Source organism: Sphingomonas sp. PSPC2-2, from assembly GCF_049897725.1.
GTDB lineage: Bacteria > Pseudomonadota > Alphaproteobacteria > Sphingomonadales > Sphingomonadaceae > Sphingomonas.
On sequence record NZ_JAFCWU010000002.1, the window covers coordinates 337486 to 394020 of the forward strand.

Annotated in this window: 51 protein-coding genes (2 of these 51 cut by a window edge); 23 read left to right on the forward strand and 28 right to left on the reverse strand. The window is 64.7% G+C overall.

Features of this window, described 5'->3' with window-relative positions:
• A protein-coding gene (locus ACP7BY_RS05810) for a CocE/NonD family hydrolase (protein WP_231565369.1) crosses the window boundary here: on the reverse strand, window positions 1-569 show its start. The gene continues 1234 nt to the left of window position 1, outside the view; only the first 569 of its 1803 coding nucleotides appear in the window; the start codon lies at window positions 567-569; its stop codon lies off the left edge, out of view.
• Between the two features lie 218 nt (window positions 570-787).
• Here ACP7BY_RS05810 and ACP7BY_RS05815 point away from each other — a divergent pair, with 218 nt between their 5' ends.
• The 4 genes from ACP7BY_RS05815 (at window position 788) to ACP7BY_RS05830 (ending at window position 4406) form a co-directional block, all read left to right on the forward strand.
• A complete protein-coding gene (locus ACP7BY_RS05815; RefSeq protein ID WP_033967374.1) occupies window positions 788-1636 on the forward strand; it encodes an oxygenase MpaB family protein in 849 nt (282 codons plus the stop codon).
• Window positions 1633-2376 carry an NUDIX hydrolase gene (locus ACP7BY_RS05820; RefSeq protein WP_033967365.1) on the forward strand — a complete coding sequence of 248 codons (744 nt, stop codon included), beginning with the start codon at window positions 1633-1635 and terminating at the stop codon, window positions 2374-2376. The genes ACP7BY_RS05815 and ACP7BY_RS05820 overlap by 4 nt, the downstream gene beginning before the upstream one ends.
• Window positions 2377-2442: 66 nt before the next feature.
• Window positions 2443-3840 (forward strand): ribosome biogenesis GTPase Der, encoded by a 1398-nt coding sequence (der, locus tag ACP7BY_RS05825; protein ID WP_033967366.1) that lies wholly within the window; start codon window positions 2443-2445, stop codon window positions 3838-3840.
• Window positions 3841-3992: 152 nt separating this feature from the next.
• Entirely contained in the window at window positions 3993-4406 is a 414-nt protein-coding gene (locus ACP7BY_RS05830; RefSeq protein ID WP_033967367.1) for an Hpt domain-containing protein, read from the forward strand.
• Between the two features lie 26 nt (window positions 4407-4432).
• Here the strand turns inward: ACP7BY_RS05830 and ACP7BY_RS05835 are convergent, their stop codons facing one another.
• Complete coding sequence (locus tag ACP7BY_RS05835; RefSeq protein WP_033967375.1) at window positions 4433-6742, reverse strand: hypothetical protein; 2310 nt, start codon at window positions 6740-6742, stop codon at window positions 4433-4435.
• An 82-nt stretch (window positions 6743-6824) separates the two neighbouring features.
• Between ACP7BY_RS05835 and ACP7BY_RS05840 the strand changes: the two genes are divergently transcribed.
• From ACP7BY_RS05840 to ACP7BY_RS05860, 5 genes are all read left to right on the forward strand, one after another.
• Window positions 6825-7118, forward strand: coding sequence for a hypothetical protein (locus ACP7BY_RS05840; RefSeq protein ID WP_033967368.1), 294 nt, complete (start codon window positions 6825-6827; stop codon window positions 7116-7118).
• A gap of 50 nt (window positions 7119-7168) precedes the next feature.
• Window positions 7169-8329 (forward strand): hypothetical protein, encoded by a 1161-nt coding sequence (locus tag ACP7BY_RS05845; RefSeq protein ID WP_137902630.1) that lies wholly within the window; start codon window positions 7169-7171, stop codon window positions 8327-8329.
• 35 nt (window positions 8330-8364) lie between these two features.
• Entirely contained in the window at window positions 8365-9480 is a 1116-nt protein-coding gene (locus ACP7BY_RS05850; protein WP_033967369.1) for a DUF2336 domain-containing protein, read from the forward strand.
• Window positions 9477-10871: a sensor histidine kinase gene (locus ACP7BY_RS05855; protein ID WP_137902629.1), complete on the forward strand. Its 1395-nt coding sequence runs from the start codon at window positions 9477-9479 to the stop codon at window positions 10869-10871. Before ACP7BY_RS05850 ends, ACP7BY_RS05855 begins: the two co-directional genes overlap by 4 nt.
• 145 nt (window positions 10872-11016) lie before the next feature.
• Window positions 11017-12513 carry a globin-coupled sensor protein gene (locus ACP7BY_RS05860; RefSeq protein WP_137902628.1) on the forward strand — a complete coding sequence of 499 codons (1497 nt, stop codon included), beginning with the start codon at window positions 11017-11019 and terminating at the stop codon, window positions 12511-12513.
• 30 nt (window positions 12514-12543) lie between these two features.
• On the opposite strand, the gene ACP7BY_RS05865 is transcribed toward ACP7BY_RS05860, so the two are convergent.
• The 3 genes from ACP7BY_RS05865 to gltX are packed head-to-tail and all read right to left on the reverse strand — an operon-like array spanning window position 12544 to window position 15514.
• Window positions 12544-12729: a hypothetical protein gene (locus ACP7BY_RS05865; RefSeq protein WP_033967377.1), complete on the reverse strand. Its 186-nt coding sequence runs from the start codon at window positions 12727-12729 to the stop codon at window positions 12544-12546.
• A 5-nt stretch (window positions 12730-12734) separates the two neighbouring features.
• The gene (locus tag ACP7BY_RS05870) at window positions 12735-14021 is read right to left on the reverse strand and encodes a citrate synthase (RefSeq protein WP_033967370.1); all 1287 of its coding nucleotides are present in this window, start codon (window positions 14019-14021) and stop codon (window positions 12735-12737) included.
• A gap of 20 nt (window positions 14022-14041) precedes the next feature.
• Window positions 14042-15514, reverse strand: coding sequence for a glutamate--tRNA ligase (gene gltX / locus ACP7BY_RS05875; RefSeq protein WP_052192564.1), 1473 nt, complete (start codon window positions 15512-15514; stop codon window positions 14042-14044).
• Window positions 15515-15542: 28 nt separating this feature from the next.
• Here gltX and ACP7BY_RS05880 point away from each other — a divergent pair, with 28 nt between their 5' ends.
• Entirely contained in the window at window positions 15543-17789 is a 2247-nt protein-coding gene (locus ACP7BY_RS05880; protein ID WP_249340823.1) for a ComEC/Rec2 family competence protein, read from the forward strand.
• Between the two features lie 512 nt (window positions 17790-18301).
• Here the strand turns inward: ACP7BY_RS05880 and ACP7BY_RS05885 are convergent.
• The 4 genes from ACP7BY_RS05885 to ACP7BY_RS05900 all read right to left on the reverse strand — a co-directional run bounded on the left by ACP7BY_RS05885 (window position 18302) and on the right by ACP7BY_RS05900 (window position 21791).
• Complete coding sequence (locus ACP7BY_RS05885; protein WP_052192521.1) at window positions 18302-18667, reverse strand: nuclear transport factor 2 family protein; 366 nt, start codon at window positions 18665-18667, stop codon at window positions 18302-18304.
• A 155-nt stretch (window positions 18668-18822) separates the two neighbouring features.
• Window positions 18823-19494: a transcriptional repressor LexA gene (lexA, locus tag ACP7BY_RS05890; RefSeq protein WP_033966959.1), complete on the reverse strand. Its 672-nt coding sequence runs from the start codon at window positions 19492-19494 to the stop codon at window positions 18823-18825.
• 71 nt (window positions 19495-19565) lie between these two features.
• Window positions 19566-20750 carry a molybdopterin molybdotransferase MoeA gene (locus ACP7BY_RS05895; RefSeq protein WP_171010489.1) on the reverse strand — a complete coding sequence of 395 codons (1185 nt, stop codon included), beginning with the start codon at window positions 20748-20750 and terminating at the stop codon, window positions 19566-19568.
• Window positions 20751-20780: 30 nt separating this feature from the next.
• Entirely contained in the window at window positions 20781-21791 is a 1011-nt protein-coding gene (locus ACP7BY_RS05900; protein WP_231565332.1) for a sensor histidine kinase, read from the reverse strand.
• A 381-nt stretch (window positions 21792-22172) separates the two neighbouring features.
• On the opposite strand from ACP7BY_RS05900, the gene ACP7BY_RS05905 reads away from it, so the two are divergent.
• On the forward strand, window positions 22173-24515 hold the full coding sequence (locus ACP7BY_RS05905) for a TonB-dependent receptor (protein WP_081988839.1): 2343 nt from the start codon (window positions 22173-22175) through the stop codon (window positions 24513-24515).
• 184 nt (window positions 24516-24699) lie between these two features.
• Here the strand turns inward: ACP7BY_RS05905 and moaC are convergent, their stop codons facing one another.
• The 4 genes from moaC to ACP7BY_RS05925 are packed head-to-tail and all read right to left on the reverse strand — an operon-like array spanning window position 24700 to window position 27510.
• The gene (gene moaC, locus ACP7BY_RS05910; RefSeq protein ID WP_137902627.1) at window positions 24700-25167 is read right to left on the reverse strand and encodes a cyclic pyranopterin monophosphate synthase MoaC; all 468 of its coding nucleotides are present in this window, start codon (window positions 25165-25167) and stop codon (window positions 24700-24702) included.
• Complete coding sequence (trpC, locus tag ACP7BY_RS05915) at window positions 25164-25949, reverse strand: indole-3-glycerol phosphate synthase TrpC (RefSeq protein ID WP_126845288.1); 786 nt, start codon at window positions 25947-25949, stop codon at window positions 25164-25166. The genes moaC and trpC overlap by 4 nt, the downstream gene beginning before the upstream one ends.
• Window positions 25946-26941 (reverse strand): anthranilate phosphoribosyltransferase, encoded by a 996-nt coding sequence (trpD, locus tag ACP7BY_RS05920; protein WP_033966963.1) that lies wholly within the window; start codon window positions 26939-26941, stop codon window positions 25946-25948. The genes trpC and trpD overlap by 4 nt, the downstream gene beginning before the upstream one ends.
• Window positions 26938-27510, reverse strand: coding sequence for an anthranilate synthase component II (locus ACP7BY_RS05925; RefSeq protein WP_033966964.1), 573 nt, complete (start codon window positions 27508-27510; stop codon window positions 26938-26940). Before ACP7BY_RS05925 ends, trpD begins: the two co-directional genes overlap by 4 nt.
• 113 nt (window positions 27511-27623) lie before the next feature.
• On the opposite strand from ACP7BY_RS05925, the gene ACP7BY_RS05930 reads away from it, so the two are divergent.
• On the forward strand, window positions 27624-28070 hold the full coding sequence (locus tag ACP7BY_RS05930) for a hypothetical protein (RefSeq protein WP_033966966.1): 447 nt from the start codon (window positions 27624-27626) through the stop codon (window positions 28068-28070).
• A 149-nt stretch (window positions 28071-28219) separates the two neighbouring features.
• Here the strand turns inward: ACP7BY_RS05930 and ACP7BY_RS05935 are convergent, their stop codons facing one another.
• Both ACP7BY_RS05935 and ACP7BY_RS05940 read right to left on the reverse strand, forming a co-directional pair.
• The gene (locus ACP7BY_RS05935; protein WP_171010488.1) at window positions 28220-29734 is read right to left on the reverse strand and encodes an anthranilate synthase component I family protein; all 1515 of its coding nucleotides are present in this window, start codon (window positions 29732-29734) and stop codon (window positions 28220-28222) included.
• Entirely contained in the window at window positions 29715-31664 is a 1950-nt protein-coding gene (locus ACP7BY_RS05940; protein WP_081988840.1) for a SurA N-terminal domain-containing protein, read from the reverse strand. The genes ACP7BY_RS05935 and ACP7BY_RS05940 overlap by 20 nt, the downstream gene beginning before the upstream one ends.
• Window positions 31665-31804: 140 nt before the next feature.
• Here ACP7BY_RS05940 and tpiA point away from each other — a divergent pair, with 140 nt between their 5' ends.
• The gene (gene tpiA, locus ACP7BY_RS05945; protein ID WP_137902626.1) at window positions 31805-32545 is read left to right on the forward strand and encodes a triose-phosphate isomerase; all 741 of its coding nucleotides are present in this window, start codon (window positions 31805-31807) and stop codon (window positions 32543-32545) included.
• Between the two features lie 191 nt (window positions 32546-32736).
• Window positions 32737-32943: a hypothetical protein gene (locus ACP7BY_RS05950; RefSeq protein WP_010408130.1), complete on the forward strand. Its 207-nt coding sequence runs from the start codon at window positions 32737-32739 to the stop codon at window positions 32941-32943.
• Between the two features lie 1290 nt (window positions 32944-34233).
• Here ACP7BY_RS05950 and ACP7BY_RS05955 read toward each other — a convergent pair.
• The 3 genes from ACP7BY_RS05955 to rimO all read right to left on the reverse strand — a co-directional run bounded on the left by ACP7BY_RS05955 (window position 34234) and on the right by rimO (window position 38218).
• The gene (locus tag ACP7BY_RS05955) at window positions 34234-35304 is read right to left on the reverse strand and encodes a sialidase family protein (RefSeq protein ID WP_249340822.1); all 1071 of its coding nucleotides are present in this window, start codon (window positions 35302-35304) and stop codon (window positions 34234-34236) included.
• A gap of 145 nt (window positions 35305-35449) precedes the next feature.
• The gene (locus ACP7BY_RS05960) at window positions 35450-36841 is read right to left on the reverse strand and encodes a leucyl aminopeptidase family protein (RefSeq protein ID WP_033966093.1); all 1392 of its coding nucleotides are present in this window, start codon (window positions 36839-36841) and stop codon (window positions 35450-35452) included.
• A 48-nt stretch (window positions 36842-36889) separates the two neighbouring features.
• Window positions 36890-38218: a 30S ribosomal protein S12 methylthiotransferase RimO gene (gene rimO, locus ACP7BY_RS05965; RefSeq protein WP_033966092.1), complete on the reverse strand. Its 1329-nt coding sequence runs from the start codon at window positions 38216-38218 to the stop codon at window positions 36890-36892.
• Between the two features lie 177 nt (window positions 38219-38395).
• Between rimO and ACP7BY_RS05970 the strand changes: the two genes are divergently transcribed.
• From ACP7BY_RS05970 to ACP7BY_RS05985, 4 genes are all read left to right on the forward strand, one after another.
• Window positions 38396-38890 carry a hypothetical protein gene (locus ACP7BY_RS05970; protein WP_033966091.1) on the forward strand — a complete coding sequence of 165 codons (495 nt, stop codon included), beginning with the start codon at window positions 38396-38398 and terminating at the stop codon, window positions 38888-38890.
• Window positions 38891-38936: 46 nt separating this feature from the next.
• On the forward strand, window positions 38937-39509 hold the full coding sequence (locus tag ACP7BY_RS05975; RefSeq protein ID WP_081988787.1) for a DOMON-like domain-containing protein: 573 nt from the start codon (window positions 38937-38939) through the stop codon (window positions 39507-39509).
• Window positions 39506-40702 carry an exo-beta-N-acetylmuramidase NamZ family protein gene (locus ACP7BY_RS05980; protein WP_033966090.1) on the forward strand — a complete coding sequence of 399 codons (1197 nt, stop codon included), beginning with the start codon at window positions 39506-39508 and terminating at the stop codon, window positions 40700-40702. Before ACP7BY_RS05975 ends, ACP7BY_RS05980 begins: the two co-directional genes overlap by 4 nt.
• A 171-nt stretch (window positions 40703-40873) precedes the next feature.
• A complete protein-coding gene (locus tag ACP7BY_RS05985; RefSeq protein ID WP_156143049.1) occupies window positions 40874-41017 on the forward strand; it encodes a hypothetical protein in 144 nt (47 codons plus the stop codon).
• A gap of 9 nt (window positions 41018-41026) precedes the next feature.
• Here the strand turns inward: ACP7BY_RS05985 and ACP7BY_RS05990 are convergent, their stop codons facing one another.
• From ACP7BY_RS05990 to ACP7BY_RS06030, 9 genes are all read right to left on the reverse strand, one after another.
• Entirely contained in the window at window positions 41027-42205 is a 1179-nt protein-coding gene (locus tag ACP7BY_RS05990) for a vWA domain-containing protein (RefSeq protein ID WP_033966088.1), read from the reverse strand.
• A gap of 109 nt (window positions 42206-42314) precedes the next feature.
• On the reverse strand, window positions 42315-42869 hold the full coding sequence (locus tag ACP7BY_RS05995; RefSeq protein WP_137902625.1) for a CHAP domain-containing protein: 555 nt from the start codon (window positions 42867-42869) through the stop codon (window positions 42315-42317).
• Window positions 42870-42979: 110 nt separating this feature from the next.
• Window positions 42980-43834 (reverse strand): AAA family ATPase, encoded by an 855-nt coding sequence (locus ACP7BY_RS06000; protein ID WP_033966097.1) that lies wholly within the window; start codon window positions 43832-43834, stop codon window positions 42980-42982.
• A 72-nt stretch (window positions 43835-43906) separates the two neighbouring features.
• Window positions 43907-44566, reverse strand: a complete 660-nt coding sequence (locus tag ACP7BY_RS06005; protein ID WP_033966086.1) for a DUF6975 family protein — start codon at window positions 44564-44566, stop codon at window positions 43907-43909.
• A 194-nt stretch (window positions 44567-44760) separates the two neighbouring features.
• Entirely contained in the window at window positions 44761-45258 is a 498-nt protein-coding gene (locus ACP7BY_RS06010) for a hypothetical protein (RefSeq protein WP_156143048.1), read from the reverse strand.
• A 150-nt stretch (window positions 45259-45408) separates the two neighbouring features.
• Window positions 45409-47436 carry an RNA polymerase sigma factor RpoD gene (gene rpoD, locus ACP7BY_RS06015; RefSeq protein WP_033966085.1) on the reverse strand — a complete coding sequence of 676 codons (2028 nt, stop codon included), beginning with the start codon at window positions 47434-47436 and terminating at the stop codon, window positions 45409-45411.
• Window positions 47436-49325 carry a DNA primase gene (gene dnaG, locus ACP7BY_RS06020; protein WP_033966084.1) on the reverse strand — a complete coding sequence of 630 codons (1890 nt, stop codon included), beginning with the start codon at window positions 49323-49325 and terminating at the stop codon, window positions 47436-47438. The genes rpoD and dnaG overlap by 1 nt, the downstream gene beginning before the upstream one ends.
• Window positions 49322-49774 (reverse strand): GIY-YIG nuclease family protein, encoded by a 453-nt coding sequence (locus ACP7BY_RS06025; protein WP_137902624.1) that lies wholly within the window; start codon window positions 49772-49774, stop codon window positions 49322-49324. The genes dnaG and ACP7BY_RS06025 overlap by 4 nt, the downstream gene beginning before the upstream one ends.
• A 167-nt stretch (window positions 49775-49941) precedes the next feature.
• Window positions 49942-50394 (reverse strand): GatB/YqeY domain-containing protein, encoded by a 453-nt coding sequence (locus ACP7BY_RS06030; protein ID WP_033966082.1) that lies wholly within the window; start codon window positions 50392-50394, stop codon window positions 49942-49944.
• Window positions 50395-50515: 121 nt separating this feature from the next.
• Here ACP7BY_RS06030 and carA point away from each other — a divergent pair, with 121 nt between their 5' ends.
• Genes carA through ACP7BY_RS06045 form a run of 3 tightly spaced genes read left to right on the forward strand, consistent with a single transcriptional unit; the run spans window position 50516 to window position 53019 of the window.
• Window positions 50516-51793: a glutamine-hydrolyzing carbamoyl-phosphate synthase small subunit gene (gene carA, locus ACP7BY_RS06035; protein WP_137902623.1), complete on the forward strand. Its 1278-nt coding sequence runs from the start codon at window positions 50516-50518 to the stop codon at window positions 51791-51793.
• Window positions 51790-52623 carry a ribonuclease E inhibitor RraB gene (locus ACP7BY_RS06040; RefSeq protein WP_033965785.1) on the forward strand — a complete coding sequence of 278 codons (834 nt, stop codon included), beginning with the start codon at window positions 51790-51792 and terminating at the stop codon, window positions 52621-52623. The genes carA and ACP7BY_RS06040 overlap by 4 nt, the downstream gene beginning before the upstream one ends.
• A gap of 36 nt (window positions 52624-52659) precedes the next feature.
• A complete protein-coding gene (locus ACP7BY_RS06045; RefSeq protein WP_137902622.1) occupies window positions 52660-53019 on the forward strand; it encodes a ribonuclease E inhibitor RraB in 360 nt (119 codons plus the stop codon).
• Between the two features lie 6 nt (window positions 53020-53025).
• Here the strand turns inward: ACP7BY_RS06045 and ACP7BY_RS06050 are convergent, their stop codons facing one another.
• On the reverse strand, window positions 53026-53340 hold the full coding sequence (locus ACP7BY_RS06050) for a PIN domain-containing protein (protein WP_052192412.1): 315 nt from the start codon (window positions 53338-53340) through the stop codon (window positions 53026-53028).
• A gap of 41 nt (window positions 53341-53381) precedes the next feature.
• Between ACP7BY_RS06050 and ACP7BY_RS06055 the strand changes: the two genes are divergently transcribed.
• Together ACP7BY_RS06055 and carB are read left to right on the forward strand one after the other, a co-directional pair.
• Complete coding sequence (locus ACP7BY_RS06055; RefSeq protein ID WP_033965783.1) at window positions 53382-53750, forward strand: hypothetical protein; 369 nt, start codon at window positions 53382-53384, stop codon at window positions 53748-53750.
• 6 nt (window positions 53751-53756) lie between these two features.
• Window positions 53757-56535 carry the 5' portion of a carbamoyl-phosphate synthase large subunit gene (gene carB, locus ACP7BY_RS06060; RefSeq protein ID WP_137902621.1) on the forward strand. The gene runs 557 nt beyond the window's last position, so the window shows 2779 of its 3336 coding nt (coding positions 1-2779); its start codon is at window positions 53757-53759; the stop codon falls past the right edge of the window.

Here is a 56535-nt window from a genome sequence, read left to right on the forward strand (position 1 = left end):
TGGCGGAACGCGCCATTGTGGAACCAGTCGTCGCCGACCCAGCCATCGACCATCGGGCTTTGCGGCACCGCCGCCTTCAGCGCGGGATGCGGATCGATCAGCGCCATCAGCGAGGTGAAACCGAGATAGGAAGAGCCGGTAATGCCGACCTTGCCGTTCGTCTCGGGCACGTTCTTCACCAGCCAGTCGATCGTGTCATAGGCATCGGTGGCATGGTCGACCGCAGTCGGGTTGAGCGGCCCGCGCAACGGGCGCGTCGTGACATAGTCGCCCTCGGATTTGCCCAGCCCACGCACGTCCTGATAGACGCGGATATAGCCGTCATTGACGAACTCGGCATCGGCGATCGGCAGGATTTCCTCGATCTTCTGGCTGGGGTTGCGCCAGGTCGCCTTGCCGGCGTCATAGGGCGTGCGGCTGAGCAGGATCGGGCCGCCGTGCGTGCCCTTGCGCATCACAATGACGGTGAACAGCTTGGTCCCATCGCGCATCGGCACCATCACTTCGCGGCGGATGTAATCGGCTTGCGGGCGAACCTGTTGATACACCGCGACGGTGTCGGGTGTCATCGGCGCGGTTTGCGCCGAAAGCAAGGCGGGCGTGGCGAGCAGGGCAAGCGTGAGCGGAAGAATGCGCAATGGGGCCTCGCGAAATGACAGACGATGGCACGGTATAATCACGCGCCACGAAACCGGGGAAGCGATTTCGCGGGAAGAGGGCGGGCAGCGCGATTGTGGATCGACACGGACCCTATCGCCATCCCAACCATTCAGGCACGATGCCGCTTATGTCGCCAACCGATCGCCTGACTCGTCCGCTGAAAGGGCTCATCGTCGGGCAAGTGCGCGCGCTGTTCAACGACAAGACGCGGGGCGAAACACCGGTTGTGCGTAGCCCGGACGCGCTGTTCCCGCCGGATTCGGTCGCCTGGCGCGTGCATGGCGATGTGACGTCGATGCTGGTCGGCGGCATTGCCGCGCTGCTGCTGCAGATGCTCCATCCCAAGGTGCTGGCGGGGGTGTGGGACCATTCGGGCTTTCGCGAGGACATGCAGGGGCGCTTGCGCCGCACCGCGCGCTTCATCGCGGTCACCACCTTCGGCGCGCCGGACGACGCGCGGGCGGTGCTCGCCAAAGTGCGGCGAATCCACGATCATGTCGGCGGAACCTTGCCCGATGGTACGCCCTATCTGGCGAGTGACCCTGATCTGCTCGCCTGGGTGCATGTGTGCGAGGTGCTGTGTTTCCTCGACGGCTGGATTCGCTATGGCGAACCCACGATGAGCCGTGCCGATCAGGATCGCTATGTCGCCGAAATGGCCCGCATTGCCGAGCCGCTGGGCGTGTCGCCTGTGCCGCACACCCGCGCCGAGGCGGAGGCGATCATGACTGCGATGCGTCCTCAATTGCGGGTCGATACCCGGACGCGCGAGGTGGCGCGCGTGTTGCTCGATCAGCCAGCGCCCTCGCTGGCGGCGGGGCCGTTTCAGGCGATGACGTTGCAAGCGGGGGTGGACCTGCTGCCGGGCTGGGCGCGCACGATGCATGGTCTCGCCCAACCGGAGTTCGGCCGACCGTTGCTGCGCGCAGGCACCTTCGGCATTGCCAGCACCTTGCGCTGGGCGTTCCGCGCATGACGGCACCTATCCCCGCCGCCACGCTCGTGCTGTTCCGGCAGCGCGGGAGGGTGCCGGAGCTCCTCTTCGTCGAACGCTCCAAAGCGATGGTGTTTGCAGGCGGCGCATTGGTCTTTCCCGGCGGGCGGATCGACCCCGGCGACCGCGCGCTCGCGCTTGAACTCGGCGGCGACCCTGAGGACATGGCCGCCCGCATCGGTGCGATCCGCGAGACGATCGAGGAAGTCGGGCTGCCCATCGGCTTGCCGCCGATGCCCGACGCCATCTTTGCCGAGTTGCGCGCGGCGCTCCACCGGGGCGAGGCGCTGGGCGCGGTGCTGCGCGAACTCGATCTCGCGCTCGACCCTGCGCAGCTCGTCCCCTTCGCGCGCTGGCTGCCGTCGCACGCGCCCGCGCGGATTTTCGATACGCGTTTCTATCTGGCGCAGGCTCCGCTCGATGGTCCGGAGGCGGTGGTCGACGATACCGAGAATGTCCGCGTCTTCTGGTCGACCGCGCAAGGTGTGCTGGATGACGCCGATGCAGGACGCGCGCGTATCATCTTCCCGACGCGGCGCAATCTGGAGCGCCTCGCGCAATTCGACAGCTTCGCCGCCGCTGCCGCGCACGCCGCTGCGCACGAAATCCGCGCGGTCACGCCGTGGATCGAGCAACGCGATGGGGGCGAGCATCTCTGTATTCCCGACGACCTTGGCTATCCGGTCACCTCGGAACCGATTGCCGGGGTGATGCGCGGGTAGAACCCCGGTTCCGGCCCCGAATTGCGCGGGGGTGACGAAAGCGCGCGCGTGGCGTAAGGAGCCGTCATGCCCAATCTTCCCGTGGTCGCGATTATCGGCCGGCCCAATGTCGGCAAATCGACCCTGTTCAACCGTCTCGTCGGCAAAAAGCTGGCGCTTGTCGATGATCGCCCCGGCGTGACACGCGATCGCCGCGAAGGTGATGCCACGCTGGTCGGCCTCGATTTCCGCGTCATCGATACTGCGGGTTATGAGGATCAGGACGCCGCGTCGCTGCCCGGCCGCATGCGCGCGCAGACCGAGGCGGCGGTCGCACAAGCCGATGTCGCCTTGTTCCTGTTCGATTCGCGTGTCGGCATCGTCCCGCTCGACGAGGAAATCGCACGCTGGCTGCGCGGATCCACCACGCCCGTCATCCTCGTCGCCAACAAGGCCGAGGGCAAGGCAGGGGCCGACGGCATCCTTGAATCGCTGTCGCTTGGCTTTGGCGATCCCGTTGAATTGTCGGCCGAACATGGCGAGGGGCTGGTCGAACTGTTCGACGCGCTGCTGCCCTATATCGAGCCCGACAAGGACGAATATGGTGCCGATATCCCCAATGCGGATGACGAGGGCGAGTATAGCCCGGAAGCGCCGCTCAAGCTCGCCATCATCGGTCGTCCCAATGCCGGCAAATCGACGCTGATCAACCGCATCCTCGGCGAAGACCGCTTAATCACCGGCCCCGAGGCCGGGATCACGCGCGATTCGATCGCGGTCGACTGGGTTTGGCACGATCCCGAGCGCGAGCCGGGTGAAAATGCCCGCAAGGTGCGCCTGATCGACACGGCGGGCATGCGCAAGCGCGCCAATGTGCAGGACAAGCTCGAAAAGCTGTCGGTCGCCGATGCACTCCACGCGATCGATTTCGCCGAAGTCGTGGTGCTGCTGCTCGATGCCACGCGCGGGCTCGAATCGCAGGATCTGCGCATCGCCGATGCCGCGCTGCAGGAAGGCCGCGCGCTGATCGTCGCGATCAACAAATGGGATATCGCCGAAAACGGCTCCAGCCTGTTCAACGGCATTCGCGGTGCACTGGAAGAAGGGCTCAGCCAGATCAAGGGGATGCCCGTGCTCACGGTGTCGGGCGCGACCGGCAAGGGCATCGACGTGCTGCTGAAAGTCGCGTTCGAGACGCGCGACGCCTGGTCGCGCCGCGTCGGCACCGGGGAACTCAACCGCTGGTTCGAAAAGGCGGTCGAGGCCAATCCGCCGCCCGCACCCGGTGGCAAGCGCATCAAGCTGCGCTACCTGACGCAAGCCAAGACGCGTCCGCCCGGCTTCGTGCTGTTCGGCACGCGGGTGGACCAGTTGCCGACCAGCTATCAGCGCTATCTCATCAACGGCATTCGCCGCGATCTGGGCTTTGGTGCGGTGCCGGTGCGGCTAACTTTACGGGCACCGAAGAACCCGTTCGACCGCTGATCCCGGAGTCGGCACTGCAGCCGACTTATCGCGTAACGCCAGCCACTTGGTAGTCACGCGCCCGAAATGATTCTGCCCCGCGTCAACGGCTCGTTTACTTCGCGCGCGTAGAAGCAAGTGGTACTTTCGACTGAGAGTGCGGCTTGGAGGAGATGACGGTGACGCTCGATGAGACCATCCTGATCGACTGGAACGTGTTTACGCGGGCCCGTGCCGAGCTGGGTGCGGGCTTCGTCCGCATTTTGGGCTATTTCCGGGAAGACGGGGTCAAGTCCGTCGCCGCGATCGAAACCGCGATGCGCGCGCGCAATGCGGCAGCGATGGTGATTCCGGCGCACACCCTGAAAGGCGAAGCGCGTCAGTTCGGGGCCGAGCCGCTGGCGATCCTTGCCGAGCGGATCGAAGCGATTGCGCGCGATTGCGTGGAAAACCGTGACACGCCCGACGAGGCCCTCGAGGATATTGTCGCGCTGCGGCCGCTGTTCGAGCAGACGTTGGCGAAACTGGAGCGGGAGTCCAATCCGTTGGTCGAGCGCCGCCCGACCTTTGGGCGGCGGGCAAATTGACGGCCTAGACTGCCCGGCAGAGCAGATCAGGCACGCAGGCGTTCGATCGCCTGTGCCAGCGCGACGTACAGCTTGCCCATGTCGGACGACAGGATCGTAACCCCAAGCGGGGAGCCATCGCGCTGCGACAGGATCGTGCGGAGCATCGCCTCGAAATCGTGAATGTAGCGATTGACCTGCTCCCGGAAGGCCGGATCCTCTTCGTGCAGGCGCGCAATCTCGCGCGCTTCGGCACTATCCAGCAGGCGTACTGCGCGGCGCGTGAACACCCCGCGATCGCCCTTGAGATAGGCTGACCAGGCGCTGTCCGACACGTCTGTGGAGAAGGTCTTGGCGATGTCGATCGAAGCGGAATTGAGCGATTCGATCAGCAAAGAAACACGGCGCGCCAGCGTTTCCTGATCGGCATTTTCACGCTCGGCGCGCGCATCCTGCAGGCGGCTTTCGACCGAAGCGGTTGAATCGGCGATGGCGAGCATTTGCTGCGTAAGCCGTTCGGATACACGCGCGGCGGCGTCGGCGGCGGCTTCGCCCGCTTCTCCGATGCTGGCGAGTTGACGTTCGACCGCGACGCGGGTCGCGCGTTCCATCGCGGCGGCGCTTTGCTGTTCCAAAGCGTGCGCCGCCTCGGGGATGACGGTTGCGAGCGTTTCGCGCGCACGGTCGGCCGCGGCGCTGGCGGTATCGCGAACGCGCAGCAGTGCCTCGACCAGCCGGGGGGCGGCGTCTTCGGCAAAGCGATGCGTGCGCCCGATCGTATCGTCGACCATTTCGCCCAGCGCATCGGCCTTGATCTTGCCGTCGGACAGCGTGTCGAGCAGCGTGCTCGCCAGTTCGTTGACGGTGTCGCGCTGGAGCGCGATGACATGGGCGATCGATTCGATCGCGTCGTGCGTGCTCTCCGCAGCCGTCACCAGCGACAGCAATTCGGGCTTGGCCTGGCCAACGATCTTGCGGCTGACGCCAAGGCGGTCGTCGAGGCGGGCCAGCGCTTCGGGCAGGGTCTCGTCGATCTCGCGGGCGGCGGAATCGAGCGCCATCAGCAAATGTTCGGTCGAGGCGATGGCATGTGTCGCCATTTCGTCGCCGGTCTTGAGCGCTTCGGTCATCGCATCGGCCGATCCGCCGAGCGCGCTGATCGATGCTGCCAGCGACTGGGTCCGTTGAATACCCCGGTCATGGAGCGTCTCGAAGGTTTCGGAAACGCGGACGAGTCCCTGGTCGATCTCTTCGACGATGGTGTCGCTGGCCGCACGTTGATCGGCGAGGCGGGCGGCGACGCGATCGATCAGGGTTTCGATCTCGGCGATGCGCGCGGCCAGGCCTTCGGCACTGTCGTGTGCGGCGCGCTCCAGCGCGGCCTGGTTGGTGCCAAGCATCGCCAGCATGGCTTCGCCCTGTGCAGCGATCCCCTTGCGAGCTTCGTCGACGGCGTCGGCAGTGCGACCGAGCAGCCCGTCCACCGCATGCGACATGTCGCCGGTGACCTGTTCCAGCCGCGCGCCGGCGGTCTCGCTGGTCACTTCCATCCGCGTGATATGCGCCGCGAGCTTCTGGGCAGCCCCGTTTGCCACGGCATCGGCCTCCCGCCCGCGCTCCGCCAGCGCGGTGAGTTGGGCGTCGAGCGCGGCGGCATGTTCGCTCGCGGTAACGCCCGTCTCCTTGAGCAACTGCGCCAGCCCGTCGGTCTCGTTATGCGCGCGCGGCAACAGCGCCAGCAGCACTTCGAGCCGCGTATGCGCCTGGTCAGCCGCCGTAGCCAAGGTTGCCGCATGGGCGTCGGCGGTCGTGATTTGCGCGGTCAGGCCCGACCCGATCGAGGCCATCCGCGCAACCGCTCCGTCGCCCAACGCCATCAGGGCACTGGTTTGCTCGGCCAGGTTCGCGCGGTTGCTCTCGATGCTGTGCGCCAGGGCCGCGACGGTGCGTTCGAGGCTGGCGGCCTCGGCGCGCATCGCCTGTGCCGTCTGTCCGAAGCGACGCGCCTCGGCGGTGCTGGTGCGAAGCGCCAGTACCAGTAAAATCGCGATCAATGCCGGCGGCACGCACAGCCCGGCCACGAAATTGACCAGCGCAGGCGGCGTCAGCGTGGCCAAGCTGTCCCGCGACAACCACAGCATCGCGCCGATCCACCCCAGCGATGCGAGCATCCCCAAAATCGGGAGCCACGGCACCGACCGCGACGGTAGCTCATCGTCAATCGCTTCGGTCAGTTCGATGGGATCCTCCGGCATGGGCGCAAACTCCGCCATTGCCACAGCTTCTTCCGCGTCGGCTTCGGCGGGTGGCGCGGCGCTGTGCGGCCGCAGGTCTATGATGCGAGAACCCCCGTTCATCATGCTTGTTTATCACGAAAGTCGCCAGTTCAAAGCGAATAGCGAAACCTTGTCTTAACGCTTCCCCCGCTAGACGGGCGCAATGGCCTATGATCCCGGTGCAATCGATGCGACCTTGGCGGCAGCGGTGGGCGATGAGCCCGCCCTGATCGCGGAACTGCGCGGCGCATTTCTGGAGAGCGTCGAGCGCGGATTGGGCGTGCTGGACGCGGCACAGGGTGACGAGGCGTGGCGGGCTGCGGCATGGCGGATGCGCGGCCTCGCGGCGAGTTTCGGGGCAATCCGGCTGATGGCGATCGCGACCGAGGCGGCAGAGGCGACTGCGCATGACCCCGCGCTGATGCGGCGCTTGCGCCGCGCAGTGGAGCGGCTGTGATCGTTTTGCGGGCTTTGCCTTAATCGAGTCGAGCCCCTAACAGCTAGGCGATGCTGGCTGGATTGATTTTTGCGACCGAAGATGCCGATGATCGCGCGGGTGTACTCGCGGCGACCCTGCCTTTTGGCGGGTTGACGCTGATCGAGTTCCAGGCGCGCTTATTGGTGGCGGCGGGCGCGACCCACATCATTCTTGTCGTCGCGCGGATGACGCCGGAATTGCTGGGCGCGATCAGCCGCATCGGGCGGCGCGGCGTATCGGTCGATGCAGTGCGCAGTGCGCGCGAAGTGCTGGAAAAACTCCATCCGCTCGCGCGCGTGCTTGTCGTCGCGGACGGCGTGGTGACCACGGGCGACGTCGTCCAGGCGATTGCCGCCGCGCCGCAGGATACGCTGCTGGTCACCGACCAGATGGATCCGCATTATGAACGTGTCGGGGCCAATGTGGCGTGGGCGGGCCTCGCCTTGCTGGATTGCAAGCGCATTGCCGAAGTCGCCGCCTTGCCGCGGGATTACGATTTTCAGTCGACCTTGCTGCGGGTTGCGGCGCAGGCGGCGGCGGATCAGGTCCGGCTCGATCCGCATATGGCCCCCGGGCACAGTATCGAGCGCAGTACGCAGGCTCTGGCCGCGCGTGGCAATGGAACAGTCGCGGCGCTGGTCAGCAAACCGGCGCGTTGGGCCGAACGCTTTTTGCTGTCGCCGCTCGTTCGCCTGATATTGCCACCGCTGATGACGCGCGGCGTCGGATCGATCGCGTTGCTGGCGGGGGGCGTGGCCGTTGCGCTTGGCGGTTGGTTGACGATTTTTCTTGGGCACGCTGCGGCCGGGATGGCAGTGACGTACCTTGCCATTGCCATCGCCGCGATCGCAGCGGCGCTGGCCTGGGTCCGCGACGAGGGCGCGGTGGCGCGCCTCGCGACGCATGCCACCCCGGCAATTGTCGCGGTGGCCGCCCTGCTGGTCGGCTATGGCGCAGATCGACCGGCCGGTCTGATCCTCGCATTTGCCTTCATTATCATTGCGGCTCTGCTCGAACGGATCGCCGGATCGGCACCGGTCCGGCGTTTATGGGCCAGCCCCGTCGCCTATCCGCTGGTTATGCTGCCGCTGTTGGCGGTGGGGCAGCCGCTGTTCGCGCTAGGCGCTGCCGCACTATACGCTGTCGTGACGCTGGCGGTCGCCATTGAGGGCTTTCTCGAAAAGCCTTAGTCTCGCTTTAACGACAACCCCTTATTGCCGAGATCATGTCGAATGAATGTGGCGACAAGGATGACGCGGCCGATCGGGCCGTCACGGCACTGCTCACACGGGCAGCGACGGCGGATTCGCACGCCGACGATCGGCTGCGCGTGGCCATTGCAGACTTTTTCCTGGCAGATGCCGCGCGACTGGACGATCGCACGCGAATCGCGATGGCGGCGACGCTCGGCGATCTGGTCCAGGCGGTAGAAGGCGCGTTGCGCCACCACGCCGCTCGTTTGCTGCTGGCGCGCGAGGCAGCGCCCCTGTCCGCCGCCATTGAAGCGGAGGAACCGTCGATTTTTCAGCGCCTGGCGCAAGCCGGCGTTTTGCGCGATCCCGAACTGATGCGAGAGCTGCTTGGCCGCGTCCAACAGGATCTTCTGACCGATGCATTGTCAGGTGAATCGCCCGACGATCCCGACCGTCCGAGCCTGTTGCCACGTCTTGCCGGTGCGGCAGATCGCGTTATCTCGGCCAGTGCCGTCGCCTTGATGACGGCGGAAAGCCGTCGCCGGGTTGCGCCCACCCCCGGCCAGCCTGCCGTTACCGATCTTCCCGCCGAGCTGCATCACCGAGTCATCTGGTGGGTCGCGGCGGCGATCCGCGAGAGCATGGGGCCGCTGGAAAGCGAATCGCAAGCGCTGCTTGATCGCGCATTGGTCGATGCCGCGCTTCGCAGCATCGCCGCGCATGATGAGGGCGATCGGCTGGAAGCCACAGCGCTGCGCCTGGCCAGCGCGCTCGATCCACAGGCGAGCGAATTGGCGATCCTCCTGGTCGAGGCGCTGGCCGATCGGCGTCTCTCGCTGTTCATCGCGTTGCTCGCGCGCGCGCTGGGGCTTGATTATAGCGACGCGCGCGAGATCGTTCTCGATCGCGACGGCAGCCGGTTCTGGCTGGTGTTACGGGCGCTGGAACTGGATCGTGCGGCGATCGCGCGGATCGGGCTTGCGCTTTGCGAGGCGGACCCGGCTCGAAACCTCGATCGTTTCGCCGACGGGATTGACGACATTCTGGCGATTTCCCCCGCGACGGCCCGCCACGCCCTTGCCCCATTGTTGCTGCATCGCGATTATCGTGCGGCCCTGGTGGCACTGGGGCGGAGGACGCACCAATGAACGTGAGTGAGCCAATGTTGCCGCCGGTGCGCGGCATGGTCGATCGGGACGGGCGTCTGGTCGAGGCGGATCAGCGCCTTCATGACCTCAACGCGCGCGCCGGTGGCGACATCGGGCAGCCGCTGGCGGTGCCCCAAATCGCCGCGCTCGCGCGGTTGGCGCAGCGGCTTGGTATTCTGGTATCGCGCGGCGTGGTTGCGGCGGATGGGCCGGATGATCTGGAATTGTGGGTCCGGGCCGAGCCCGAATCCGCTGCGACGTCGGGCAATGTCCGTTTGCACATCACCGGCTGGCGCAGTCGCGCGGCATGGCAACCGGCGGCGGCGGCCGAGGAGCGCGCCACCGACTTTCTGCGAAGCGAGGGCGATTGGCTGTGGGAAACCGACAGCGCGTTGCGGCTGACCTTCCTGTCGCTGTCGGCCGGGGCACGTTATGGCTTCGATGCCGGAGCAATGCTGGGCCAGCCGCTCACCCGCTTGTTCGTACTGGGGGAGGGGGATGGCGGGGTCTTCCCGATTCTCGGCGGGTTGGCGTTGCAGCAACGCTTCGACGATCAAGTGGCGACGATTCGCGCGACCGGGCATCGCGTTCGTCTTGCCGCCACGCCACGGACCGACGCCCATGGGGCCTTTTCCGGCTTTGTCGGTGCAGCGTATGCGCTGGACGACAGCGTTCCGCCGACGGTGATCCCGCCCGCTGCGCCCGCAGCTGCGGATGCCGTCACCACCGCTTTTGCGATGCGGCTGGATCAAGCGCTGCGCGCGCCGCTCGATCGCATCATCGCCAATGCCGACAGCATTCATGCCCAGTCGGAAGGGCCTTTGCGGCAGGATTACGCCGATTATGCCGCCGACATTGCCAGCGCCGGGCGGCACTTGATGGGCTTGGTCGACGATCTGGTGGATCTCCAGGCGATCGAGCGGCCCGATTTCGTGGTGGCCAAGGAAGCCATCGACCTGGCCGACGTGGCACGCCGCGCCGCAGGATTGCTGCAGGTCCGCGCATCCGAAGCGAAGGTGCGGATCGACCGCCCGTCGCTGGGCGAGACACTGGCCGCGACCGGAGAATTCCGTCGCGCCCTCCAAGTGTTGGTCAATCTGATCGGCAACGCCGTTCGCTATTCGCCGACCGACGGGATGGTCTGGGTGCGCGCGGAGCGCGAAGGCACAGTTGCAGCGGTGATCGTCGCGGATCAGGGGAAGGGCATCGCGCTAGCGGATCAGGCCCGCATTTTTGAAAAGTTCGAACGCGTCGATCCGCGCGAGGTCGGTGGCAGCGGGCTCGGGCTTTACATAGCGCGCCGTTTGGCGCGCGCGATGGGCGGCGACGTGACGGTGGATTCGGCCCCAGGGCAAGGTGCACGGTTTGTATTCACCCTGCCGGGCCGCTGATAAACCCGCGGACTTTGGCGACACTCGCATTATTGGCCTAGTGAAAGGTCGCACAAAAATGCGCCTGTCGAGTCCGATTGTCTAATTTCGTAGTCTATAAAGCGATGAGGGGCCGAACGGTGCCAATACATCGGGACAATTCTACATGATTGACAAGGATGTTCAAACCCGCCTGGATTTCATGGCGATTGACAAACAGCAGCGGGCCGTATTGGCGGAGCTACAACCGGTAGTTCGAACTTTGCTTGGTCCGGCACTGGACCGTTTCTATCACACTGCCCGAAGGACCCCGGAAACCGCGGCTTTTTTTCGCGACGACCAGCATATGGCTCATGCCAAGCGGGCACAGGAAAGCCACTGGACGCGTATCGCGACGGGCACGTTCGATCAGGATTTTCACGCCAGCGTCCGCCGCATCGGCGCGGTCCATGCCCGCATCGGCCTTGAGCCGCGCTGGTATATCGGTGCCTACGGGCTCGTCCTGGAAAATCTGATCGCAGGTATCGCGCGCCATTTGTCGCCGTGGCGGCGCCTGTTGTCGCTCTTCCGCGGTCCGAGCGCAGCCGATGCCAGCAGCGCGATCGTCAAGGCCGCCTTACTCGACATGGAATTGTCGGTTTCGATCTACTTCGAAGAAGCGCAAGCAGAGCGCAACAGAGCAATCGAAAGCCTGTCGCAGGCTTTGGCCGCGCTTGCCGACGGCGATCTGAGCAACGACATTGCAAACATGCCGTCGGCCTTTGCCGCGATCGAGACGAGCTTCAACCAGGCGCTTACGTCCTTGCGTGGGTTGATCGGTAGCGTGGTGGCGAGCAGCGCTGGCATTCGTACCGGCTCTTCGGAAATCGCCCACGCGTCGGAAGACCTTGCGCGGCGGACCGAGGGCACTGCCGCCAGTCTTGAGCAGACGTCGGCATCGCTTGTGCAGATCGACTTGCGGCTCAGGGCTACCGCCGCCGCGACGGCCGAGACGGTCAACCGTGCGCAGCAGGCGACCGACACTGTCGCCAACGGTCGCGCGACCGCAGACCAGGCGGTCCAAGCCATGATCCGTGTCGGTGAAAGCGCCAAGGGCATCGATTCCGTAATCGAAGGCCTCGACAAGATTGCGTTTCAAACGCGCGTTCTGGCCATGAACGCGGCGGTCGAAGCGGGGCGCGCCGGAGATTCCGGGCGGGGCTTCGCGGTCGTTGCCGATCTGGTTTCGGCCCTTGCGATGCGCGCCGAGGAAGAGGCGAAGCGCGCCCGCGATCAGTTGACCGTGACTCAGGCCGATATCGGAACCGCAGTCCATGCCGTGAAAAATGTCGATACGTCGCTGACCAACATCTCGGGCGATGTGGAGAAGGTGCACCATCTGCTCGGCTCGATGGCGGACGATGCCGCCGCACAGTCGTCGGCGCTCAGCGAAATCTCAAGCGCGATCAGCTCGATGGATCGCACAACGCAGCAGAACGCCGCGATGGTCGAGGAAACGTCGGCAGCGGCGCGCAACCTGACCGCCGAGGTGGGATCGCTTGCGCAGCAGACCGAGCGGTTCAAGACGGGAAATACCGGGGAGACGGCACGCCCCGCCGCTCGTCGCCCATCTCGTGCGAACGGCCGCGCCGTTAATGCCGCAGGCAGTACTTCGGTTCAATAAACGCCGAATATGCCTGCGTGCGACCAACGCTCAGCGCCGCGACCACCACAGCAGCGCAACGCCCGCCAGCGCGATAAGCGCGCCGTACACCGCCCATTCGCGCTGAGCGAGCATGAAGCTCGACGCGGGCCACAGGATGATGCCAAGGCCCTGGCCCGCAAACAGCAGCCCGAAGGCCAGCAGGACGACGCCCGCCACCAGGGCGAGCGCCTTCACCGCTTTCACGAGCGGGCGTCGAGCGGCACGTAATCGCGCTGCGTCGGGCCCGTGTAGAGCTGACGCGGACGGCCGATCTTCTGCTCCGGATCGGCGATCATCTCGTTCCACTGCGCGACCCAGCCGACGGTGCGCGCGAGCGCGAACAGCGCGGTGAACATCGTCGTCGGGAAACCGATCGCCGAGAGGATGACGCCCGAATAGAAATCGACGTTCGGGAACAGCTTCTTTTCGATGAAATACGGGTCGCTCAGCGCCATTTCCTCGAGCTTCAGCGCGACGTCGAACACGGGGTCCGACACCTTCATCGCGGCGAACACTTCCCGCACGGTCTGCTGCATCACGGTCGCGCGCGGATCGTAATTCTTGTACACGCGATGGCCGAAGCCCATCAGGCGGAACGGATCGTTCTTGTCCTTGGCGCGCGCGATGTACTCGGGGATGCGGTCGACCGTGCCGATTTCGCGCAGCATGTTGAGCGCGGCTTCATTGGCACCGCCATGCGCCGGGCCCCACAGGCAGGCGATGCCCGCCGCGATGCACGCGAAGGGATTGGCACCCGACGAACCCGCGAGGCGGACGGTCGAGGTCGACGCGTTCTGCTCATGGTCGGCGTGGAGGATGAAGATACGGTCCATCGCCTTTTCGATCACCGGATCGACGACATATTCCTCTGCGGGCACGCCGAAGGTCATGCGCAGGAAGTTGCCGGTGTAGCTGAGGTCGTTCTTGGGGCTCATGAACGGCTGGCCGATCGAATATTTATACGCCATCGCCGCGATCGTCGGCATCTTGGCGATCAACCGGTGGCTCGCGATCATGCGCTGCTGCGGATCGGTGATGTCGGCCGAATCCTGATAGAAGGCCGAAAGCGCGCCGACGACACCGCACATGATCGCCATCGGATGCGCGTCCCGCCGGAAACCGCGATAGAAGGTCGCGAGCTGCTCGTGCAGCATCGTGTGGCGGCTGATCGTGTAGGTGAACTTGTCGAGTTCGTCCTTGGTCGGCAGCTCGCCGTTCAGGAGGAGGTGGCACACCTCCATGAAGCTCGACTGTTCGGCCAACTGCCCGATCGGGTAACCGCGGTGGAGCAGTACGCCCTCATCGCCATCGATATAGGTGATCGCCGAATCGCAGCTTGCGGTCGAGGTGAAGCCCGGATCGTAGGTAAACATACCAGTCTGGGCATAGAGTTTTCGAATATCGATCACGTCCGGACCCACGCTACCGTGCAGGACCTTCAAATCGAGATCCTTGTCCGCGGCGTTCAGCTTGACAGTGTCAGTCATCGGTCGTCCTTTCGTGACGTCTATGCGGCCATCTGGTCGGCGATACGCCCCAGGCTCTCGTCGCGCCCGAGCAAGTCGAGCACGTCGAAGATCCCAGGCGAGGTCTTGCGTCCGGTCAATGCGGCGCGCAGCGGTTGCGCGACTTGACCGAGCTTGACCCCTGCATCGTCGGCGACCTGCCGAACCGCAGCTTCGAGCGCCTCCGTATCCCAGTCTTCGACCGCGTCAAGCGCCGCGTGCAGCTGGGCGAGCAATGCGGGGGCAGAACCCGACAGCAGCGCTGTCGCATCGTGATCCATCTCAAGGGGGCGAGTGCGAAAAAGAAAGCCAGCACCGCTGGCCAATTCATTGAGATTGGCCGCGCGCGGTTTCAGCGATGCCATGCTGCGACGCAGAAGATCGAGCTGTTCCGAGTTCGGCGTGACCTCGAGTCGTGGCGCAACCAGCTCAGCCAGGCGCGCATCGTCGGCCTGGCGAATATACTGGCCGTTCAAATTCTCGAGTTTCTTCAAATCGAAACGTGCAGGTGATTTGCCGACGCCGTCCAGATCGAACCACGCGATCGCCTGGTCACGGCTGATGACTTCGTCATCGCCATGCCCCCAGCCGAGCCGCAGCAGATAATTTTCCAATGCTTCGGGCAAAATGCCAAGTTCGTCGCGATAGAATTCGACGCCGACCGCGCCGTGGCGCTTGGACATCTTGGCACCGTCCGACCCGTGGATCAGCGGAATGTGCGCATAGACCGGGTCGGGCCAGCCGCCCTCGATCGCATTCATCGCGCGCATGATGGGAAGCTGGCGGAAGGCGTTGTTGAGATGGTCGTCGCCACGGATGATGTGGGTGACGCCCATGTCGTGATCGTCGACCACCACTGCCAGCATATAGGTCGGCGTGCCGTCCGAACGCAGCAGGACGAAATCGTCGAGCTCGGCATTCTGCACGGTGACGCTGCCCTGGACGCGGTCCTCGATCGTGGTGGCACCCTCGCGCGGTGCTTTCAGCCGCACGACGAACGGCGCGCCCTCGGGGGCCTCGTCGGGCGAACGGTCGCGCCAGCGGCCGTCATAGCGCATCGGCTTGCCCGCCGCTTTTTGCGCCTCGCGCATTTCGGTCAGCTCGTCGGCGGTGGCGAAGCATTTGTACGCCTGGCCCGCCGCCAGCAATTGATAAGCGACCTCGGCATGGCGCGCCGCACGGGCGAACTGGAACACTTCCTCGCCGTCCCAATCGAGCCCGAGCCAGCGCATCGACGTCAAAATCGCGTCGATCGCGGGCTGGGTCGAACGCGCACGATCGGTATCTTCGATGCGCAGCAGGAACTTGCCGCCATGATGACGGGCATAGAGCCAGTTGAACAAGGCGGTACGCGCCCCGCCAATGTGCAGGAAGCCGGTCGGCGACGGCGCGAACCGGGTGACGACCGTGGCGTCGTTGGGGGTGGTGGTGGCGCCGACGGCAGGGGCCGTGGCAGGATCAGATATTGCGCTCAATCGCGCATGCTCCCAGACTTGAGGATGGATGGCCGGATCAGCCTTCAGCGCCCCTAGCACGCACCTTCCCGCGCTTCAAATCGGCGTGCTTCGGGGGTTTGCTGCCGTCAATGCCCGACTCGAGCGGTGGCTTGAGGCGGAGCGCGACCAACTGGCGCTGTGGGTGCCGGTGGCGCTGGGGGCGGGGATCGCCTTGTGGTTCGTGCTGCCCGATCCGGTGGCGTGGCGTGCGGTGGGGTGTCTTGCGGTGGCGGTGGCGCTTGGCGGCGTGGCGTTCGCGCGGCATGGGCGGGCGGCGCGGGTGGTTGCGGTCGGCGGTTTTTGCGTCCTGCTTGGGCTGGCACTGATCTGGGGCCGCGCCGAGCGAGTCGCGGCGGGCGTGCTGGCGCGCCCGACGATCGCAACCTTCTCCGCGCGGGTCGAGCGGGTGGAGCCGCTGGTGGCGCGGGGGCTCGTGCGTGTGCGGCTCGCGCCGATCCGGGTGCTGGCGGTGCCCGAACGGCGCGGGCCGCCCCAGCCGCTGCCAACGCTCCCCGCGCATCTGCGCGTCAATTTGACCGACGCCGATGTTCCAGTCGGGCTGGCGCCGGGAGCCACGCTGTTGTTGTCGGCGCGGCTGATGCCGCCCCCCGAACCCGCCGTGCCCGGAGCCTATGATTATGCCCGCACCGCCTGGTTCGACGGAATCGGCGCGACTGGGCGTGGCTTCGCGCCGATCCGCGTCATCGCGGGTGGCGGCACGGCGGCGGAAGCGGGGCTGCGCGTGCGATTGTCGCAGCATATTCAGGCGCAAGCAGGCGGGGGCGGGGCAGGGGGCATTGCCGCCGCGCTGGCTACCGGCGACCAGGGCAGCATCCCGATGGCCGACAATGAGGCGATGCGCCGTTCGGGTCTTGCGCATTTGCTCTCGGTCAGCGGCTTGCACATCACGGCGGCGGTCGGCGCGGTGATGGTGCTGGTGATGCGCCTGCTCGCGCTCAGCCCGTGGCTGGCCTTGCGCTGGCGCTTGCCGCTGATTGCAGCGGGAGCGGGGGCGCTCGCGGCGATCGGCTATACGCTGCTGACCGGGGCCGAAGTGCCGACGATCCGGTCCTGCGTCGCGGCCTTATTCGTGCTGATCGCGCTGGCGCTGGGGCGCGAGGCGCTGACGCTGCGGCTGGTTGCAGCGGGCGCGGTGGTGGTGTTGCTGCTCTATCCCGAGGCGCTGGCGGGGCCGAGCTTCCAGCTGTCCTTCGCCGCGGTCGCCTCGATCATCGCGCTCAACGAGCACCCCGCGGTCCGCGGCTGGTTCGGCCCGCGCGAGCAATCTCGGCTGGCAAAGCTGGCGCGCGAGCTCGCTTCGTTGTTGCTGACGGGCCTTGTCGTGGAACTGGCGCTGCTGCCGATCTCGCTGTTCCACTTTCAGAAAGCCGGGGTGTACGGCGCGGTCGCCAATATCGTGGCGATTCCGCTCACCACCTTCGTGACGATGCCGCTGGAGGCGCTGGCATTGCTCTTTGATTGCATCGGCGCGGGGGCACCGTTCTGGTGGGCGACGGCGCGCTCGCTCGATCTACTGCTGTGGATCGCGCACACCACCGCCGCCATTCCCGGATCGGTCGCGCCGCTGCCCGCCATGCCCGGTGCTGCTTACGCCCTGATGGTGGTGGGTGGCCTGTGGCTGGCGTTATGGCGCACGCGCTGGCGGCGGTTGGGGCTGCTGCCGCTCGCGGTCGGCGCGGTATGGGCGCTGCTGACGCCCGCGCCAGACGTGCTGGTGACGGGCGACGGCCGCCACGTCGCGATCCGCACAGCACGCGGCGATCTGGCGCTGCTGCGCGACCGTACCGGCGATTACACCGCCGACATGCTGGCGGAGAATGGCGGGATTGAGGACCTACCGGTGCTGATGTCCGAACAGCCCGAAGCGCGCTGCAGCCGCGACCTGTGCCTGATGACGCGCCGCGCCGGCGGCCGCGACTGGCGCATCCTCGCGACGCGCAGCGCCTATCTCGTCCCCGCGCCCGATCTGATGGCGGCGTGCGCAGAGGCCGACATCGTCATCAGCGAACGCCGCCTGCCGCGCCGCTGCGCACCGCGCTGGCTACGGCTCGACCGGGCGACGCTGGCCCGCAGCGGGGGAGTGGCGATCGCGCTTGGCACGGCGTCGGTTCGCACGGTGCGCCATGCGGGCGACCGGCATCCGTGGGTGACGATGCCGGTATTGCCGGGGGTACGGCACGGACGCTTTGGTGGGAGTGGGAGAAGGGATCAAGCGATGGCCGGGCGTCGATGACGGGCTTCTCGGTTGCGCGAAGGCGGAGCGCCCGTCGGACGGCAGCATATCTGAAACACCGACCGGTATAGAATTGGCCCGACATCATCCTCCCCGCCCGGCGCGGCCAAATTTTGGTGGGAAGCGGTCGTTCAAACTGCGGCTCACTATGAACTTAACTATGGCGTTCTGCGATGATCCACCCAGAGATAACGGTCGGGATTATCAGCAAAAAGGGCCAGTCGTCCGCACCGTCTACATCGGCGGCTCGCAGCGCCCACTGCCCCACAAAAACCCCGCCAACCCCGATAAAGACGAGTCCACAAATTAATAAGAGGCCCGTCAGATTACAGGGCATGTAGCTCCATAGAACCTTTTTAAACCAAATCTCGCGCTTCAAGTCGTGTTTCCCACCGGACTTGCCCATAGTAGAATGCTTGAAGATGGCTATCTACGCAATTGGCGGAAAGCAGATGGCTTTTTAACGTGCCTGCCCCCTTTCTCTCCTTAGACAAGATTGCTTCTGCGGCGTCTCACTGCGACGGATTGAAGAAGAAATAGTGTTCGATCAGCTTCCCGTCTTTCTCACGGGCAACATCGACACCGGTCACCGTGATTTCACCGGGCGGGCCACCCTTCCACCGCGCCGTTGCGACGCCGTGATGGCCGAGGCCAGGCCCATCGATTTCGAAGCGGAAACCGGGCGGCATATCGGCAAGAACACCTGCCACCACCTCGGATATGGCTTTATGGCCGCTGACTGCGCGGGCCGGCTCGAATATTGTTGCATACGCGTGGTAGATCTCGTCGATTGCAGCGAGCCGGACGACGTCGTCACGCTCGTTCCAGACGCGTTGGATGCTCGCGTGCAACAGATCGACTTCTGGCGCTTCCGACACAATTTCCTCCCGCGTTAATCCGGTTGGCTGTTCATAACATCCCTGGGACGAGACTGTTCAGCCTGTTCAAGCCCTTCCAAAGGAAGGAGAGCTATCGAGCCGCTGATCAGGATCTTGAGCGGTGACCATCGGGCGAAACCCGTCAGAGCTCCCCCTCAATCGTACCGCCGCAAAATCCCCGCCAGCTTGCCCTGCACGCGCACTTGCGCCGGTGCATAACGCTGCGGGTCATACGCCCGGTTGGCGGGGTCGAGCCGGATCATCGCGCCTTCGCGGCGGAAGAATTTGAGGGTGGCTTCGCTTTCCTCGATCAGCGCCACGACGATTTCGCCGTCGCGCGCAACCTCCTGGCGCTTGATCAGTGCATAATCGCCGTCGAGGATCCCGGCCTCGACCATCGAATCCCCGGCGACTTCCAGCGCATAATGCTCGCCATTGCCGAGCAGGGCGGCGGGGACGGCAAGCATCGAGGCGCCTTCGAACGCTTCGATCGGCACACCGGCGGCGATGCGGCCGTGCAGCGGGATCTCGATCACGTCATTGGCGGGCTCCGGCATCGCGCGGAGATTGGCGGCGGGCGCAGCAGTGGTTTTGGTCGGTGTGTTGGTGCCACGCTCGGGCATTTTCAGCACTTCGAGCGCGCGCGCTCGATTGGGCAGGCGGCGGATGAACTGACGTTCCTCGAGCGCGCTGATCAGGCGGTGGACGCCCGATTTGGATTTGAGGTCGAGCGCTTCCTTCATTTCCTCGAACGACGGCGACACCCCGGTCTCATCAAGCCGGTCGTTGATGAAGCAGATCAGCTCATGCTGCTTGCGCGTTAGCATCGCTCGGGCCCTTTCGTCGGAACAGACAACGAACCTATACGGAACGAAAAATCACGCGTCAAGCGCGCGCTTTACGGGAGCGCGAGGATTTCCACCGAGTCGCCGGGCTCGGCGGCTGGCGTATGCGGTGCACGGGCAATCAGGCAATCGGCCTCGGCGAGCGTCCGCAACAACGACGAGTCCTGGCGCTGCGCGACATACACCCGCCCGTCGCGCGTCTCCGCTCGCAGATAATCCTGCCGCACGCCGTTGGCGGGCAACGCCGAACCGAGGATCGCCGTGCGCAAAACCGGCATCGCATCGCGCGCGCCGCTCAGATGCGCGATCAGCGGGCGCAGGAACACCGTCGCGGTGACGAAGGCCGACACCGGGTTGCCGGGCAGGCCCAGCACCGTAGTCCCGCGCAAACGCCCTGCCAGCATGGGCTTGCCGGGCCGCAGCGCGATCCGCCAGAAATCGATCCTCCCGCCTGCCGCCTCCAGTGCGGGACGGATCAGGTCATGGTCGCCGACCGAGGCACCGCCGGTGGTGACGAGAATGTCGGCTTCCACCGCCGCAAAGGCGGCGGCGATGGCATCGAGCCGGTCGGGCAGGATGCCGAGCCGAAGGACGTCGACAGGCAAATCACCAAGCAACGTCGCCAGCATCACGCTGTTGGATTCGGGCAGCGCATCGGGTGGCCCGCTGGCACCCGGCGCAACCAGTTCGTCCCCGCTCGCCACGACCGCGACGCGCAGCCGCCGCGCGACCGTCAATTCGGCGTGTCCGGCGATCGCCGCCAGTGCGACGCGCGCTGCTGTCAGCCGCTCGCCCTTCGCGATGAGCACCTCACCGCTGGCGAAATCGAGCCCCCTGCGGCGGATATTGCCGCCGCGCACCGGGCCATCGCCGGACAGAGTAAGGCTGTCGCCCTCGCGCGCGGCCTCTTCCTGAACGAGCACGCTATCGGCCCCCGGCGGCACGGCGGCACCGGTAAAGATGCGCACCGCTTCGTGCGCGCCGCACGTCCCGGTAAAGGGGCGTCCGGCGGCGCTTTCGCCGATCACGCGCAGCGGCCCCGGCAAATCGTCGAACCGCACCGCAAAGCCGTCCATCGCCGAGAGATCGGCATAGGGCTGGGTCCGCAAGGCGTAGACCTCGCTTGCCAGCCAGCGTCCGGCGGCCGCGGCCAGTGGAAGCGTTTCGCTCGGTACTGCGGCACCAAGCGCGAACAGGCGCGCTTGCGCATCGGACACGGAGATCAGAGGAGAGGCCATCGTCATGCTTTCCGGTAAGGCTGGCGGGTATCAGCGGGTCGTCGCGGGTGGGGCAATCCGCTCGATCGTCAGCCGGGTGATCGTACCGCCAGTCGGCGTTGCCGCGACATCGAACCGTCCCCCCAATTGCCGCGCCAGGGTGCTGGCGATGGTCAGGCCGAGGCTGGTCGTGCGGGTCATGTCGAACCCATCGGGCAAACCGGCACCATCGTCGGTAACGCTGAGGTCGAGCGTGTCGTCGGTGCGCTGTACGACCACGTCGATCCGCCCGGTTTCGCGATCGGCAAAGCCATGTTCGAAGGCGTTCGCGACGGCCTCCGCCAGGATCAACGCCAGCGGGATCAGCGCATTGGGATCGAGCACGAGATCGGTTTGCGCGTCGACGCGACACGCGATTCCGGGCTTCCCGCCGGCCTCGGCGAGATCGGCGACCAATGTGGTGACCACGGCATGAAGGGCGACCTGTCCCCCGCTCACGTCATACAATTGCCGCTGGATTCGCCCGATCAGCTGGACGCGGTGGACGGCGTTGTCGAGGACTTGTTTGGCGGCCTCATCGGCGATCGCGCGACGCTGCACGCTGAGCAATGCGGCGACCATCATCAAATTATTGGACACGCGGTGCTGCAATTCGTGGAACAGCACATTGCTGCGTTCGACCAGATCCAGGCGCTGGGCCGCCAGTTCACGCGTGCGTTCGCGTTCTTCGCGCAGGCGGGCGTTGGCCTTTTGCATCATATCGACCAGCGCAATATCAACCGCGACGACGCCGATATAGAAGAGCAACGCGGTCGCGGTTGGCACCTCGATCTGAAAGCTGAACAGCGGCGGGATGAAGAAATACCAGGCGATAAGCCCGCACAGAATCGCCGACAGCACGCCCGGCCCCCGACCCCACAGGAACGCCGAGATGATGACCGCCGGAAAGAAGGTGAGAAACGGAAAGCCCGGCGGGAAATACGGGTTCAGCGCGCTACGTAAAAGTCCCGCCAGAACGGCCGACACCGTAGCGAGGGCGTAAGCCGCGATGGGGCGGTCCATCAGGAGCGGCAATCGTTCCAGCAGGTTCGGTCGTATGTGATTCATTCGGCCAGGTACCAGTTCCCTCGGGGCTGCGCAGTGCTCTCGATCAAGATTCGGATGATCCTCCTCGGTCAGCTTGTCCTTCCTTACGCGAAGGCGCGCGCTTGCCGCAAACGGGCCCATTGGTCGCACACGCACAGGGTAGTTGCACGGAAACCACAGTCGCGGGTCAATCCCGGCCTTCGGTCCAAACTGTCACAATCGCGACATAATCTCGGCCTAGCCGCGCCTCAGCAACCAGACTTTACCAAGTCGAAGCCCGCTCAGAGCGCATCGCGCAGACACCCGCAAAGGGGGCTGCGCGCGTGTTGTCATGTCCGCAGTACGCTAAACTCACAAATGGGGAACATCGTGTCCAAATCACTCGTCGCCAAGTCCGCACTCCTGTTCGGCACCGCGTTTGTCGCGCTTGCCGGTGCCAGCGCTGCCAGCGCGCAGGATGCTCCTGCCGCAGCCGCAGCGGTGCAGACGCCCGCCGCCGACGATAATCTCGGGGACATCGTCGTCACCGCGCAACGTCGCAGCGAGAACCTGCAGAAGGTGCCGGTTTCGGTCGGCGTGCTGCAGGGTGCCGATCTGCGCAACTTCACGGCGGGTGGCGGCGATACGCTGCTCGAACTCGCCAACCGCGTCCCCGGCCTCTATGCCGAGACGACCACCGGCAAGATCTTCCCGCGCTTCTACATTCGCGGCCTCGGCAATATCGATTTCTACCTCGGCGCGTCGCAGCCCGTGTCGATCATCCAGGACGACGTCGTGCTCGAGCATGTCGTGCTGAAGTCGAACCCGGTGTTCGACGTGAACCAGATCGAAGTGCTGCGCGGGCCGCAGGGCACGCTGTTCGGCCGTAACACCACGGCCGGCATCATCAAGTTCGACACCAACAAGCCGACCAACGATTATGAAGGCCGTGCGACGGCGTCCTATGGCAGCTACAACACGGTGTCGGTCGACGCCGGCGTCGGCGGGCCGATCGTCAAGGACGTGCTCTCGTTCCGCGTGTCGGGCCTGTATCAGCGTCGCGATAACTGGATCGACAACAGCTATACCGGCCCGAGCGACGACGGCACCGTCGGCGGCAAGAACAAGCTCGGCGGGTTCGAGGAAAAGGATGTCCGCCTCCAGTTGATGCTGACCCCGCCCGAAACCGGCTTCACCGGCATCGTTTCGGCGCATGCGCGCAATTACTCGGGCACGTCGACGATCTTCCATCGCGGCGCGATCAAGCTCGGCACCAACGATGTCAGCGCCGAACCGCGCGACAGCATCGCGCTCGATGAGGGCCATAACAACCCACAAGCGTACCGGACCTATGGCGGCTCGTTCAACGCGAAGAACGATTTCGGCGCGGTCACGCTGACCTCGATCACCGCGTATGAATCGACGTCGGGCTATAGCCGCGGCGACACCGATGGCGGTGCTGCGGTCAATTTCGCGGGCGGCAAATTCTACGGCGAGAGCCAGGGCCGCGTGCGCGATCTCGACCAGCTGAGCCAGGAACTGCGTCTGGCCAGCAACGGCACCGGTCGCTTCAAGTGGCAGATCGGCGGCATCTACTTCGAATCGCGCGATACGACCGAATTTGACCAGCGCGGTTTCTTCCTGCTCGACAATTCGTTCGGCACCACGCCCAACCCGAACAATTTCGTCGTGCTGCGCAACGTCAACACGTCCTATGCCGGTTTTGGCCAGGCGAGCTACGAGCTGCTCCCCAAGCTGACGCTGACCGGTGGCGTGCGCGTGACCTATGACGAAAAGACCACGCGCCTCGTCACGCCGCCGCGCAACGCAGCGGGCGTATCGACCTTCCCGGCTGCGGCCGCGAGCTATGTGCGCCTGGCCGATACCCAGCCGAGCTGGGAAGGCAGCCTCAACTATGCAGTCGAGCCGAATGTGAACGTGTTCGCGCGCGTTTCGCACGGTTTCCGCGGGCCGACGATCCAGGGCCGCAACGCCGTGTTCAGCTCGGCCTTCGTGACGGCCACGTCGGAGACGATCACGTCGTATGAAGCCGGCATCAAGTCGAACCTGTTCGGCAACACGCTGCGCTTCAACGCGACGGGCTTCTACTACAAGGTCCACAACATCCAGCTGAACGGCAACGACGCCAACAATAACGGCCTGTTGTTCAACGCCAACCAGGCGCAGGCCTGGGGCGGCGAAGCGGAGCTGACCTGGCGTCCGGTGCCCGAGTTCACGCTCGGCCTGGGGGGCAGCGTGCTGCACACCGAGATCAACGACACGCGCGTTTATGCGCCGGTCTGCAAGCTCAACGGCGTCGTCACCTGCACCGTGCTCAACCCGACGATCAATGTCGGCGCGGCAACGCTCGCGCAGATCAACGGCAACGTCCTGCCCGACGCGCCGAAATATCAGCTCGATGCCAATGCACGGTATGACTATCCGCTGGGCAATGGCGGCAAGCTGTTCCTCGCGGGCGACGTGACGCTGCAGGGCTATACCAGCTTCGTGCCGTACAAGACGATCGAGTACACCTCGGACGGCACTTTCGAAGCGGGTCTGAAGGCCGGTTACGCCGCCCCTGAGAACAAGTACGAACTGGCCGTGTTCGTGCGTAACCTGACCAATGAGAAGAACCTCAAGGGCGTGCTCGACAACTACAACGCCGCCGTGTTCAACGACCCGCGCATCATCGGCGTGTCGCTGAGCGGCAAGTTCTGATCGCCTAATCGCGGATCGACCTGCGGTGCAGGTCGATCCGCGATCCATTTTTCTTCCCCGGCGGAGGCCGGGGCCCAGTAGAAGTGGCAGTGGTCATTGAGCGCAGCGCTCTATTGCCGCGAGCTGCGCAACTGGGCCCCGGCCTGCGCCGGGGAAGCGCTATTTTTGGGGAAGAATGCGCGCCTCAGCGCGCCCAATCGCCCGATTTGCCGCCGGTCTTGGTCAGCAATTGTACGCCGCCGATCGTCATGCCTTTGTCGATCGCCTTGGCCATATCGTAGATCGTCAGCAGCGTGACCGTGACGGCGGTCAGCGCTTCCATCTCGACCCCGGTCTTGCTCTCGGTCGCCGCCGTCGCGGTCGCGGTGACGCCACGGTCGTCCACCACCAGATCGATCGCCACGCGCGTCAGCGGTAGCGGATGACAGAGCGGGATCAATTCGCTGGTGCGCTTGGCCGCCATGATCCCCGCGACCCGCGCCACCGCCAGCACATCGCCTTTCAGCGCAGTCCCGTCGCGGATTGCGCGCGCGGCTTCGAGGATCATGTCGATCCGCCCCGTCGCCACGGCTTCACGTCGGGTCGGCGTTTTGCCGCCGACATCGACCATATGCGCCGCACCGGCGGCATCGAGATGGGTGAGCTCGCTCATCCGACCAGCGCGCGTGTTGCCGCTTCGACGTCGCTCTGGCGCATCAGCGATTCGCCGATCAGGAAGCAGCGAATGTCATGTTCGGCCATCGCATCGAGATCTGCGCGCGTGGTAAGCCCGCTTTCGGCGACGAAGGTGCAGCCCTTGGGCGCCTTGGACACGAGTTCATAGGTGCGCGCGAAATCCACCGTGAAATCGCGCAAATTGCGGTTGTTGACGCCGATCAGCCGCGACTTGAGCTTCAGCGCGCGCTCCATTTCGCTGTGCGAATGCACTTCGACCAGCACGTCCATGCCGCATTCGAGCGCACTCGCCTCGATCTCGGCGAGCAGTCCGTCGTCGAGCGCCGACATGATCAGCAGGATCGCATCAGCGCCAAGGCCACGCGATTCGGGCACTTGCCACGGATCGACCATGAAATCCTTGCGCAGCACCGGCAGTGTACAGGCATTGCGCGCGGCGGTCAGATAGCTGTCCGCCCCCTGGAACCACGCTTCGTCGGTCAGCACCGACAGGCACGCCGCACCGCCCGCCTGATACGCGGCGGCATGGGCGGGCGGATCGAAATCGGCACGGATCAGGCCCTTGGACGGGCTGGCCTTCTTGATCTCGGCGACCAGCGCATAGCCGGTCTCGGCGCGCGCATCGAGCGCGGCGCGAAAGCCGCGCGGCGCGGTTTGAGCGGCAATGCGGGCGTCGAGTTCGGCGATCGCCGTCGTCGCTTTGCGCGCGGCTACCTCGGCGCGTTTGGTTTCGAGAATGCGGGTGAGAACGTCGGTCATGAATAGGCAATCCATCGATCGAGCAAGCCGTTCGCCGCGCCGCTGTCGATCGCGTCGCGCGCGATCTCCACGCCTTCGGAAAGGCTCTGGCTGGTGCCCGCCACGATCAGCGCGGCGGCCGCATTGAGGAGAACAGCGTCGCGGTACGGGCCCGCTTCGCCCTGAAGCAAGCGGCGGAGCGCGGCGGCGTTATACGCTGCGTCGCCACCGCGGATCGCGGTGACCGGGTGGCGCGGCAATCCGGCGTCTTCGGGCACGATGATGCCGGGCAAGTCCACCTGTCCAACGCTGACCGCGACGCTCCGCCCGGCACTCGACAACTCGTCCAGCCCTTCCTCGCCCGATACGACCAATGCCGCTTCGGTGCCGAGCTGTTCGAGCGCTGCGGCATAGGTCGCTGCGTAATCGGGGCGGGCGATGCCGATCAGCTGGCGTGTCACCCCGGCGGGGTTGGCGAGCGGACCCATCAGGTTGAAGATCGTGCGGCGGCCCAGCCGCTGGCGGATTGGCGTGATGCGTTTCATCGCCGGATGATGATTGGCGGCGAACAGGAAGGCGATGCCGATATCGCGCAGGCTCGCCTCCGCGCACAGCCCGGCGCGGTGCATGTCGAGGCCCAGCACCTCCAGCGTATCCGCCGCGCCCGCCTTGGACGAGGCCGCGCGATTGCCATGCTTGGCAACCGGCACGCCGGTGCTGGCGACGACGATCGAGACGGCGGTCGAGACGTTAAGTGTATGATGCCCGTCGCCGCCGGTGCCGCAGACGTCGACGGTGCCCGGCGGTGCATCGATCGGCAGCAGGCGTGCGCGCATCGCGCGCGCTGCCTCGGCAATTTCGATGCTCGTTTCGCCGCGTTCGGTCAGCCCGATCAGGAAGGCCTCGATTTCGCTTTCCGACGTTCGCGCGTCGAGCAGGTCGGCAAACGCCTGCGCGGCGGTTTCGCGGCTGAGCGGCGATGCCGTATCGGGGAGGAGGGCGAGGGTGGTCATCCGACAATCCCCGCATCCGCCAGAAAATTGGCGAGCATCGCATGGCCATGTTCGGTGGCGATGCTCTCGGGGTGGAACTGCACGCCATGGATGGGCAGCGTCGCATGGCGCACGCCCATCACCGAGCCGTCATCCGCGCGCGCGTTGACCAGCAGCGTCTCCGGCAAATCCTCGACGATCAGCGAATGATAGCGCGTCGCGGTAAAGGGCGAGGGGAGCCCCTTGAACACGCCCGTTCCGTCATGCGTCACCGGCGAGGTCTTGCCGTGCATCAACCCGCCGCGCACCACGCGTCCGCCAAAATGCTGGCCGATCGCCTGATGACCCAGACACACCCCTAGTAGCGGTCGCCCGGCGACGGCGCAGGCCGCGACCAGGTCGAGCGAGATGCCGGCTTCGGTCGGCGTCTTCGGGCCGGGGGAGATCAGGAATCCTTGCGCATTGCTGGCCAGCGCTTCGGCGGCGGTCAGCGCATCGTTGCGCACGACCTTTACCTCCGCGCCCAACTCCATCAGATAGTGGACCAGGTTCCAGGTGAAGCTGTCGTAATTGTCGATAACGAGGATCATGGCGCGCCGCTAACCTGTTTGTGCTGATACGACAATCGCGGTGATAAAGACGCCGTTCAGGTTGGATCTAACCAGACGTGCTACACGTTGCCGTGTCCCAAGGAGAATTTCCCATGCTGCGCTCTCTCGCCGTCGCCGTTTTGCTGGCCACAATCTCCACCGCGACGTTTGCGCAGACCGCGCCGCAGGCTTCGACGACCGAAGCCAAACAGGCCGAGTCGGGCAAGCCGCCGCTCCGGATTCGCTCGGTCACGCTGACGGGTAACGAAAAATGCCCGCAGTCCAACAATCCCGATGAAGAAATCGTCGTGTGCGCGCGCGTCGGCGAACCCTACCGCATTCCCAAGGCGCTGCGCGACGACAAGCCGATCCCGGCGCAGAACCAGAGCTGGGTCAATCGCGCCGCCCTGATGGACGATGTCGGCCGCCGTGCAGGTGGCCTGCCCGATACCTGCTCGCCGACCGGCTCGGGCGGCCAGACCGGCTGCGCCAAGTTGCGTGCCGAACAATATGCCGCCGAAAAGGCCGATGCGAAGCGTCAGGCGAGCCAGGTTCCGTAACGAGGCGGCGCGTCGACACGCTTCCCCTCCGTTCGCCCTGAGCCTGTCGAAGGGCATCTCGCCACGGGGGCACGCCCGCTCCCGTGGAGAGGTGGGCTTCGACGAGCTCAGCCCGAAAGGGGGGTAAGTAAGCGCAGCGCTGACGCTTATTACTGCCCGAACCCGCTCTCTGCCGCCCGCGCGATCGCCTCGCGCGCGGCGGCGAGAAGCGCTCCCGCTTTGGCCTCGCATTCGCGTTGTTCATACGCCGCTTCGCTATCGGCAACGATTCCCGCCCCCGCCTGCACGTTCATGATGCCGTCTTTCACGATCGCGGTGCGCAGCACGATGCAAGAATCCATCGATCCATCAGGCGAGAAATAGCCGACGCCGCCCGCATAAGGGCCGCGCACGGCACCCTCCAGTTCGGCGATGATTTCGCACGCACGCACCTTCGGTGCCCCGCTGACCGTGCCCGCCGGGAAGCCCGCAAACAGCGCGTCGAGCGCGTCATGCTCGGGCGCTAGCTGGCCGATGACGTTCGAGACGATGTGCATGACATGGCTGTAGAATTCGGTGGTGTAGCTGGCGGTCACCGTCACGCTGCCAGCGGTGGCCACGCGCCCGACATCGTTGCGGCCGAGATCGAGCAACATCAGATGTTCCGCGCGCTCCTTGGGGTCGGCGAGCAGGCTCTGGCGATTGGCTTCGTCCTCGGCGGCGGTCTTGCCGCGCGGGCGCGTGCCGGCGATCGGGCGAATCGTCACCTCGCCGTCGCGCACGCGCACCAGAATTTCCGGGCTCGATCCGGTCAGCGCAAAGCCCGGCAGATCGAGATGATAGAGGAACGGCGACGGGTTGATCCGCCGCAGCGCGCGATACAATTCGAACGCGGGCAGTGGAAACGGTGCCGTGAAACGCTGCGACAGCACCACCTGAAAGATGTCGCCCGCGACGATATACTCCTTCGCGCGCGCCACCATCTCGGCATAGCGGCCGGGCGGCAGTGTCGGAGTCAGCGCGATCTCGCTCGCCTCGCCCCGCACGGGCGCAGGCAAAGGCGCGGTCGCGAGGCGCGCGGCAGTCGTCTCGATCCGCTCCAGCCCCTCGGCGACGATCGCCTCGGGCGTACGCGTCGCATCGGGCCAGACCGGCGCGACCAGGAACAGCGCGTCGGCGAGCCGGTCGAAGATCAGCACCACCGTCGGACGCACGAACATCATGTCGGGCAGGCCCAGCGCATCGCTCTCGGGCCGGGGCAGCCGTTCGACCAGCCCGATCGTCTCATAGCCGAAATAGCCGACCAGACACGCCAGCGCGCGCGGCAATTCGGCGGGCACGTCCATCCGGCACGACGCGACCAGCGACCGCAGCGCGTCGAGCGTCGGTTCGGCGCAGGGGGCAAAGGCGTCGCGGTCGGTCAGCCAGTGCGGGTTGATCGCGGCGTCATGGCCCTGCGCGCGAAACACCAGATCGGGCGCGAGCCCGATCAGGCTGTGCCGCCCGCGCGTTTCCCCGCCCTCGACCGATTCGAGCAGGAAGTCGCCCCGCCCCGGCTCGATCAGCTTCAGCGCGGCGGCGACCGGGGTTTCGGTATCGGCGACCTGGCGCTGCCACAGCAGCGCCGGGCGACCGGTGGCGAGCGCGGCGTGTGCTGCCGCAGTATCAGGGCTGATCGGTCGCACTCACGCCACCCAGCATGTCGAGCTTGAGCTTGGCGATCGCAGCGGTGTTGCGCGTGGTGCCGACTGCCTTTTGCACGGCCTTGCCAAAGGCACCGGCATATTCGCGGCCGATCACCTTGCCAATGTCAGCGCGCGTTCCCGCGATCACCTTGTCATTGCCGCGCGCATCGCCCGATTCGATCGAGTCGAGATGGACGATGATCCAGCCGGCCTTGTCGGGCGCTTCGAGCAGCTTGGTGGTCTTGGCGGCCATGCTGAACAGCAGCGACAGCGGGGCTGGCACCTGGCGCGGATTTGCCATCAGCGCGGCGCGCGGCGCGTTGACCGGGCGCAGTGGCGGCAGCTTCAGCTTTGTCGCGGCGAGCGCCTCGGCCAGCGGTGTGCCCTTATTGGCGCTGGCGACGACGCTTGCGGCGATCTTGCGTGCCTCGCGCTGGCCACGGTCGAGCGTGAAGTCGTGCACCACGGCATCGTGGATCTGCGCCAGCGGACGCGGTGCCGCGGGTACGATCTTCTCGACCGCGACCAGCGCAAAGCTGCCATCTGGGCCCAGCGGCACCGTTTGCGGGCTGTCTCCGGCTTGGGCTGCAAAGGCGGCGGCGAGGATCGGCGCGAGGGCGGGGTCAGGTTTGGCGGCGGGGTTGTCGATGTCCTGCCCGCCCGCGAGCAGCGCGGGGGTGCGCAGCGGTGTCAGCTTCTGCTGCGTGGCGAGATTGTCGAAATTGCTCTTGGACAGCGCATCTTCCATCGCGTTGCGCTTGTCGGTCAGCGCTGCTGCCGTCTTCTGCTTCTGCAGCGTCTCGCGCAGGCCGGGCGTCGCCTCGGCGAGCGACTTGGCGGGCTGAACATGCTGTTTCACGATCTTTGCGACGATGAAGCCAAGCGGCGCGCGCACTGGCCCTACGACATCGCCTGCCTTGGCGGCAAAGGCCGCATCGGCAACGGCGGGGGATGTCTGCCCGGCATAGGCCGCCTTCTGCTGGTCGGTCAGCGTCGCGGCTTCCAGCCCGGCGGCGCGTGCCGCCTGCTCGATCGGCGTGCCTGCGCGCACCTTGGCGGCGAGCGCGGTGGCGGCAGCTTGATCGGCGACGACGACTTGCGCGATCGTGCGCAGATCGGCGGCGGCGAAGCTTGCCGCCTGCGCCTTATAGGCCGCAGCGATCTCGGCATCGGTTGGCGTGGCGGCGACGGCGGCGGCATTGACCAGCGCATAGCGCACGATCCGCCGCTCCGGCACGCGGTAGCGCGACAGGTTGCGGGTATAGAAGGTGTTCAGTTCCGCCTCGGTCGGGGCGGGGCCCGCTGCGACCGCCTGGCTGGGGATGAAGCCGACCGTGCCGTTGCGCTTTTCCAGCAACAGGCTGGCATAAGGCAGCGCCAGCTGCACCGGCACCTGGCTCGCGCCGATCGTCGGCAGGATCAACTGGCGCGTCAGCGTCTGGTCGGCAATGTCGGTACGGACTTGCACGTCGCTGGTGCCGTTCTGCTTCAGTACCGCTTCATAGCGTGCCTGATCGAACTTGCCGTCGAGCCCGGTGAGCCCCGGCTGGCTTGCGATCACCGCATCGACCGCCTGCTTGCTGACGACCATGCCCTGCTTCTGCGCGAACTGGCGGAAGGCGGTCGAATCGATCAGCCGTTCCAGCGTCGCGTCGAACCCGCCGCCGGCCACGAATTGCGCCATCGTCAGCGACGGCTGCTCCTGGCGATATTGGTTGAAGTCGCGCTGTACCGCCGCCTGCAAATCGCCCAGCGCGATCGTCTTGTTACCGACGGTGGCGACGGTGTCGCCCTTGGCGGCGGGGGTGCCGCTGCCCGACAGGCCCGATTTATCCGACAGCACGAACGCCAGGCCAAGCAACGCCACAAATCCAAGCGCGACGGCGGCCCCCAGCGGGTGGCGGATCATTCGGCGGAAAAAACTGAGCATGAGCGGGAGCGGCCAATCTGTCTGGAGCGTAGTCTCCGCCGCTTTAGGGGTGTGATCGGGCGGCTTCAAGCCGGGGCTTGGACTTGTGCGATCCGGCACGGGCGTTATCGCTGGGCAAAAGGCAGAAAAAGAGGATGGGCATGACACGTCGCAAGCTGGTCGCGGGCAATTGGAAGATGAATGGCAGTCTGGCCGCCTTGGCCGAACTCGACGCGATCGCCGTTGCGGCGCGCGCGCATCCTGCAGTCGATGTGGCGATTGCCTTGCCCGCGACGCTGATTGCTCCCGCCGTCCAGCGCGTGCCCGGCCTCGCTTTCGGCGGGCAGGATGTTCATGCGGCGGAAAGCGGCGCGCACACCGGGTGTCTGTCGGCATCGATGCTCGCCGAGGCGGGGGCGAGCTTCACCATCGTCGGCCATAGCGAACGCCGCGCCGACCAGGGGGAGACCAGCCAGGACGCCTGGGCCAAGGCCAGCGCCGCGCACCGCCACGGCCTCGGCGTCATCCTGTGCGTGGGCGAGACCGATGCCGAGCGCGACGCCGGCCGCGCCGCGCGCGTGGTGCAGGCGCAGATCGAGAAATCCGTGCCCGATCTCGCCACCGGCGCATGGCTGACGCTGGCGTATGAACCGCGCTGGGCGATCGGCACCGGCCGCACGCCGACGCTCGACGAAATCGCCGAAGTCCATTCGATCGCGCGCGCCAAGCTGCGCACGCTGGTCGGCGACGCCGCCGACACGATCCGCATCCTCTATGGCGGATCGGTAACGGGCGCGAATGCGGCGGCGATTCTGGAAACCGAGGATGTCGACGGTGCGCTGGTCGGCGGTGCCAGCCTGACCGCGGCGAAATTCGTGCCGATCATCGAAGCGGCGGGGTAGGGGGGGGCATACACTTCCCCGGCGAAGGCCGGGGCCCAGTCGTGACGCTGGGTGTAAACAAGCGCAGCGCCCGCCAACATCCACCCCGCCACTGGGCCCCGGCCTCCGCCGGGGAAGCGTTTTTGTCAGCCTAAGCGGCGCATTTTAATCCCCACTGGACACGCAAACCGCGCCCCGCTTATCGGGGCGCGATGAGTGTTATTGCCACGATCATGAACACGGCCACCGGCCAGCCCATCCAGAAAATGACCTTCGGGCGGATGCCCAAGCCCTGGATTTCCTTCAATCTCGCCACCGGCGAACTGGTCACCGCCGACCGCGTCGAAGTCGGCAAACCCGCACCCGGCAAATTCGTCGTGCCGGTGTCGGTCTGGGTCACGCCCAAGACCGAGGGGTGAGGGTTTAAGGCGCGCCCTTTCACAGTGATCGAATGTCCCTCTCCCACCGGGAGAGGGAAGGGGCCCGCCGCGCCAGCGGTGGGAAGGGTGAGGGCGACCCGCGCGATCACCCCCACTCACCCTCACCCTTCCGCGGCTTCGCCGCTCCCTCCCTCGCCCGATGGGAGAGGGATTTGCCGCTAAGCGTCGCCGTTGTTTGCCCGTGGCCATCGCACGCGCTCCTCTGATCCGTCTTCGCCGCGAACTGGGTTGCCAGTCCGTCACCCAGGTAACAGCTTGGGAGGTCTACGCCATCTAGGCCATAGCGCTACAGATCGCGAATGGCAGGAAGCGGTGGAAAAGCCGCCGCTACCGGTAACCCGAAACCAATCCTTCCGATGCTTTCGAGAATATAATATTGTAACCCTTGTGCGAGCCCGGAAACGTGACGAACAAAATCCTCAATGGTCCTATAACCCAAGTTTCATCATGGCGATGATGTGAAAAGCTGCTGACCGAACTCCCAGCAGATACGGTCCCGGTTTCCTCTGTCCCACTACGTTCCATCTGCGGAGAGCCATATGCCTGTACTAAATCTAACCTGACACGATCAGAGCACGGAGGAGAATTTATTGTATTAACGAGGATAACTGTTCGTAAGTTATCTTTTTTGTAGGTGCTGAGCACTTGAACAGGGCATCCTTCAACAACCTCCGCTCGATATTTTGGGTATAGTGTTTTTACCTGCGATTTCGGCATGCCAGCCCGAAGGTCACGCCAGAGGATTGGTTCGGAAGGAATTTCCTGCAACATGGCTGTTAAAATTAGTGAAAAGATCATAGTTGCTCCAGATCAAGAGGTGTCCATGATTAAATCTGACGCTCAAGGTCTACAATTAGATCAGTAGCGGAATTCTACTGATTTACCGCCATCATTCCTACCTTTGTAATCGAATGTCCGCGCTGATCCTTAACTCGGTAGAGTCGCGTATGGCCAACGCAATCCACATGATCATCCGCCTGTCATCAATCCAATCCATAGCCCAACGACAAAATCAGGGCGTGGCGCCGTTGAAGCAGGAATATGATAGGGGGGCGTGAAGGCTGGTATAGTCGCAACGACAACTGCCTTCGAGTTTGCTTTCCGCTGAATCATTTGTCCCCCATTCGTGACCTGTGGATCATTCGCTCAAACGATTCCGAAATCAATTCGATGTTTGTTGTGACGAATGCGCGGGGCCGTCTATTGTTGGACGAAACTGGAGTTACCCGCCTCCTAATCGCAAACCCGTAAGCGGCCAAACCCCGCCCCCTAACCCCCAAGCCGAGCCGGATCGACCACCACATGCCGGATATGCGTCCGGTTATAGGTATAACTAATGTGTACCAGCCCATCCCTGGTCTGGATCACCGCCGGATAGGCATAGCCATCGGGCAGCGGTTTGTCCTCCAGGGTCAGCACGTTGCGCCACGAAACCCCATCGCGCGACAGGCCGATGTTGAGCGGCCAGCGCGGGCCGTTGCCCGGCTGATCGGGCCAGTGCGCGCTGTGGTTGTAGACGATCAACTGCCGCCCGTCGGCCAGCGTCACCGCGTCGGTGCCGGCATTGGGGTTGGGCAAGTCCGCCGCCACCAAAGGCGACCAGCTCTTGCCGGCATCGTGCGACCAGCTCATCGCCAGCGCACCCTGCCGCGTCCGCGCGATCAGCGCCAGGCACCCATCGGCAAAGTGCAGCACGCTCGGCTGGATCGCCTCGATCCCCATGGGCGAGGCGATTGGCGGCTCGACCGTCCATGTCTTGCCGCGATCGATCGAGCGCTCCATGCGGATAAACCAGTGGTTTTCCTCGGGCGTGCCGACTTCGCGGCTGGAGGGTGACAGCCAGCTTCCGTCCGCCAGCACCACCGGCTTGTTCTTGATCGGCCCCAGCACACCCTCGGGCAGGCGCTGCGCCGCGCTCCAGTGGCGCCCGCCATCGCTGGAGGTCTTGACCATCCCCCACCAGCCACGCGGATTGGGGCCGACCTTGTAGAATAGGGTGAGCGGCCCGCCCGGCGGCTGGAACAGCACCGGGTTCCAGGTCGGGTAGCGCGTCCCATCCGCGCTTTGCCCGTCGGCGACCGAAACCGGCTTGTCCCACCCATGCGCCCCACGGCGCGCAAACCAGATCGTCACGTCGGGGCGGCTCTCCCCCGTGCCCCCGAACCACGCGGCGGCGAGCGTGCCGTCGGGCAGTTCGACGATGGTCGAGGCATGTGCCTGCGGGTAAGGCGGGGCGGGGTCGATGAATTCGGACAGCAGGATCGGGGAGGGGGCGGCAAGCGCCGCCATCGGCAGCGCCGCCAGCGCGACCAACAGTGTCCGGAAATACCGCAAGATCATCTGCAGTCTCATCGCCCAACCACTTCCTACGCTCCCCCGTCATGCCGGGCTCGTCCCGGCATCCACCGTGCCGCACATTCTGCGGCCAAAGGTCTCGGATGACGGTGGACCCCGGCACAGGGCCGGGGTGACGACCATGCCCCGCTCACCCCGGATAGCGCGCCTTCAGCATCGCCCAGGCCGCGCGCAGGCCCAGCGCTTCGCCACCCTTTGGCCGCCCCGGCTTGGCCGAAGGCCGCCACGCAAAGGTATCGAAATGCGCCCATGGCGTGCCCTCGGGCACGAAGCGCCGCAGGAACAGCGCCGCCGTCACCGCGCCGGCAAAGCCACCATCGGGCGCGTTGACCATGTCGGCAATGTCGGAGGACAGCATGTCGTCATAGCCATCCCACAGCGGCATCCGCCACAGCGGATCGTAAACCGCCGTGCCCGCCGCCAGCAACGCCTCGGCCAGCGCATCGTCATTGGCGAAGGTCGCGGGCAGATCCGGCCCCAGCGCCACGCGCGCCGCGCCGGTCAGCGTCGCGAAATCGAGGATCAGCGTGGGCGTCTCCTCGGCGGCGCGGGTGATCGCGTCGCCCAGCACCAGCCGCCCCTCGGCATCGGTATTGGTGTTCTCGACCGTCAGCCCCTTGCGCGTGCGCAGCACGTCGCCGGGGCGGAAGGCGTTGCCCGCTATGCTGTTCTCCACCGCCGGGATCAGCAGGTGTAGCCGCACCGGCAGCCGCGCCGCCATCACCAGCCCGGCCAGCGCCAGCGCATGCGCCGCGCCGCCCATGTCCTTCTTCATCAGCCGCATGCCCGAGGAGGGCTTGATGTCGAGCCCGCCCGAATCGAAGCACACGCCCTTGCCGATGATCGCGATGCGCGGATGCGCCGGATTTCCCCATTCGAGCTCGATCAGCCGGGGCTCGCGCCCCTTGGCGGCGGCCTGGCCGACCGCGTGGATCATCGGATAGCCCTTTACCAGCGCTTCGCTTTTGGTGACGGTCACGCTCGCGCCATGCGCCTTGGCCAGCGCCTCCGCTTCACCCTCCAGTTCAGCGGGCCCGAGATCGGCGGCAGCGGTGTTGACCAGATCGCGCACGCTGGCGACCGCTTGCGCCAGGCGCACCGTCTCCTCGATCCGCGCGGGCTCGCCGGTCAGCAGCACGCGCGCGCCCGTTGTCACCTCGTCGCTGCGATAGCGGTCGAACTTGTGCTGCGCGAGCGCCCAGCCCAGCATCGCGGCGCCGGGCTCGCCCTCGGCCAGGCGATAGATGCCTTCGGGCAATTGCTCGCCCAGCGAGGCGATCCGCCACGGCGAGTCGAGGCTTTCGTTGCACACCAGCAGCATCGCCCAATCGTCTGGCCCATCGCCCGGCAGCACCGCGCGGTTGCCCGCCTTGCCGGTCAGCCGATGCGCCGCCACCGTCGTACGGATGCGCGGCGGTTGTGCCTTCAGCCAGCTCTCCCACTGGTCGGGATGCACGACATGGATGAGGCGCGCGGGCTGGCCGCGATCGGGCTGCAGCAAGGCTGCGGGGTTGAAGATCATGCGCCCTTTATCGGAAGCGCGGGGCCGCTGCGCAAGCCGTGCTGAGGCTCAGGCGAGCGGCACCCCGTACAGATCATGCTCGTCGGCATCCTCGATCTCGACGCGCACGATGTCGCCCTGCGTCAAATGCCCGGCATCGCGCAGGAACACCTCGCCGTCGATCTCGGGCGCATCCGCCTTGGATCGCCCGGTCGCGCCATCCTCGCCGACCTCGTCGATGATCACGTCGAGCGTGCGGCCGACCTTGGCCTGCAATTTCTCCGCTGAGATGCGCGCGGTCAGCTCCATCAGCCGTGCGTAGCGCTCTTCCTTGATCTCTTCGGGCACCGGATCGGGCAGGGCATTGGCCGCTGCCCCTTCGACTGGCTCGAAGCGGAAGGCGCCGACGCGGTCGAGCTGCGCTTCCTGCAGCCAGTCCATCAGATAGGCGAAATCGTCCTCGGTCTCGCCGGGGAAGCCGACGACGAAGGTCGACCGAATCGCGATGTCGGGCGCGATCCTCCGCCAATGCTTGATGCGTTCGAGCACCTTGGTCTCGTTCGCCGGGCGCTTCATCAGCTTCAGCACGTTGCGGCTGGCATGCTGGAACGGGATGTCGAGATAGGGGAGGATCAGCCCCTCGGCCATCAGCGGGATGACCTGGTCGACATGCGGGTAGGGGTAGACATAATGCAACCGCACCCACGCGCCCAATTTGCCCAGCTCGCGCGACAGGTCGGTCATATGCGCGCGGACTTCCTCGCCATGCCACATCCGCGGCTGGTGGCGGATGTCGACGCCGTAGGCCGAGGTATCCTGGCTGATCACCAGCAATTCCTTGGTGCCCGCCTCGATCAGCTTTTCCGCCTCGCGCAGGATCGCATCGGGGCGGCGGCTGACCAGATCGCCGCGCAAGCTCGGGATGATGCAGAAGGCGCAGCGGTGGTTGCACCCCTCGGAAATCTTGAGATAGCTGTAATGGCGCGGGGTCAGCTTCAGCCCGCTTTCGGGCACCAGATTGAGGAACGCGCTCGGCGGCATCGGGGCGGCGTCATGCACCGCGCCGACCACTTCCTCATATTGGTGCGCGCCGGTAACGGCCAGCACATTGGGGAAGCGCGCGCGGATCGTCTCGGCTTCCTTGCCCATGCAGCCGGTGACGATGACCCGGCCATTCTCGGCAATCGCCTCGCCAATTGCTTCGAGGCTTTCCTCCTTGGCCGAATCGAGAAACCCGCAGGTGTTGACCAGCACGACATCGGCCCCGGCATAATCGGGCGACATCTGATAGCCATCGCTGCGCAGCTTGGTCAGGATCCGTTCGCTATCGACCAGATTCTTCGGGCAGCCGAGCGAGACCATGCCGATCTTCGGCGGGGAGGGGAGTGTTGTTGCCATGGGAACGGCGGCACATAAGCGCAGTCGCGGGATTTTTCCAGCGATTGCCGCTTGGGCGCTGCCTGGCGCCTTTCCTTCGCCGGGTGATTCATGGCTATGCCATCGCGACGGTCGCTTTTATCGTCTTGGTTTCGCCTCTCGTTTAACCGGTACACCGTACCGCCAAGGTTCCCGTTCATGGCACGATCCGCACCCTGCCTGGCGTTCCTGCTGCTCGCGGGATGCGGCGCGCAAAGCTCCAGACCGCCACCGCCGCGCGTGATGTTCGCCGGGCTTCCGGTCAGCGGCAGCATGGCGGATGCCCGCCGCGCGGGCTTCACCGATTGCGTCACACCCGATTGGGGCAGCCTGCGCTGCCGCCGCCACGGCGTGATGATCGATGGTACGGGCCCCTATGAGGCTGCGGTGGACCTGACCGGCAACGACGGCAGCGGCGGCTTCGACCAGGTGACGGTGTGGCACGATCAGGACCAATATGCCGTCTATAAGATCACCGATGTGCTGGAAAAGCAGGGCTGGCGAAGCTGCAACACAGGCAGCGGTGATCGTGGCGACCAGATCATCTACACGCACACAGGCATGCCAGTCAGGATCTCGATGGATCTGAGCTATTGGGGCAAACGCCGACTGCGGGTGATCCCGGCATGGAACAGGAAGGAGCGGCGGTGTTGAAGGATCGGCGGGCAAGACCAGATCATGCAACCGCAAAGAACGCGACTTGCGGTCTTCCGCCATCACCAAGGACGCGCTGATGCAGGAATATGAGCTGGTACCGCACCCCGACACGCCGCCGGCCAAGGTCGAGGCAGTGCGCGTTCGGATCGTCGTGCGCGAGGGTGCGCTGCTGCTCACCTTCATCGTCCACGGCAATGACCATGTCGCGCTCCCTGATTGGGCGACCTCAACGCGTAGGGATGACTTATGGAAAACGACGTGTGGCGAGATGTTTCTGGGGTTGCCGGGGACGGAGGCCTATGTCGAGTTCAACTATTCGCCTTCGACCCAATGGGCGGCGTACCGCTTCGATGCGCACCGCGCGGGCGGGCGTGATCTGCCTTTGTCCAGCCCGCCGCTCGTCGATCGCGGCGACGACACCTCCGATTATCTGGTCGAGGTCGAGCAGCCTCTTTCCGATCTCCCAGGCGAACCGTTTGATCTCGGCCTGACCGCCGTCATCGAGGAAACCGACGGCACCAAATCCTATTGGGCGCTTGCCCACGCGCCCGGCCCGCCCGATTTCCACAACCGGGATTGCTTTATCGCGACCCTCCCGGCACCTGAGCACGCATGAACTTCGGTATCGATCGCCTCCTCGCCGACCCCGCTTTGCGCAAGCCACTGGAGGGCAAGCGCATCGCCTTGCTCGCCCACCCGGCTTCCGTCACGCGCGACCTGACGCATTCGGTCGACGCGCTGATCGCGGCGGGGCTGAACGTCACCGCGATGTTCGGCCCGCAGCATGGCGTGCGCGGCGATCTGCAGGACAATATGGAGGAGTCGCCCGACTTCACCGATCCGACTTACGGCATGCCGGTGTTCAGCCTTTACGGTGAAGTCCGCAGGCCCACCGGGCAATCGATGGGCACGTTCGACGTGATGCTGGTCGATCTGCAGGATCTCGGCACGCGCATCTACACCTTCATCACCACGCTGCGCTACGTGCTGGAGGCGGCTGCCGAGCACCACAAGGCGGTATGGGTGCTCGATCGCCCCAATCCCGTCGGCCGCCCGGTCGAGGGGCTGACGCTGTTGCCCGGCTGGGAGAGTTTCGTCGGCGCGGGGCCGATGCCGATGCGCCACGGGCTGACGATGGGCGAACTCGGCCATTGGTTCATCGATCTGCTGAAACTCGATGTCGAGTATCGGGTGATCGAAATGGAAGGCTGGCAGCCCGACGCCGCCCCCGGCTTCGGCTGGCCGACCGATCGCGTGTGGATCAACCCCAGTCCCAATGCCCCCAATGTCATGATGGCGCGCGCGTATCCCGGCACGGTGATGCTGGAGGGCACCACTTTGTCCGAGGGGCGCGGCACCACACGCCCGCTCGAACTGTTCGGCGCGCCTGACATTGATGCGCGCGCGGTCGTCGCCGAAATGCGCCGCCTGGCACCCGATTGGCTCGCCGGCGCGCGCTTGCGCGACATCTGGTTCGAACCGACCTTTCACAAGCATGTGAAGACGCTGTGCAATGGCGTGCAGATCCATGCCGAGGGGCCGTCTTACGATCACGCGGCATTCCGCCCCTGGCGGGTACAGGCGCTGGCGTTCAAGGCGATCCGAGCCTTGTACCCGGACTATGATCTGTGGCGCGATTTCCCCTACGAATACGCTTTCGGCAAATTGCCGATCGACGTCATCAACGGGGGACCGGGCTTGCGCTTGTGGACAGATGACGCGACCGCGACTCCGGCCGATCTCAACGTGTTGGCGGCGGCGGATGAGGAGGCCTGGGAGCAGATTCGGCAGCCATATCTGCGCTACTGAGACCGCCTTCGCGACACGGTCACTCATTTCGTCGCGCTCGCGCAACGACTCAGGGATTCCACCAACCTGTTGCTGTGGTGCAACATCGCCAATCCCGTCATGACGCTTTTATACGATTCGCGGCAGGCGGGGGCCTTGTCGGATCGCTTATCTCCGGAAGGATGGGACGTCGTGGAATCCGATCGCCACTTCTACATGCGTCGCGTTACGGCGGAGCGACTCGCGGTCGCCCGGGCGGTTACCGAGGAAGCACGGAAACGTCGCCTCGTTCTGATCGAAACCTATCTGCAAAAGCTACAGGCGATGCCGGTGTAAAGCCCCGGCTTACCGCTTCCGCGTCAATTCCCGCATCGCCTCGTCGAGGCCCGCCAGCGTCAGCGGGTACATACGCTCGTTCATCAATTCGCGGAGGATGCGCAGGCTTTGCGAATAGCCCCATTGCTGTTCGGGGATCGGGTTCAGCCACACCGCCGCCGGATAGGTATTGGTCAGCCGCTGCATCCACACAGCACCCGATTCCTCGTTGAAATGCTCGACCGAGCCGCCCGGATGGGTGATCTCATAGGGGCTCATCGAGGCATCGCCGACGAACACCAGTTTGTAATCATGGCCGAATTTGTGGAGCACGTCCCACATCGGGGTGCGCTCGGAAAAGCGGCGCATATTATCCTTCCACACGCCTTCATACGGGCAATTGTGGAAGTAGAAAAATTCCAGATTCTTGAACTCGCTCGTCGCCGCCGAGAACAATTCCTCGCACAGCTTCACCCACGGGTCCATCGATCCGCCCACGTCAAGGAACAGCAGCAGCTTCACCGCATTGCGGCGTTCCGCGCGCATCACCACGTCGAGCCAGCCCTGCCGCGCCGTTCCCGCGATCGTCGCATCAATGTCGAGTTCGTCGGCGGCCCCCTCGCGCGCGAATTTGCGCAGGCGGCGCAGCGCAATCTTGATGTTGCGCGTGCCCAGTTCGCGCGTGTTGTCGAGGTTCTTGAAGTCGCGCTGGTCCCACACTTTCAGCGCGCGCTTGTGCGTCGACTCGCCGCCGATGCGGACGCCCTCCGGATTGTAGCCCGAATTGCCATAAGGCGAGGTGCCGCCGGTGCCGATCCACTTATTGCCGCCCTGGTGGCGCTCCTGCTGCTCGTCGAGCCGCTTCTTGAGCGTCTCCATGATCTCGTCCCACGATCCGAGCGATTCGATCTTGGCCATCTCTTCGGGCGTCAGATATTTCTCGGCGACCGCTTTCAACCAGTCAGCCGGGATTTCCGCCGGGCTTTGGCCGAAGGTCGTGGCAACGCCCCGGAACACCTTGGCAAAGACCTGATCGAAGCGGTCGAGCAGGCCTTCATCCTTCACATACACCGCGCGCGACAGGTAATAGAAATCCTCAGGCGTGCGATCGATCACCTCGGCGTCGAGCGCCTCCAGCAGCAGCAAATGCTCTTTGAGGCTGGCCGGGATGCCGGCGGCGCGCAGTGCGTCGAGGAAATCGAGAAACATGGCACATCTCTTCCCCCTCCCGCATCCGGGGAGAGGCCAGGGCAGGGGCCAGATGCCCCGTTGCCTGCAACATGCCCGGTGCGGTGCGCTCCTGCAAGCACGGGCAGCGTTACCGATAGGCGTCGATCAGGGCACCGACATAGTCTGGACTGCGCCCGGTCAATTCCGCCGCGGTCCGCGCGCGTGGACCATGGCTTTCCGGTATGCCGTAAATGAAGCCGTAGGTCGGATAGATGGTGCTGCCGAGTCCGTCCCGGTCACGATACCACACCTTCACCGCGCTCCAGTCATTATACGGCGAGGCGTCGGTCAGCGTCACATCCTGCTCGGCGTGGCCGCGTTCGCCGTTCTGGCGCGACCAATTGGCGTGGGTGACCATGACGACGCGATGGTCGACGACTCGGCTGATCACCGCGACATGGCCGAGCGGGAGTCGCGCGCTGCGCGCGAAAACGATGACCGCGCCGGGGCGCGGCGTATCGCCGCGCCGATAGCGCCCGGCGGCCTGACCCCACCATGTCCAGGCGTCGCCATAAATCTGGATGCCGGAAGCGGCACGCGCAAAGGGAACGCACTCGCCTACATAATCGAGCAAGGATGGCGCGGCAGCGGCCATCGCCGGTGGGGCGAATACCAACGCAAGAGAAACAACGACGCAACGCATACATGCACCCAATACTGGCTGCACCCCCGCAAGAGCGTATCGTTACAGGCTTTATGCCGCGTTTACCACGTTGAAATTGAGCTGTTTTGGCGGAAACGGGGGCGCGCGCGCTATCCCTTATTCTGCTGCCGCTTGGCCATGAAGGCGAGGCGTTCGAACAGCATCACATCCTGCTCGTTCTTGAGCAGGGCACCGTGCAGCGGCGGGATCGCCTTGGTCGGATCGCGGTTTTGCAACACGTCGAGCGGCATGTCCTCGTGCAGCAGCAATTTCAGCCAATCGAGCAATTCGCTGGTGCTCGGCTTCTTCTTCAGGCCGGGCACGTCGCGCACATCGTAGAAAATGTCCATCGCCCGGTTGACCAGGATCTTCTGGATGCCGGGGAAGTGGACATCGACGATGGCCTGCATCGTCTCGCGATCGGGGAATTTGATGTAGTGAAAGAAGCAACGGCGCAGGAAGGCGTCGGGCAGCTCTTTTTCGTTATTGCTGGTGATGATGACGATCGGGCGCTCGACCGCGCGGATGGTTTCCCGCGTTTCGTAGACATGGAATTCCATACGATCGAGTTCCTGCAACAGATCGTTGGGGAATTCGATGTCGGCCTTGTCGATCTCGTCGATCAGCAGCACCGGCGGCTTGGGCCGGGTGAACGCCTCCCACAATTTGCCACGGCGGATGTAATTGCCGATATCGTGGACGCGCTCGTCGCCCAATTGCCCGTCGCGCAGGCGCGCCACCGCGTCATATTCGTACAGGCCCTGCTGCGCCTTGGTGGTGGACTTGATGTTCCACTCGATCAATTCGGTATCGAGTGCCTTGGCGATTTCATATGCGAGGACGGTTTTGCCGGTGCCGGGTTCGCCCTTTACCAGCAAGGGACGGCGGAGCGTAACGGCCGCGTTGACCGCGACTTTCAGGTCATCGGTTGCGACATAGCCTTGCGTACCGTCGAAGCGCTTCATCGCTTGCATCCCGTTTCATTTGAATACCGGGTACGGCGATAGAGGGAAACGCCCCTCACGCGCAAGCGGTGGCTATAGCTTGTCGCGTGCGCTTGCGCGGGCCTCGATCAAATCGCACAGCCCACGATGCTGGGCGAAAGTCTGCTGAGCGCCGAAGGCGATCGCGCGGCGGACGGGTGCGGGGATGGCATCGGTTGCGAGCATCGTAATCGTCGAGGCACTGGGCAGGACACAGGGCACGATGGTGCCGCCGGTGCGGAGCGCGGCCGCGTCGAGAACAGCGCGAAAGGCGTGCCAGTCGATTACCAACGCCATGGCCGCTCCTACGGAACATCCCGAGCGGTCAGAGCGCGCCAGCATATCGAAGGCATGGCGCTGGGCTGCAAACGCAGCATCGCTTTCCGCCTGGCCCGGCGTGGAGGGTAGGGGGCCGACGGCAGCGGTTAGGCGCGCAAGATTAGCCCGTTCAACGCCAAAGGCGTCCGTCGCTTCCGCAAGCCAGCGATTGTCGAGATCGGGTACGGGGCGACGATTCGCCTCCTCGAACAGATTGGTCAGGCGTCCGTGAACGGCGCATAGGGCATGGACAGCATCGGCGAGATCGCGGCCGACGACTGCGGCCTGTGTCAAACGGCGGACGATCGCGTGGCCAGCACATCCGTCGCTTGTCGCCAGAGCCGCAATGCTGCCCGCATAGCCCCCTGTCTTCACCTGTATCGATGCGATCACCATGATCTTCGAATCGTCCCTATATCTGCCGGCAGTGCCGCCGGATTGCGCCCGTCGGGCAAGCAGTGCGGCAAGGGTTATACCGAAGGGCGTAAAGACCTGGTGTAGTTGCGATTAAGGGTGTCTCAACCAGCTTTTGCAGCGCCCTGCGCTCCGACCATCGCGGCGAGAGGGCGACGCGGCAGGTCCGGCACCGGCTAGGGCGTGACATCTTCGGCAAAGATGCCGGTGCCGTCGCCGATCGGTTCGATCCTGAGCGCCAGCATACGGCCAGCGCGGGCGGCGGACGGGAGTGTCAGGCTTTCTCCAATGCCCGAATTGCCAACCCGCCGCATTGCCCCGGCAAGAAGCGCGCGGGATGGCGGCGGGGTGATCGTGTCGACGGGCGCGCCGGGCGTGACGATTTGCCCGAAATGTGCGCGCGCAGTCCGGCTGGATGCCAAAATCGTGGTCTCGCGGTCTGCAAGCAAGACGATATCGCGGACATTGTCGAGCAGTTGTGTTGCGGTGATCGCTTCGGCGGAGAGAAAGGCGCGGTCCGGTGGATCCGACGGGATCGCGCATAAGGCGTTCATTGTCTCGACCGAAACGAGAACGAGACGCGGCCGACCGCGGTGCAGAATATAGATCGGCGCGCGTGACGCGCGTTCCTGCCACAAGCCGAAATGTCGCACCAAATCGGATGCAGTAACCATGTGTTCGGCAGCGGGTGCGGTGAGGGACGACATACGCCCCAATGTACGCAACGCTCGCCGCTACGTCACAGCTCGCCTCCGAAACGGAGCAATTTGGACGGCGTGCGATAGCAAAGCCCGGCGACGTACCTGCGCCGCCGGGCCCTTGGCTTACTGATCGAGGAAGCTGCGCATCTTGCGGCTGCGGCTCGGGTGCTTCAGCTTGCGCAGCGCCTTGGCCTCGATCTGGCGGATGCGTTCACGCGTGACCGAGAATTGCTGGCCGACTTCTTCCAGCGTGTGATCGGTGTTCATGCCGATGCCGAAGCGCATGCGCAACACACGCTCTTCTCGCGGGGTGAGGCTGGCCAGAACCCGCGTAACGGTTTCCTTGAGGTTCGCCTGGATCGCCGCGTCGACCGGGATGATCGCGTTCTTGTCCTCGATGAAGTCGCCGAGATGGCTGTCTTCCTCGTCGCCGATCGGCGTTTCGAGGGAGATCGGCTCCTTGGCGATCTTCATCACCTTGCGGACCTTCTCCAAAGGCATGGAGAGGCGCTCGGCCATTTCCTCGGGCGTCGGCTCGCGGCCCTGCTCGTGGAGGAACTGACGGCTGGTGCGCACCAGCTTGTTGATCGTCTCGATCATGTGCACTGGGATACGGATGGTGCGCGCCTGATCGGCAATCGAGCGGGTGATTGCCTGGCGGATCCACCAGGTCGCATAGGTGCTGAACTTGTAGCCGCGGCGATATTCGAACTTATCCACCGCCTTCATCAGGCCGATATTGCCCTCCTGGATGAGATCCAGGAATTGCAGGCCGCGATTGGTGTATTTCTTGGCGATCGAGATCACGAGGCGGAGATTGGCCTCGACCATCTCTTTCTTCGCGATGCGCGCCTCGCGTTCACCCTTCTGCACCATGTTGACGATGCGGCGGAACTCGGTCAGCGCCATGCCCGTGGCCTGGCTGATGTCCGAAATTTCCATGCGGATGCGATCGGCGGCTTCGCTTTCGTTGGTGACGAAGGCGGTCCATTTCTTGTCGAGCTTGGCGACCGAGGGCAGGAACTGCTCGTCCAGCTCATGGCCGATATAGCGATCGAGGAAGTCCTTGCGCGACACCTTGTGGCGCTCGGCGAGGCGCAGCATCTGCCCGCCCAGCGCGGTCAGGCGCCGGTTGAAGGCATAAAGCTGGTCGACCAGATATTCGATCTTGGCATTGTGGAACTGGACGCTCTCGACCTCGGCGGTCAGTTCCTCGCGCAGCTTGTGATATTTCTTCTCGTCGCTGCTCGACAGTTCGCCGCCGCCCGCCATCGCGTCGAGCCGGGCCTGCTGGATCTTGGAGAATTTCTTGTACAGCGCAGTGATGTTGGCAAAGCGTTCCAGCGCGATCGGCTTGAGCTGCTCTTCCATCTGCGCGAGGCTAAGGGTGTTGTCCTCTTCCTCATCGTCGGAGGCGCGCGGCGTGCGGCGCTCGCCATCCTCATCCTCGTCAACTGACGGCTCTTCGGGCTCGGCCTCTTCCTTGAACGACGGGCCTGCATTCTTTTCGGAAATCTCGCCATCGCCCTCTTCGGCTTCGGCCAGCGCTTCCGGGGCGGGGTCCTTCGACAGCATCGCGTCGAGATCCATGATCTCGCGCAGCTGCATCGTGCCTTCGTTAAGCGCGGTCGACCAGGCGATGATCGCGTTGAAGGTGATGGGTGATTCGCACAGGCCGAGGATCATCGTGTCGCGACCGGCCTCGATCCGCTTGGCGATGGCGATTTCGCCCTCGCGGCTGAGCAGCTCGACCGCGCCCATTTCGCGCAGGTACATCCGCACCGGGTCATCGGTGCGATCGATGACCTCCTTTTTCTTGACGTCGAGCGCAGGCCCAAGGTCTTCGGAAGCGTCGACGGGTTCGGCGTCGTCATCGTCCTCGGACTTGGTGGCTTCGTCGCCTTCTTCGCCCTGCTCGTCATTCTCGACGATGTTGATGCCCATTTCGCTGAGCGCGGCGCTGATGTCCTCGATCTGATCCGACGACATCTCGCCCTGGGGCAGAGCTTCGTTGAGTTGCTCGTAGGTGATGTAGCCACGCTTTTTCGCGCGGGCGATCACCTTCTTGATCGACGCGTCGTTCAAATCGATCAGCGGTGCGTCGCTACCCTCGGTGGTGTCCGCCACGTCCGCCATATCCGTCTTCGCCATCAATTGCCCTCAGTACTAAAAGCTCTGGCGTCTTCGTTCGACTGCACCAGATTGGCAAGTCGCGCGTTCAAAGCCTGTTGTTCATTCACAAGCGACACTTGCCGCTCATATGCTTCATCCGAATACTTCGCCTGCATCGTCGCCGTCGCCTCGGCCAAAGCCGCATCCACTTCCGGCCGAGTCACCAGGATCGCGATCGCCTCGTCGAGGTCCTCGCGTGCCCTGGCGGGGTCGGCGTCCTTTTGCGTAAACGAACACGAGAGTTGGTCGGCCCGCAGCAAATCTTGCGCGATTATATCAAATCCAGATGCAGCCAATATGGTAAGAAGGTGCTCACTATCAAGCGCCTGATGTTCGACGGCCGAATCAATCATCGCATCGAGCAGATGGGCGAGGGCGGGATCGGTCAAATGCAGCCGACCCAACTCCCCCATATGCCGACAGATTTCGCTCGGATGCAGTAATAGCCCCGCCAGCACGGGTTTGGTCAACACACCGTCAATGCCATGCTGTTGCAGGCGCTTGGCCCCGGCACCGACCGGGCCGGGCGGGGCCTTCCATGGCTGTCCGGGCTTGCGTGCGCCACCGCGACGCGGCGTAAACGGCGCGAGCGGCACGAACGCCGCGCGCTGCTGCGCATAGAGCGCGTCGAAGCGGCGACGGAATTCCGCCAGATATTCGGTGCGCACGCCGGGATCGGCGATGCTCTCCGCGCGCTCCTTCAGGCGCTGCTTCAGCCCCGCTTTCTGCTCGGGCGTGGTGAGGGGTTCGGCGGCGAGTTCGCTCGACCATAATCGGTCGACCAGCGGTTCGGCGGTCTTGAGCAGTGCCTCGAACGCGGCGGGGCCCTTCTGGCGGACCATATCGTCCGGGTCCTGACCCTGCGGCAGCGTGACAAAGGCGAGGCTGCGGCCCGGGGCGAGCAACGGCAGCGCGCGGTGCGCGGCGCGCAGAGCCGCCTTTTGCCCCGCGCCATCGCCGTCGAAACACAGGATCGGCACCTCGGCCAGCCGCCACAGCCGCTCGAGCTGCGCCTCGGTCAGCGCGGTGCCAAGCGGGGCGACCGCCTCGCCAAACCCCGCCTGCGCCAGCGCGATCACGTCCATATAGCCCTCGACCACCAGCACGCGCCCGGTCTTGCGCGTGGCGGGCGCGGCCTTGTCGAGATTGTAGAGCGTGCGCCCCTTGTCGAAGAGCGGGGTTTCGGGCGAGTTCAGATATTTGGGCTCGCCATCGCCAATGATGCGCCCACCAAACGCCACGGTGCGCCCGCGCGGATCGCGAATCGGGATCATCAGCCGCCCGCGAAAGCGGTCATAGGGCGCCTTGTCCTCGACCTGGATCAACAGCCCCGCCTCGACCAGCAACGGCTCGCCATAGCCCTTCAGCGCCGCCTTCAACCCACCGCGCGAATCGGGCGCAAAGCCCAAGCCAAAGGCGCGCGCGGTCTCCGCCTTGATCCCGCGCTTGGCCAGCACCTCGCGCGCGGTCGCGCCGGGCAGGCCGTTCAGTTGCTCGGTGAACCAGGTGGCGGCATCGGCGCAGGCTTCATGCAGCCCCTTGGCCGCCTCAGCCTTCTCCGCCGCGCGCGGGTCCATCGCGGGCATCTCCATCCCCGCCGCCTGCGCCAGCTCCTTCACCGCATCCATGAAGGGCAGGCCGCGCTGATCGGTCATCCAGCGGATCGCATCGCCATGCGCCGAGCAGCCGAAGCAATGGTAGAAGCCCTTGTCGTCATTGACGTAAAAGCTGGGTGTCTTCTCATTGTGGAACGGGCAGCACGCGCGCCACTCGCGCCCGGCCTTTTGCAGCTTGGTCGTCTTGCCGATCAGCCCCGACAGCAACGTCCGCGCGCGCAGTTCATCAAGGAATTGCGGGGAGAGGGTCATGCGATCTTTTCTTCCCCTCCCGCGTGCTTGTGGGCGGGAACATCCACCAAACCGTTCGTTTCGAGCGAAGTCGAGAAACCCGGCACCACCGCAGGTTTCCCAACTTCGCTCGAAACGAACGGGGAGGGGGCAAGGCAAGGTTTGACCGCGAGCGGGCGGGCCGAACGCTCCATTGGTGGGCGCGCAAAGTGCGACACCATCGACCAATCTCCGGCGATCAACGCTTCCTTCTTCGCCCGCGACCAGCCGCCCACGATGCGCTCGGCTTCCAGCGCTTCGATCCGGCTCGGAAAATTCTCGCTCCACACAAGCGTCACCGGCATTCGCCGCGAGGTGAAATCGCAATGCCCGCCGGTCTGGTGCTCGCCGATTCGGCGATCGAGGTTATCGGTATGGCCGGTGTAATAAGCACCGTCGGAGCATCGTAGCATGTAGGTCCAAAATGCCATGGGGCAGTGTGCATCAGCGACTCCGGTCGAGTCGAGCGGTCACATGTGGGGGCGGGTGCCAGGTTTCTCGACTTCGCTCGAAACGAACGGTTGGGGGGAAGGGGCTTTCTCTCCCCCAGCCCCTCCCGCAAGCGGGAGGGGAGGCAGAAAGGCCGCGCCCTCGTGCATTACGCCAGCGCCGCCTTCACCGCAGCACTCGCCTTGCTCATGTCGAGCGTGGTCGCGTGGCGCGCTTTCAGTTCGGCCATCACGCGGCCCATGTCCTTCATGCCCGTCGCACCCAGCTCGGCCTTGATCGCCTCGATCGCGGCCGCCGTCGCCGCTTCGTCCATCTGCGTCGGCAGGAAGGTCTCGATCACCGCGACTTCGGCGGCTTCGGCGTCGGCCAGCTCCTGGCGGCCGCCCTTCACGAACATCTCGATCGATTCGCGGCGCTGCTTGACCATCTTCTGCAGCACTTCCACCACCAGCGCATCGTCATCATCGGGGGCCTTGCCGGTACGCGCCTCGATGTCGCGGTTCTTGATCGCGGATTGCACGAGGCGCAGCGTCGCGGTGCCCGCTTTGTCGCCGCCCTTCATCGCGGTGATGAGCGCGGCCTTGATGTCGTCACGAATCATTGAACGTCCTTTTCGGTGGTCGGCGGGTATAGCGGCTTTATACGATTGACGCATCGCCCCCGCGCACCTAGTCCCCGCCGCTTAGCGACATCGACAATTTTTTCATGGAGTGCCCGCCGCAATGGCCGACGCCAAACCTCTGCCTGCGTCCAACAGCATCGCTCCCCAAGGCGCCACCGGCGTTCTGGTGCTGGCAACCGGGGAGGTGGTGTGGGGCCGCGGATTCGGCGCGGAAGGGGTCGCGGTCGGCGAAGTCTGTTTCCACACCGCGATGACCGGTTACCAGGAAATCATGACCGACCCGAGCTTTGCCGGGCAAATGATCACCTTCACCTTCCCGCATATCGGCAATGTCGGCGCCAATGCCGATGACGTCGAGGCGGATGATCCCCACGCGCTCGGCATGATCGTGCGCGAGGATGTGACCGGCCCCAGCAATTTCCGCAGCGTCGAGCGACTCGATGCCTGGATGGCCAAGCACAAGCGAATCGGCCTGTCGGGCGTCGACACGCGCGCGCTCACCCGCCGAATCCGTAGCGGCGGCGCGCCCAATGCGGTGATCGCGCACTCCGCCGACGGCGTGTTCGACATTCCCGCCTTGCTCGCCATGGCGCAAGCGTGGCCGGGCCTCGAAGGCATGGACCTGGCGATCGCGGTGACGACCAACACGCATTATGGTTGGGCTGGCGGCATATGGCGGCTGGGCGAAGGCTATGACACCTCCGCTCCCCTCCCCTTCAGGGGAGGGGCTGGGGGTGGGGCCGTGCCGCAAGCGGGCGGCGCGTCTGCTGAACTGCCCCACCCCAACCCCTCCCCTGAAGGGGAGGGGCTTGAGAAAAGACCCCACGTCGTCGCGATCGATTACGGCTCCAAGCGCAACATCTTCCGCAACCTCGCCGCCGCCGGTGCCGATGTCTCGGTCGTGCCCGCCACCGCGAGCTTTGACGAGGTTATGGCGCTCGCCCCCGATGGCATCTTCCTGTCGAACGGCCCGGGCGATCCCGCCGCGACGGGTTTCTATGCCGTACCGGTGATCCAGCAATTGCTCGACACGGGGCTGCCACTGTTCGGCATTTGCCTTGGCCACCAATTGCTCGCGCTCGCGGTCGGCGCGACCACCACCAAGATGTTCCAGGGGCATCGCGGCGCCAACCATCCGGTGCAGCGCCTCAGCGATGGCGCGGTCGAGATCACCTCGATGAACCACGGCTTCGCGGTCGAGCGGGACTCGCTGCCCGCCACGGCGCGCGAAACCCACGTCTCGCTGTTCGATGGTTCCAATGCGGGCATCGAACTCACCGACCGCCCCGCTTTCAGCGTGCAATATCACCCCGAAGCGAGCCCCGGCCCGCAGGACAGCCTGTATCTGTTCGAGAAGTTTGTGGGGATGTTGGAGTGACGTCGCCGATCGATCAATCTGTTGGTGGCGACGCTGACACTTGGATGCTGTTCGATCGACTTTCCGGCGAAGGACAGCCGCTCGTGATTTTAGCGCGCACCGGAAACTCTTTGGTGGAGGATGCGCTTCGCGATGCTCTGGTGACCGTCGTTCACTGTCAAGCTGACCCAACCTTGGTCAACGAAGCCGGCATGCCGCAACACAGCGATCGTATCTATGCGGTTGAAGAGGGATTGGCTGCTGAACTGACTTTGCTGGATTCCGGGGCTTTTCACGTTGCCAGCGTGACCGGAGGTGGTGAGCGTCGTATCGTGTTCGCCCATGCCGCACCGATTGAGTGGGACGCAATTCTCGAACGATTTGATATAGCGGGGTATTCGCTGGCAGCAACGATACCAAGCGACCGCGCGAAATTGATCGGTCTCGTGACTCCGACGGTGGTCGAACTACAGTTGAACGGGGACCGAAGTGTAATCTCCAATCTTGAGAAGAACGGCGACACGGGCCTTAGCAGCAGGAAAACGGACTTCTGGTTCTACGGACCAAAGGACCGACTGAATCCGTTGGCGGTAGAGTTGGAAGCTTGGGGGTACGGTGTCGATCACTGGCTCGACGATCCGACTGGAGTGGTTCTGACACGTGAAATGCCGGTAGATTTTTCGACGTTTCTGGAACTCACGCCTATCTTGGTAAGAGCGGCAGAACGCCACGACGTTGTGTACGATGGCTGGGAAACGTTTGTCGTCCGCCCGGTACCTGATCTGGTCGATCCAGTTGGCGATAAGCCAAAGTCCCTGTTGAGCAAACTGTTCGGGGCCAAGAAAAACTAAAATGCCAAAGCGCATCACCACTCAAGAGGCCACCCTATGACCCTCCCAGAAGTCTCCCCCGTGCGCCTCGAAGAGGAATGGGCCGCTGACAAGGACGTGCTCGCCAGCCTGCGGGAGAATGGCGACCGTCCCGAGATCGTCCGTGCGGTCGATGTCAGCTTTCGCGGCAGCGAGCCCGCGCTCGACCGGCTGGAAGAGGATGCCGAGGAACTGGGCTTTGAGGTGATCGAGCGCGAAGAGGATGAGGACGGCGAGATCAGCCTGTTCCTCGGCCGCGAGCAGACGTCGGATGACGACGCGATCCGCGCGCTCACGCTCAAATGCCTGCAGATCGAGCTGATCTACGACGTGGAATATGACGGCTGGGGCTGCACCGCGGAAGATGGCGCAGAATGACAGGCGTCACGCCCGCCACGGATCGATCGGGGCGACTCCGGTCCAGGCAAAATCCTTCACGTTGCGCGTCGCCACGGGGCAATTGTGTGCCATCGCTTGCGCGGCAATCTGGAGGTCGAGCAGCTTTGTTTCCTGCTTTTGCAATTTGCGCCGAGCCACCAGCGTCCCCAAAATATGCGTTGCTGCCGAATCGAACGATAGCGTGCGACCTGCGTGAGCCAATTCGATATCGGCGAGCCAGCGCTCCAGGGCTGGCCGTCGCTCGGCGGTTGTCGGGTTCTCTATGCCAGAACGGATCTCGGCAATCACGATCGTCGACAACCAATCCTGCGGCGCGTTTGCCGCAAACCAGATCGATACCTATGGATGCGAAGCGGGGCGATTCAGCGCGCTCCAAACATTTGTGTCGACTAGAATCACAGATCGGGAAACGCGATTTCTTCATGCTCCCTATCCGGGATGTCGAGGGTCGCGCCGTTCGCAACGGCCACAAGATGCGCCACAAACTCGGTGCCGGACATCGCTCTGATCCGTTCGGCACGTTCGTCTTCGGGCGAGCGGTAGGTTCGTTCGAGGAGAGCCTTGATCTCCGCTTACATGGATCGACCATGTCGCGCGGCAGCCAACCGCGCGCCGCACTTGATCTCGTCATCGACGTTGCGAATGGTGATACTGCCCATATCGCGTCTCCCCTGATTGCAATGCAATTATTTAACCCGAAAGCGGCCTGAAGACCAATGCCCAAGCGCACCGACATTTCCTCCATCCTCGTCATCGGCGCGGGGCCGATCGTCATCGGCCAGGCGTGCGAGTTCGATTATTCGGGCACGCAGGCGATCAAGGCGCTGAAGGAGGATGGCTATCGCATCGTCCTGGTCAATTCGAACCCGGCGACGATCATGACCGATCCCGAGCTGGCCGATGCGACCTATGTCGAGCCGATCACGCCAGAGATCGTCGCCAAGATCATCGAAAAGGAGCGCCCCGACGCGATTCTGCCGACAATGGGCGGGCAGACCGCGCTTAACACCGCGCTGGCGCTGTTCAACGACGGCACGCTGGCGAAATATGGCGTCGAGATGATCGGTGCCGATGCGGAAGCCATCGACAAGGCCGAGGACCGGCTGAAATTCCGCGACGCGATGACCAAGATCGGGCTGGAAAGCGCGCGTTCGGCAATCGCCCACACCGTTGAAGAGGCGCTCGCCGGGCTCGAACGCACCGGGCTGCCCGCGATCATCCGCCCGAGCTTTACGATGGGCGGGTCGGGCGGTGGCATCGCCTATAATCGCGAGGAATTTCTGGAGATCGTGCGGCGCGGGCTCGATCTGTCGCCGACCACCGAGGTGCTGATCGAGGAATCGCTGATCGGCTGGAAGGAATATGAGATGGAAGTCGTGCGCGACCGCGCCGACAATGCCATCATCATCTGCTCGATCGAGAATATCGATCCGATGGGCGTCCATACCGGCGACTCGATCACCGTCGCGCCCGCGCTGACGCTGACCGACAAGGAATATCAGATCATGCGCAACGCGAGCATCGCGTGCCTGCGCGAGATCGGCGTCGAGACGGGCGGCTCGAACGTGCAGTTCGCGGTCAACCCCAAGGACGGCCGTCTGATCGTGATCGAGATGAACCCGCGCGTGTCGCGTTCCTCGGCGCTCGCCTCCAAGGCGACCGGCTTTCCGATCGCCAAGGTCGCTGCCAAGCTGGCGGTGGGCTATACGCTCGACGAGATCATGAACGACATCACCGGCGCGACCCCGGCGTCGTTCGAACCGACGATCGATTATGTCGTCACCAAAATCCCGCGTTTCGCCTTTGAAAAGTTCAAGGGGGCCGAGGCCGTGCTGTCGACCGCGATGAAGTCGGTCGGCGAAGTGATGGCGATCGGCCGCAACATCCATGAATCGATGCAGAAGGCGCTGCGCGGGTTGGAGACGGGGCTGTCCGGCTTCAACATGGTCGACCGCCTGGTCGGCGCGCCGCGCGCTGAGATTGAGGCTGCGCTGGCCGTCGCCACGCCCGACCGGCTGCTGGTCGCCGCACAGGCTTTGCGCGAGGGCTTTACCGTCGCTGAGGTTCATGCGCTTGCCAAATACGATCCGTGGTTCCTGGAACGGATCGCCGAAATCGTCGCGGCCGAGGAAGACGTGTGCCGGAATGGCCTGCCGATCGAGGCGGCGGGGATGCGCCGCCTGAAGGCGATGGGCTTCAGCGACAAACGGCTTGCCTATCTCGCGCTCAAATCCGCCAATCTGCGCGAAGGCATGGATCGCGGCGTCGCGCGCGGGTCGGGCCTGGTGCATGACGCCGTCGTCGCGATGACGGGTGGCGTGACCGAGCAGGAAGTGCGCGCGTTGCGCCACCGGCTCGGCGTGCGGCCTGTGTTCAAGCGGATCGATACCTGTGCCGCCGAGTTCAACGCCAAGACGCCCTATATGTATTCGACCTACGAAGCGCCCAGCTTCGGCGAGCCCGAATGCGAGAGCCAGCCGACCGATCGGAAGAAGGTCGTCATCCTTGGCGGTGGTCCCAACCGGATCGGGCAGGGGATCGAGTTCGACTATTGCTGCTGCCACGCCTGTTTCGCGCTGGCGGATGTCGGCTTCGAAACGATCATGGTCAATTGCAACCCGGAGACGGTGTCGACCGACTACGACACCAGCGACCGGTTGTATTTCGAACCGCTGACCGCCGAAGACGTGCTCGAGATCCTGCATGTCGAGCAGCAGAACGGCACGCTGGCGGGCGTGATCGTGCAGTTTGGTGGCCAAACCCCGCTCAACCTCGCGCAGGCGCTGCAGGATGCTGGAATCCCGATCCTTGGCACCAGCCCCGATGCGATTGACCTGGCCGAGGACCGCGAGCGGTTCGCCGCCCTCGTCAACAAGCTTGGGCTGTTGCAACCCGCCAACGGCCTGGCGCGCAGCCGCGAAGAGGCGATCGTTGCCGCCGAGCGTATCGGCTATCCTGTGCTGATGCGCCCGAGCTATGTGCTCGGCGGCCGCGCGATGGAGATCGTCGACGGGCGCGCGCAGCTTGAGGAATATATTCAGACAGCCGTGCAAGTGTCTGGCGAATCCCCGGTTCTGATCGACCAATATCTGCGCGACGCGATCGAGGTCGATGTCGATGCGATCTCGGACGGCACCGACGTAACGGTGGCGGGCGTCCTCCAGCATATCGAGGAAGCCGGCGTCCATTCGGGCGACAGCGCCTGCTCGATCCCGCCTTATTCGCTCTCGGACGCGATCATCGCCGAGATCGAGCGCCAGACAGTCGCGCTGGCCAAGGCGCTGTCGGTCGTCGGATTGATGAACATCCAGTTCGCGGTGAAGGACGGCCTCGTCTATCTCATCGAGGTCAATCCGCGCGCCTCGCGCACGGTGCCGTTTGTGGCCAAGGCGATCGGTGCGCCGATCGCCAAGATCGCCGCGCGGGTGATGGCGGGCGAGAAGCTGGCGGACTTGCCCAAGGTCGATCGCCACATCGACTATTTTGCAGTCAAGG

Excerpts from the sequence above, each read along its gene's own strand:
- ACP7BY_RS05940 (WP_081988840.1), bottom strand. The coding sequence starts at position 31,664 with ATGCTCAGTTTTTTCCGCCGAATGATCCGCCACCCGCTGGGGGCCGCC.
- ACP7BY_RS05895 (WP_171010489.1), bottom strand. The coding sequence starts at position 20,750 with ATGGCCTCTCCTCTGATCTCCGTGTCCGATGCGCAAGCGCGCCTGTTC.
- ACP7BY_RS05835 (WP_033967375.1), bottom strand. The coding sequence starts at position 6,742 with ATGAACGGGGGTTCTCGCATCATAGACCTGCGGCCGCACAGCGCCGCG.
- ACP7BY_RS05830 (WP_033967367.1), top strand. The coding sequence starts at position 3,993 with ATGACGGTGACGCTCGATGAGACCATCCTGATCGACTGGAACGTGTTT.
- dnaG (WP_033966084.1), bottom strand. The coding sequence starts at position 49,325 with ATGACCCTCTCCCCGCAATTCCTTGATGAACTGCGCGCGCGGACGTTG.
- carA (WP_137902623.1), top strand. The coding sequence starts at position 50,516 with ATGGCCGACGCCAAACCTCTGCCTGCGTCCAACAGCATCGCTCCCCAA.
- trpD (WP_033966963.1), bottom strand. The coding sequence starts at position 26,941 with ATGACCACCCTCGCCCTCCTCCCCGATACGGCATCGCCGCTCAGCCGC.
- ACP7BY_RS05905 (WP_081988839.1), top strand. The coding sequence starts at position 22,173 with ATGGGGAACATCGTGTCCAAATCACTCGTCGCCAAGTCCGCACTCCTG.
- rpoD (WP_033966085.1), bottom strand. The coding sequence starts at position 47,436 with ATGGCGAAGACGGATATGGCGGACGTGGCGGACACCACCGAGGGTAGC.
- ACP7BY_RS05860 (WP_137902628.1), top strand. The coding sequence starts at position 11,017 with ATGATTGACAAGGATGTTCAAACCCGCCTGGATTTCATGGCGATTGAC.
- ACP7BY_RS05900 (WP_231565332.1), bottom strand. The coding sequence starts at position 21,791 with ATGGACCGCCCCATCGCGGCTTACGCCCTCGCTACGGTGTCGGCCGTT.
- ACP7BY_RS05820 (WP_033967365.1), top strand. The coding sequence starts at position 1,633 with ATGACGGCACCTATCCCCGCCGCCACGCTCGTGCTGTTCCGGCAGCGC.
- lexA (WP_033966959.1), bottom strand. The coding sequence starts at position 19,494 with ATGCTAACGCGCAAGCAGCATGAGCTGATCTGCTTCATCAACGACCGG.
- ACP7BY_RS06030 (WP_033966082.1), bottom strand. The coding sequence starts at position 50,394 with ATGATTCGTGACGACATCAAGGCCGCGCTCATCACCGCGATGAAGGGC.
- ACP7BY_RS06025 (WP_137902624.1), bottom strand. The coding sequence starts at position 49,774 with ATGGCATTTTGGACCTACATGCTACGATGCTCCGACGGTGCTTATTAC.
- ACP7BY_RS05955 (WP_249340822.1), bottom strand. The coding sequence starts at position 35,304 with ATGATCTTGCGGTATTTCCGGACACTGTTGGTCGCGCTGGCGGCGCTG.
- ACP7BY_RS05970 (WP_033966091.1), top strand. The coding sequence starts at position 38,396 with ATGGCACGATCCGCACCCTGCCTGGCGTTCCTGCTGCTCGCGGGATGC.
- ACP7BY_RS05815 (WP_033967374.1), top strand. The coding sequence starts at position 788 with ATGTCGCCAACCGATCGCCTGACTCGTCCGCTGAAAGGGCTCATCGTC.
- rimO (WP_033966092.1), bottom strand. The coding sequence starts at position 38,218 with ATGGCAACAACACTCCCCTCCCCGCCGAAGATCGGCATGGTCTCGCTC.
- ACP7BY_RS06045 (WP_137902622.1), top strand. The coding sequence starts at position 52,660 with ATGACCCTCCCAGAAGTCTCCCCCGTGCGCCTCGAAGAGGAATGGGCC.
- ACP7BY_RS05980 (WP_033966090.1), top strand. The coding sequence starts at position 39,506 with ATGAACTTCGGTATCGATCGCCTCCTCGCCGACCCCGCTTTGCGCAAG.
- trpC (WP_126845288.1), bottom strand. The coding sequence starts at position 25,949 with ATGACCGACGTTCTCACCCGCATTCTCGAAACCAAACGCGCCGAGGTA.
- ACP7BY_RS05880 (WP_249340823.1), top strand. The coding sequence starts at position 15,543 with ATGGCCGGATCAGCCTTCAGCGCCCCTAGCACGCACCTTCCCGCGCTT.
- ACP7BY_RS05845 (WP_137902630.1), top strand. The coding sequence starts at position 7,169 with ATGCTGGCTGGATTGATTTTTGCGACCGAAGATGCCGATGATCGCGCG.
- ACP7BY_RS05840 (WP_033967368.1), top strand. The coding sequence starts at position 6,825 with ATGGCCTATGATCCCGGTGCAATCGATGCGACCTTGGCGGCAGCGGTG.
- ACP7BY_RS05850 (WP_033967369.1), top strand. The coding sequence starts at position 8,365 with ATGTCGAATGAATGTGGCGACAAGGATGACGCGGCCGATCGGGCCGTC.
- ACP7BY_RS05960 (WP_033966093.1), bottom strand. The coding sequence starts at position 36,841 with ATGATCTTCAACCCCGCAGCCTTGCTGCAGCCCGATCGCGGCCAGCCC.
- ACP7BY_RS05930 (WP_033966966.1), top strand. The coding sequence starts at position 27,624 with ATGCTGCGCTCTCTCGCCGTCGCCGTTTTGCTGGCCACAATCTCCACC.
- ACP7BY_RS05990 (WP_033966088.1), bottom strand. The coding sequence starts at position 42,205 with ATGTTTCTCGATTTCCTCGACGCACTGCGCGCCGCCGGCATCCCGGCC.
- ACP7BY_RS05925 (WP_033966964.1), bottom strand. The coding sequence starts at position 27,510 with ATGATCCTCGTTATCGACAATTACGACAGCTTCACCTGGAACCTGGTC.
- ACP7BY_RS05950 (WP_010408130.1), top strand. The coding sequence starts at position 32,737 with ATGAGTGTTATTGCCACGATCATGAACACGGCCACCGGCCAGCCCATC.
- moaC (WP_137902627.1), bottom strand. The coding sequence starts at position 25,167 with ATGAGCGAGCTCACCCATCTCGATGCCGCCGGTGCGGCGCATATGGTC.
- ACP7BY_RS06010 (WP_156143048.1), bottom strand. The coding sequence starts at position 45,258 with ATGGTTACTGCATCCGATTTGGTGCGACATTTCGGCTTGTGGCAGGAA.
- ACP7BY_RS05870 (WP_033967370.1), bottom strand. The coding sequence starts at position 14,021 with ATGACTGACACTGTCAAGCTGAACGCCGCGGACAAGGATCTCGATTTG.
- der (WP_033967366.1), top strand. The coding sequence starts at position 2,443 with ATGCCCAATCTTCCCGTGGTCGCGATTATCGGCCGGCCCAATGTCGGC.
- ACP7BY_RS06005 (WP_033966086.1), bottom strand. The coding sequence starts at position 44,566 with ATGGTGATCGCATCGATACAGGTGAAGACAGGGGGCTATGCGGGCAGC.
- ACP7BY_RS05995 (WP_137902625.1), bottom strand. The coding sequence starts at position 42,869 with ATGCGTTGCGTCGTTGTTTCTCTTGCGTTGGTATTCGCCCCACCGGCG.
- ACP7BY_RS06055 (WP_033965783.1), top strand. The coding sequence starts at position 53,382 with ATGGATGCGAAGCGGGGCGATTCAGCGCGCTCCAAACATTTGTGTCGA.
- tpiA (WP_137902626.1), top strand. The coding sequence starts at position 31,805 with ATGACACGTCGCAAGCTGGTCGCGGGCAATTGGAAGATGAATGGCAGT.
- ACP7BY_RS06000 (WP_033966097.1), bottom strand. The coding sequence starts at position 43,834 with ATGAAGCGCTTCGACGGTACGCAAGGCTATGTCGCAACCGATGACCTG.
- ACP7BY_RS05855 (WP_137902629.1), top strand. The coding sequence starts at position 9,477 with ATGAACGTGAGTGAGCCAATGTTGCCGCCGGTGCGCGGCATGGTCGAT.